The sequence below is a fragment of the Corynebacterium uberis genome, assembly GCF_020616335.1.
In the GTDB taxonomy this organism is placed as follows: domain Bacteria; phylum Actinomycetota; class Actinomycetes; order Mycobacteriales; family Mycobacteriaceae; genus Corynebacterium; species Corynebacterium uberis.
On sequence record NZ_CP085051.1, the window covers coordinates 2,185,277 to 2,241,991 of the forward strand.

55 protein-coding genes and 1 pseudogene (2 of these 56 only partly in view) are annotated in these 56,715 nt (G+C 64.2%); 22 read left to right on the forward strand and 34 right to left on the reverse strand.

Features of this window, described 5'->3' with window-relative positions:
* From argF to LH390_RS09980, 3 genes are all read left to right on the forward strand, one after another.
* On the forward strand, positions 1 to 530 hold the 3' portion of the coding sequence (argF, locus tag LH390_RS09970) for an ornithine carbamoyltransferase (RefSeq protein ID WP_227281472.1). The gene continues 466 nt to the left of window position 1, outside the view; the window shows 530 of its 996 coding nt (coding positions 467–996); its start codon lies off the left edge, out of view; its stop codon occupies positions 528 to 530.
* A gap of 199 nt (positions 531 to 729) precedes the next feature.
* Entirely contained in the window at positions 730 to 1,671 is a 942-nt protein-coding gene (gene arcC, locus LH390_RS09975) for a carbamate kinase (RefSeq protein ID WP_227281471.1), read from the forward strand.
* Between the two features lie 115 nt (positions 1,672 to 1,786).
* Positions 1,787 to 3,430: a YfcC family protein gene (locus tag LH390_RS09980; protein WP_227281470.1), complete on the forward strand. Its 1,644-nt coding sequence runs from the start codon at positions 1,787 to 1,789 to the stop codon at positions 3,428 to 3,430.
* A 74-nt stretch (positions 3,431 to 3,504) separates the two neighbouring features.
* Here LH390_RS09980 and LH390_RS09985 read toward each other — a convergent pair whose 3' ends face one another.
* The 3 genes from LH390_RS09985 to lysS form a co-directional block, all read right to left on the reverse strand.
* Positions 3,505 to 4,020, reverse strand: coding sequence for an arginine repressor (locus LH390_RS09985; protein WP_399524836.1), 516 nt, complete (start codon positions 4,018 to 4,020; stop codon positions 3,505 to 3,507).
* A gap of 213 nt (positions 4,021 to 4,233) precedes the next feature.
* Complete coding sequence (gene argS, locus LH390_RS09990; protein WP_227281468.1) at positions 4,234 to 5,886, reverse strand: arginine--tRNA ligase; 1,653 nt, start codon at positions 5,884 to 5,886, stop codon at positions 4,234 to 4,236.
* Positions 5,887 to 5,935: 49 nt separating this feature from the next.
* The gene (gene lysS / locus LH390_RS09995; protein ID WP_227281467.1) at positions 5,936 to 7,519 is read right to left on the reverse strand and encodes a lysine--tRNA ligase; all 1,584 of its coding nucleotides are present in this window, start codon (positions 7,517 to 7,519) and stop codon (positions 5,936 to 5,938) included.
* Positions 7,520 to 7,720: 201 nt separating this feature from the next.
* Between lysS and LH390_RS10000 the strand changes: the two genes are divergently transcribed.
* Both LH390_RS10000 and LH390_RS10005 read left to right on the forward strand, forming a co-directional pair.
* The gene (locus LH390_RS10000; protein WP_227281466.1) at positions 7,721 to 8,662 is read left to right on the forward strand and encodes an SPFH domain-containing protein; all 942 of its coding nucleotides are present in this window, start codon (positions 7,721 to 7,723) and stop codon (positions 8,660 to 8,662) included.
* Entirely contained in the window at positions 8,663 to 8,890 is a 228-nt protein-coding gene (locus LH390_RS10005; protein ID WP_227281465.1) for a type II toxin-antitoxin system antitoxin, read from the forward strand.
* On the opposite strand, the gene LH390_RS10010 is transcribed toward LH390_RS10005, so the two are convergent.
* From LH390_RS10010 to hpt, 10 genes are all read right to left on the reverse strand, one after another.
* On the reverse strand, positions 8,887 to 9,696 hold the full coding sequence (locus LH390_RS10010) for a pantoate--beta-alanine ligase (RefSeq protein ID WP_227281464.1): 810 nt from the start codon (positions 9,694 to 9,696) through the stop codon (positions 8,887 to 8,889). The genes LH390_RS10005 and LH390_RS10010 overlap by 4 nt on opposite strands.
* Positions 9,693 to 10,436 carry a 6PGD fold domain-containing protein gene (locus LH390_RS10015; RefSeq protein WP_227281463.1) on the reverse strand — a complete coding sequence of 248 codons (744 nt, stop codon included), beginning with the start codon at positions 10,434 to 10,436 and terminating at the stop codon, positions 9,693 to 9,695. The genes LH390_RS10010 and LH390_RS10015 overlap by 4 nt, the downstream gene beginning before the upstream one ends.
* A complete protein-coding gene (locus LH390_RS10020; RefSeq protein ID WP_227281462.1) occupies positions 10,433 to 11,746 on the reverse strand; it encodes a DUF6779 domain-containing protein in 1,314 nt (437 codons plus the stop codon). Before LH390_RS10020 ends, LH390_RS10015 begins: the two co-directional genes overlap by 4 nt.
* 10 nt (positions 11,747 to 11,756) lie before the next feature.
* A complete protein-coding gene (locus LH390_RS10025; RefSeq protein ID WP_227281461.1) occupies positions 11,757 to 12,224 on the reverse strand; it encodes a DUF3180 domain-containing protein in 468 nt (155 codons plus the stop codon).
* Between the two features lie 7 nt (positions 12,225 to 12,231).
* Positions 12,232 to 12,729 (reverse strand): 2-amino-4-hydroxy-6-hydroxymethyldihydropteridine diphosphokinase, encoded by a 498-nt coding sequence (gene folK / locus LH390_RS10030; protein ID WP_227281460.1) that lies wholly within the window; start codon positions 12,727 to 12,729, stop codon positions 12,232 to 12,234.
* Positions 12,729 to 13,118, reverse strand: a complete 390-nt coding sequence (gene folB / locus LH390_RS10035) for a dihydroneopterin aldolase (RefSeq protein ID WP_227281459.1) — start codon at positions 13,116 to 13,118, stop codon at positions 12,729 to 12,731. The genes folK and folB overlap by 1 nt, the downstream gene beginning before the upstream one ends.
* Complete coding sequence (gene folP, locus LH390_RS10040) at positions 13,111 to 13,989, reverse strand: dihydropteroate synthase (protein ID WP_227337409.1); 879 nt, start codon at positions 13,987 to 13,989, stop codon at positions 13,111 to 13,113. The genes folB and folP overlap by 8 nt, the downstream gene beginning before the upstream one ends.
* A 48-nt stretch (positions 13,990 to 14,037) precedes the next feature.
* Positions 14,038 to 14,616, reverse strand: coding sequence for a GTP cyclohydrolase I FolE (folE, locus tag LH390_RS10045; protein WP_227281458.1), 579 nt, complete (start codon positions 14,614 to 14,616; stop codon positions 14,038 to 14,040).
* Positions 14,613 to 17,117 carry an ATP-dependent zinc metalloprotease FtsH gene (gene ftsH, locus LH390_RS10050; protein WP_227281457.1) on the reverse strand — a complete coding sequence of 835 codons (2,505 nt, stop codon included), beginning with the start codon at positions 17,115 to 17,117 and terminating at the stop codon, positions 14,613 to 14,615. Before ftsH ends, folE begins: the two co-directional genes overlap by 4 nt.
* Positions 17,118 to 17,253: 136 nt before the next feature.
* Positions 17,254 to 17,838, reverse strand: coding sequence for a hypoxanthine phosphoribosyltransferase (hpt, locus tag LH390_RS10055; protein WP_227281456.1), 585 nt, complete (start codon positions 17,836 to 17,838; stop codon positions 17,254 to 17,256).
* 325 nt (positions 17,839 to 18,163) lie between these two features.
* Here hpt and LH390_RS10060 point away from each other — a divergent pair, with 325 nt between their 5' ends.
* Entirely contained in the window at positions 18,164 to 19,054 is an 891-nt protein-coding gene (locus LH390_RS10060) for a hypothetical protein (RefSeq protein ID WP_227281455.1), read from the forward strand.
* Between the two features lie 256 nt (positions 19,055 to 19,310).
* On the opposite strand, the gene LH390_RS10065 is transcribed toward LH390_RS10060, so the two are convergent.
* Positions 19,311 to 19,484 (reverse strand): hypothetical protein, encoded by a 174-nt coding sequence (locus LH390_RS10065; RefSeq protein WP_227281454.1) that lies wholly within the window; start codon positions 19,482 to 19,484, stop codon positions 19,311 to 19,313.
* 29 nt (positions 19,485 to 19,513) lie between these two features.
* Complete coding sequence (locus LH390_RS10070; RefSeq protein WP_227281453.1) at positions 19,514 to 19,780, reverse strand: YdeI/OmpD-associated family protein; 267 nt, start codon at positions 19,778 to 19,780, stop codon at positions 19,514 to 19,516.
* A gap of 59 nt (positions 19,781 to 19,839) precedes the next feature.
* On the opposite strand from LH390_RS10070, the gene LH390_RS10075 reads away from it, so the two are divergent.
* Positions 19,840 to 22,692 carry a class I SAM-dependent DNA methyltransferase gene (locus LH390_RS10075; RefSeq protein WP_227281452.1) on the forward strand — a complete coding sequence of 951 codons (2,853 nt, stop codon included), beginning with the start codon at positions 19,840 to 19,842 and terminating at the stop codon, positions 22,690 to 22,692.
* 383 nt (positions 22,693 to 23,075) lie between these two features.
* Here LH390_RS10075 and LH390_RS10080 read toward each other — a convergent pair whose 3' ends face one another.
* The 3 genes from LH390_RS10080 to dacB form a co-directional block, all read right to left on the reverse strand.
* Positions 23,076 to 23,321 (reverse strand): hypothetical protein, encoded by a 246-nt coding sequence (locus LH390_RS10080; RefSeq protein ID WP_227281451.1) that lies wholly within the window; start codon positions 23,319 to 23,321, stop codon positions 23,076 to 23,078.
* Positions 23,322 to 24,241: 920 nt separating this feature from the next.
* Positions 24,242 to 25,168: a tRNA lysidine(34) synthetase TilS gene (tilS, locus tag LH390_RS10085; RefSeq protein ID WP_227281450.1), complete on the reverse strand. Its 927-nt coding sequence runs from the start codon at positions 25,166 to 25,168 to the stop codon at positions 24,242 to 24,244.
* Positions 25,158 to 26,447 (reverse strand): D-alanyl-D-alanine carboxypeptidase/D-alanyl-D-alanine endopeptidase, encoded by a 1,290-nt coding sequence (dacB, locus tag LH390_RS10090; RefSeq protein WP_227281449.1) that lies wholly within the window; start codon positions 26,445 to 26,447, stop codon positions 25,158 to 25,160. The genes tilS and dacB overlap by 11 nt, the downstream gene beginning before the upstream one ends.
* A gap of 151 nt (positions 26,448 to 26,598) precedes the next feature.
* Here dacB and LH390_RS10095 point away from each other — a divergent pair, with 151 nt between their 5' ends.
* On the forward strand, positions 26,599 to 27,075 hold the full coding sequence (locus LH390_RS10095; RefSeq protein WP_227281448.1) for an inorganic diphosphatase: 477 nt from the start codon (positions 26,599 to 26,601) through the stop codon (positions 27,073 to 27,075).
* Between the two features lie 60 nt (positions 27,076 to 27,135).
* On the opposite strand, the gene LH390_RS10100 is transcribed toward LH390_RS10095, so the two are convergent.
* The 8 genes from LH390_RS10100 to LH390_RS10135 form a co-directional block, all read right to left on the reverse strand.
* Positions 27,136 to 28,662, reverse strand: coding sequence for a polyamine aminopropyltransferase (locus LH390_RS10100; RefSeq protein WP_227281447.1), 1,527 nt, complete (start codon positions 28,660 to 28,662; stop codon positions 27,136 to 27,138).
* Positions 28,659 to 29,096 carry a DUF350 domain-containing protein gene (locus LH390_RS10105; RefSeq protein ID WP_227281446.1) on the reverse strand — a complete coding sequence of 146 codons (438 nt, stop codon included), beginning with the start codon at positions 29,094 to 29,096 and terminating at the stop codon, positions 28,659 to 28,661. Before LH390_RS10105 ends, LH390_RS10100 begins: the two co-directional genes overlap by 4 nt.
* 52 nt (positions 29,097 to 29,148) lie before the next feature.
* Positions 29,149 to 29,562, reverse strand: a complete 414-nt coding sequence (locus tag LH390_RS10110; RefSeq protein WP_227281445.1) for a DUF4247 domain-containing protein — start codon at positions 29,560 to 29,562, stop codon at positions 29,149 to 29,151.
* Complete coding sequence (locus LH390_RS10115) at positions 29,559 to 30,062, reverse strand: DUF2617 family protein (RefSeq protein WP_249214529.1); 504 nt, start codon at positions 30,060 to 30,062, stop codon at positions 29,559 to 29,561. Before LH390_RS10115 ends, LH390_RS10110 begins: the two co-directional genes overlap by 4 nt.
* A gap of 20 nt (positions 30,063 to 30,082) precedes the next feature.
* The gene (locus LH390_RS10120) at positions 30,083 to 30,688 is read right to left on the reverse strand and encodes a DUF4178 domain-containing protein (RefSeq protein ID WP_227281443.1); all 606 of its coding nucleotides are present in this window, start codon (positions 30,686 to 30,688) and stop codon (positions 30,083 to 30,085) included.
* A gap of 294 nt (positions 30,689 to 30,982) precedes the next feature.
* Positions 30,983 to 31,927 carry a nucleotidyl transferase AbiEii/AbiGii toxin family protein gene (locus LH390_RS10125; RefSeq protein ID WP_227326861.1) on the reverse strand — a complete coding sequence of 315 codons (945 nt, stop codon included), beginning with the start codon at positions 31,925 to 31,927 and terminating at the stop codon, positions 30,983 to 30,985.
* Entirely contained in the window at positions 31,899 to 32,948 is a 1,050-nt protein-coding gene (locus LH390_RS10130) for a type IV toxin-antitoxin system AbiEi family antitoxin domain-containing protein (protein ID WP_227281442.1), read from the reverse strand. Before LH390_RS10130 ends, LH390_RS10125 begins: the two co-directional genes overlap by 29 nt.
* 110 nt (positions 32,949 to 33,058) lie before the next feature.
* Positions 33,059 to 33,223: a hypothetical protein gene (locus LH390_RS10135; protein ID WP_227281441.1), complete on the reverse strand. Its 165-nt coding sequence runs from the start codon at positions 33,221 to 33,223 to the stop codon at positions 33,059 to 33,061.
* 128 nt (positions 33,224 to 33,351) lie between these two features.
* Between LH390_RS10135 and LH390_RS10140 the strand changes: the two genes are divergently transcribed.
* The 5 genes from LH390_RS10140 to LH390_RS10160 are packed head-to-tail and all read left to right on the forward strand — an operon-like array spanning position 33,352 to position 38,028.
* Positions 33,352 to 33,645, forward strand: a complete 294-nt coding sequence (locus LH390_RS10140; RefSeq protein ID WP_227281440.1) for a rhodanese-like domain-containing protein — start codon at positions 33,352 to 33,354, stop codon at positions 33,643 to 33,645.
* A gap of 9 nt (positions 33,646 to 33,654) precedes the next feature.
* Entirely contained in the window at positions 33,655 to 34,962 is a 1,308-nt protein-coding gene (locus LH390_RS10145; RefSeq protein ID WP_227281439.1) for a hypothetical protein, read from the forward strand.
* A gap of 53 nt (positions 34,963 to 35,015) precedes the next feature.
* Positions 35,016 to 35,480 carry a MarR family winged helix-turn-helix transcriptional regulator gene (locus LH390_RS10150; protein WP_227281438.1) on the forward strand — a complete coding sequence of 155 codons (465 nt, stop codon included), beginning with the start codon at positions 35,016 to 35,018 and terminating at the stop codon, positions 35,478 to 35,480.
* A gap of 27 nt (positions 35,481 to 35,507) precedes the next feature.
* A complete protein-coding gene (locus LH390_RS10155; protein WP_227281437.1) occupies positions 35,508 to 36,842 on the forward strand; it encodes a glycosyltransferase family 87 protein in 1,335 nt (444 codons plus the stop codon).
* Entirely contained in the window at positions 36,814 to 38,028 is a 1,215-nt protein-coding gene (locus LH390_RS10160) for a hypothetical protein (RefSeq protein WP_227281436.1), read from the forward strand. The genes LH390_RS10155 and LH390_RS10160 overlap by 29 nt, the downstream gene beginning before the upstream one ends.
* A 58-nt stretch (positions 38,029 to 38,086) precedes the next feature.
* Here LH390_RS10160 and ppk2 read toward each other — a convergent pair whose 3' ends face one another.
* Both ppk2 and groL read right to left on the reverse strand, forming a co-directional pair.
* A complete protein-coding gene (gene ppk2 / locus LH390_RS10165; RefSeq protein ID WP_227281435.1) occupies positions 38,087 to 38,986 on the reverse strand; it encodes a polyphosphate kinase 2 in 900 nt (299 codons plus the stop codon).
* A 178-nt stretch (positions 38,987 to 39,164) separates the two neighbouring features.
* Positions 39,165 to 40,814, reverse strand: a complete 1,650-nt coding sequence (groL, locus tag LH390_RS10170) for a chaperonin GroEL (protein WP_227281434.1) — start codon at positions 40,812 to 40,814, stop codon at positions 39,165 to 39,167.
* Positions 40,815 to 41,033: 219 nt separating this feature from the next.
* On the opposite strand from groL, the gene LH390_RS10175 reads away from it, so the two are divergent.
* From LH390_RS10175 to LH390_RS10185, 3 genes are all read left to right on the forward strand, one after another.
* Positions 41,034 to 42,386 carry a dipeptidase gene (locus LH390_RS10175; RefSeq protein ID WP_227281433.1) on the forward strand — a complete coding sequence of 451 codons (1,353 nt, stop codon included), beginning with the start codon at positions 41,034 to 41,036 and terminating at the stop codon, positions 42,384 to 42,386.
* Between the two features lie 185 nt (positions 42,387 to 42,571).
* Entirely contained in the window at positions 42,572 to 43,261 is a 690-nt protein-coding gene (locus LH390_RS10180; protein ID WP_227281432.1) for an ABC transporter ATP-binding protein, read from the forward strand.
* 101 nt (positions 43,262 to 43,362) lie between these two features.
* Complete coding sequence (locus tag LH390_RS10185) at positions 43,363 to 45,369, forward strand: ABC transporter permease family protein (protein ID WP_227281431.1); 2,007 nt, start codon at positions 43,363 to 43,365, stop codon at positions 45,367 to 45,369.
* A gap of 30 nt (positions 45,370 to 45,399) precedes the next feature.
* On the opposite strand, the gene LH390_RS10190 is transcribed toward LH390_RS10185, so the two are convergent.
* A complete protein-coding gene (locus LH390_RS10190; RefSeq protein ID WP_227281430.1) occupies positions 45,400 to 45,606 on the reverse strand; it encodes a hypothetical protein in 207 nt (68 codons plus the stop codon).
* Positions 45,607 to 45,876: 270 nt separating this feature from the next.
* Between LH390_RS10190 and LH390_RS10195 the strand changes: the two genes are divergently transcribed.
* Genes LH390_RS10195 through LH390_RS10220 form a run of 6 tightly spaced genes read left to right on the forward strand, consistent with a single transcriptional unit; the run spans position 45,877 to position 52,261 of the window.
* Positions 45,877 to 48,825: a Na+/H+ antiporter subunit A gene (locus LH390_RS10195; RefSeq protein WP_227281429.1), complete on the forward strand. Its 2,949-nt coding sequence runs from the start codon at positions 45,877 to 45,879 to the stop codon at positions 48,823 to 48,825.
* Between the two features lies 1 nt (position 48,826).
* The gene (locus LH390_RS10200; protein WP_227281428.1) at positions 48,827 to 49,318 is read left to right on the forward strand and encodes a Na(+)/H(+) antiporter subunit C; all 492 of its coding nucleotides are present in this window, start codon (positions 48,827 to 48,829) and stop codon (positions 49,316 to 49,318) included.
* On the forward strand, positions 49,311 to 51,023 hold the full coding sequence (locus tag LH390_RS10205) for a Na+/H+ antiporter subunit D (protein WP_227281427.1): 1,713 nt from the start codon (positions 49,311 to 49,313) through the stop codon (positions 51,021 to 51,023). Before LH390_RS10200 ends, LH390_RS10205 begins: the two co-directional genes overlap by 8 nt.
* Positions 51,020 to 51,529, forward strand: a complete 510-nt coding sequence (locus tag LH390_RS10210) for a Na+/H+ antiporter subunit E (RefSeq protein WP_227281426.1) — start codon at positions 51,020 to 51,022, stop codon at positions 51,527 to 51,529. The genes LH390_RS10205 and LH390_RS10210 overlap by 4 nt, the downstream gene beginning before the upstream one ends.
* A gap of 7 nt (positions 51,530 to 51,536) precedes the next feature.
* Positions 51,537 to 51,812, forward strand: coding sequence for a monovalent cation/H+ antiporter complex subunit F (locus tag LH390_RS10215; protein WP_227281425.1), 276 nt, complete (start codon positions 51,537 to 51,539; stop codon positions 51,810 to 51,812).
* Between the two features lie 11 nt (positions 51,813 to 51,823).
* Positions 51,824 to 52,261, forward strand: a complete 438-nt coding sequence (locus LH390_RS10220) for a monovalent cation/H(+) antiporter subunit G (RefSeq protein ID WP_227281424.1) — start codon at positions 51,824 to 51,826, stop codon at positions 52,259 to 52,261.
* A gap of 12 nt (positions 52,262 to 52,273) precedes the next feature.
* On the opposite strand, the gene LH390_RS10225 is transcribed toward LH390_RS10220, so the two are convergent.
* The 5 genes and pseudogenes from LH390_RS10225 to LH390_RS10245 form a co-directional block, all read right to left on the reverse strand.
* Positions 52,274 to 52,618, reverse strand: coding sequence for a hypothetical protein (locus tag LH390_RS10225; RefSeq protein WP_227281423.1), 345 nt, complete (start codon positions 52,616 to 52,618; stop codon positions 52,274 to 52,276).
* A gap of 56 nt (positions 52,619 to 52,674) precedes the next feature.
* Positions 52,675 to 53,262: pseudogene (locus LH390_RS10230) on the reverse strand (glutamate-cysteine ligase family protein); the annotation flags it as partial.
* 733 nt (positions 53,263 to 53,995) lie between these two features.
* Positions 53,996 to 54,367 carry a hypothetical protein gene (locus LH390_RS10235; protein WP_227281422.1) on the reverse strand — a complete coding sequence of 124 codons (372 nt, stop codon included), beginning with the start codon at positions 54,365 to 54,367 and terminating at the stop codon, positions 53,996 to 53,998.
* Between the two features lie 552 nt (positions 54,368 to 54,919).
* The gene (locus tag LH390_RS10240; protein ID WP_227281421.1) at positions 54,920 to 56,077 is read right to left on the reverse strand and encodes a glutamate--cysteine ligase; all 1,158 of its coding nucleotides are present in this window, start codon (positions 56,075 to 56,077) and stop codon (positions 54,920 to 54,922) included.
* 24 nt (positions 56,078 to 56,101) lie between these two features.
* Positions 56,102 to 56,715 carry the 3' portion of a LytR C-terminal domain-containing protein gene (locus tag LH390_RS10245; protein ID WP_227288219.1) on the reverse strand. 268 nt of this gene lie beyond the right edge of the window, so the window shows 614 of its 882 coding nt (coding positions 269–882); its start codon lies beyond the right edge, outside the window — the gene reads right to left on this strand; its stop codon occupies positions 56,102 to 56,104.

A 56,715-nucleotide genomic window follows, 5' to 3' on the forward strand; every position in this document is an offset into this window, starting at 1 on the left:
GCCTGAAGTTCGTGTTCATGGGGGACGCCCAGAACAACGTGGCCAACTCCCTGATGGTTGTGTGCGCGAAGCTGGGCCTGCACTTTGTGGCCTGCGGCCCGACCGAGCAGATGCCGGAGGCGGACCTGGTCAAGCAGTGCGAGGAGATCGCCAGCCAGACCGGCGGGTCCGTCACCCTGACCGAGGACGTGGAGGCTGCCGCCAAGGATGCCCACGTCATCTACACCGACATTTGGGTTTCCATGGGCGAGCCGGATGAGCTGTGGGAGAAGCGCATCAAGCTGCTGGAGCCCTACCGCGTCACCGCCGACGTCATGGCCAAGGCCGACAAGGATGCCATCTTCATGCACTGCCTGCCGTCCTTCCACGACACCAAGACCACCATCGGTGCGGACATCGCCGAGAAGTTCGGCGTCTCCGAGATGGAGGTTGCTGACGACGTCTTCGAGTCCACGCAGTCCCGCGTCTTCGACGAGGCCGAAAACCGCATGCACACCATCAAGGCTGTCATGTACGCCACGCTGTCCTAGCGGCACGCAGCGACACCGCGCGGCACCGAGCGGCAAGCACCGCTGAGCCGCACCCCCGTCACCGGCCCCCCACACCCCCTCGTGGGGGCTGCCCGGGGCTTGACTCATCCCTTTTTCCGGATCACCCACCTCGTTGTGTCGTGGGGGCCGGACACACGAACCGAGACATGATCTAGAAAGCCGGAGGTTCCTACCCTTCATGACTGACTCCAAGAGAATCGTCGTTGCCCTCGGCGGCAACGCTTTGGGCAAGACTCCCGCCGAACAACTCGAGCTGATCAAGCACACTGCCACATCGCTGGTGGAGATGATTGCGGCTGGCCATGAGGTGCTTATCTCTCATGGCAATGGCCCGCAGGTGGGCATGATCAAGGTGGCTACTGATGAGTCCGCGCGCACGGGCTCCACGCCGGAGATTCCGTTCGCCGAGTGCGGCGCAATGTCGCAGGGCTACATCGGCTATCACCTGGTTCAGGCGTTGCGCAATGAGATGGCTGCGCGTCAGCTGAATCGTGCGACCACCGCGATTGTCACGCAGACGGTGGTGGACGCGGATGATCCTGCGTTCCAGAAGCCGACCAAGCCGGTGGGCGCGATGTTGTCTAAGGAGGAGGCGGAGTCTCTGGCCGCCGCGACGGGCAACACCTATGTTGAGGATGCTGGGCGCGGCTGGCGTTGGGCGGTTGCGTCCCCGCAGCCGGTGCGCGTGGTTGAGGCTGATGTGATTCGTTCGCTTCTCGACGCCGGCGTGGTCACCGTCGCCGCCGGCGGCGGCGGCATCCCCGTCACCGATTCCGGTTCTGAGCTGCGCGGGGTGCCGGCGGTGATTGATAAGGACCGCACCGCGGCGCTGCTGGCCCGCGACGCGGATGCTGATGAGCTGGTGATTCTGACCGCGGTGGACAACGTCTACCTGGATTACAACCAGCCCACGCAGCGTAAACTGGAGACCGTCACGGCGTCGGAGGCGCGTAAGTACGCCCAGCAGGGCTACTTCGCGGAGGGGTCGATGCTGCCGAAGATTGAGGCCTGTTTGGACTTTGTGGAGTCCGGCCCCGGACGCAGCGCGCTGATCACGTCTTTGGAAAAAGCCAGCCAGGGCCTCGAGGGGACCTGCGGCACTCATATCGTCGCCGATTAACCCCGGCACCCTAACGGTAAAGGACCTTCCGGCATGCACCCTTTCGCAGTGGTGAGAATTGCCTGGGGGTCCTTTTTCTTAGCTCCTTGTTGCTTTGCACAGAAAGGTCGCAACAATGACTGCGTCTCAGCCAGATTCGCTTGACGCCCACGCCCAGGACAACACCCTTATCGATGCCCCGCCGGGAGGCGAGCTACCGGGGTCAGCCACGGATGAGGCACAGAAGAAGCCCAAGAAGAGAAAGTTCAGTTTCCCTTCCGCGTTTACTATCCTTTTTGCTCTTACCATTGTTGCCGTCGCGGCCACGTGGTTTGTTCCCGCCGGGTCCTATTCCAAGCTGCATTTTGATGACAGCTCCTCCCAGCTGGTGGTCACCGCCCCGGATGGCAGTACGGAGAATCTTCCTGCTGAGCAGTCCAGCCTGGACAAGCTCAACATGGACATCGGCATTGATAAGTTCACGTCGGGGGCCATTAAGAACGAGATCTCTGTTCCGGGCACCTATGAGCGCGTGGAGCAGGTGCGTGCCGGGGCGTGGGATATCCCGACCTCCATGGTGGAGGGCACCATTGAGGCGGTGGACATCATCGTGTTCATCCTGGTGCTGGGCGGTTTGATCGGGGTGGTCCGCGCGACGGGGGCCTTTGAGTCGGGGCTGATGGCCCTGACTAAGAAGACTAAGGGCCGCGAGTTCATGCTCGTTGCGGTGGTCTCTGTGCTCATGGTGCTGGGTGGTACGGCCTGCGGCATGGAGGAGGAGGCGGTGGCCTTCTACCCCATCCTGGCGCCGATCTTTATCTCTTTGGGTTATGACTCGATAGTCACGGTGGGTGCCATCTTCCTTGCCGGATCGGTGGGGTCCGCGTTCTCCACCATTAACCCATTTTCTGTGGTCATTGCGTCGAATGCGGCGGGCGTGCAATTCACGGAGGGCATCACGTGGCGTATTGCGGGCTGCGCGGTGGGCGCGGTGGCCATCATCGCTTACCTGGCCTGGTATTGCCGGCGCATTAAGAAGGACCCCAGCGCATCCATTTCTTATGAGGACCGGGACAAGTTTAAAAAGCACTGGGGTATGAGCGAGGACGCCGCCGCTATTGGGGCGTTCACGGTGGAAAAGAAGATCATTCTTACCCTGTTTGCCATCGCTTTCCCGCTGATGGTGTGGGGTGTGATGAGTCAGGGCTGGTGGTTCCCCACGATGGCGGCCTCGTTCCTGACGATCACCCTGATCATCATGTTCATCGCCCACTATGGGGGCAGTAAGCTCAGCGAGTCGCAGGTGGTGGATGCGTTTTCGGAGGGGGCGTCATCGCTCGTGGCGGTCTCGCTGATCATCGGCCTGGCCCGCGGCATCAACATCGTGCTCAACGAGGGCAAGATCTCCGACACGATGCTGGATTCGGCCTCCCACATGGTCACCGGCATGCACGGCCCGGTGTTCATCCTCATGCTCATGGTGGTGTTCTTCTTCCTGGGCTTTGTGGTGCCGTCCTCCTCCGGCTTAGCGGTGTTGTCCATGCCGATCATGGCTCCGCTTGCCGACGCCGTGGGCATCGAGCGGTTCATCGTCGTTTCGGCTTATCAGTGGGGCCAGTATGCGATGCTGTTCATCGCCCCCACCGGCCTGATCATGGCGACCTTGCAGATGCTGGACATGAAGTTCTCCCACTGGCTGAAGTTCGTCTGGCCGATGGTGGCGTTCATGTTCGTCTTCGGCGGCGGCATGCTCGTCGCCCAGGTGCTGGTGTATAGCTAGCCTTGCCCGATCAGCACCGAAAAACCCCTGCCACACCCGGCAGGGGTTGTTGTGTTCTTCCGGGGCGCTCGGGCCTACTCGCTGCCTTCCGCGTTGGCCTTGCCGATGCCGTTGACGCCATCGGCGAACAGCTTCTCCAGCTCCTTTCCGGTCCAGGGTTCGCGGGCCAGCACAAAGACGGTGTCATCGCCGGCGGTACAGCCCACGATCTCCGGGACGCGGGCGCGGTCGATGAAGCTGGCTAGGTATTGGGCCGCTCCCGGCGGCGTGCGTAGCACCACGATCGCCGAGGAAGAGTCAATGCTCACGGCCAGCTCGTTGATCATCTTCTTGAGCTTTTCCAGCGGGGTGGAGTACATCTCCGTGGTTTCGGGGGATTCGCCGACCACGTAGTAGGCGCGCCCCTTGGCGGGTCTGATCTTTTGGGCGCCGAGTTCGTCGAGGTCGCGCGAGAGCGTGGTCTGGGTGACCTCGATGCCCGCCTTGAGCAGCAGCTCGGACAGTTGGCCCTGGCTGGTGACCTTGGTGCTGGACAGGATTTCCAGAATCTGGCCTTGCCGGGCGGTCCGAGACGTCGAGTTATACATCAATATCCTTGCTAATGAGGGGGGAAGGGGAAGTCAAAGGTCTGTGTACGTCGAGGATTACCGTACTCAACTATGAGGTGACTCGGCCACAGCACGCACCGCTGATTCAGGCGACCTACAGGCAATCCCTATTCTGTTGATTGACAGGTTGTGTACATGAGTGCACCCCGCCGGTCCGAGGACTCGACGGGGTGCACCGGTGTATCCGTTCGCGTACTACATCCGCTCCGGGGCACTCACGCCCACCAGTTGCAGCGCGTTGGCCAGCGTCTGCTTGGTGGCCTGCGCCAGGCCCAGACGCGCGGCATTAACCGGCTGGGGCTCTTCTTCCCCGCGCGGCAGGATCTGGCAGTTGTCATAGAACTTGTTGAAGGCGCTGGCCAGCTCCTCGGCGTAGCGCACCACGCGGTGCGGCTCGCGCAGCTCGGCCGCAGAGCGCACCACCGTGGGGAAGTCACCCAGCGTGCGGATCAGGTCGCCCTCCTTCTCGTGGGTGAGCAGCGAGAAGTCCGCACCCTCTGAGGACACGCCGGCATCCGCGGCGCGCCGCATGATGGAGGCCAGGCGCGCGTGCGCGTACTGCACGTAGTAGACCGGGCTCTCAGACGACTGGGAGGCCCACAGCTCGAGGTCAATATCCAGGGAGCTGTCCACGGAGGAACGCACCATGGAGTAGCGGGCGGCGTCGATACCCACGGCCTCGACGAGGTCATCGAGGGTGATCACTGTACCGGCGCGCTTGGACATGCGCACCGCCTTGCCGTCGCGCACCAGGTTGACCATCTGGCCGATGAGCACCTCGACCTGATCGGCCCGGTAGCCCATGCCCGCGGCCGCAGCCTTGAGGCGATCGATGTAGCCGTGGTGGTCCGCGCCGAGCATGTAGATGCACAGCTCGTGACCGCGCTCGATCTTGTCCGCCACGTAGGCGATGTCGCCGGCGATGTAGGCGGCGTTGCCGTCGGACTTGATCACCACGCGGTCCTTCTCATCGCCGTAGGCGGTGGTGCGCAGCCACCAGGCCCCGTCGTGGAAGTACAGCGAGTCATTGTCCTTGAGCCGCTGGATGGCCTTTTCCACCGCGCCGGACTCGAACAGGGAGTTCTCGTGGAAGTAGACGTCAAAGTCCGTGCCAAAGTCATGCAGCGAGGTCTGGATGTGCTCGAACATCATGTCCACGCCCAGGGAGCGGAAGGTCTCCTGGACCTCTTCCGGCGTGCCGGAGAGGGCATCGGGCTGCTTGTCCAGCACGGCCTGGGCGATCTCATTGATGTAGTCTCCGCCGTAGCCGTCCTCCGGCACGGGCTCGCCCTTCGCGGCGGCCACCAGGGAGCGGGCGAAGCGGTCGATCTGCGCGCCGTGGTCGTTGAAGTAGTACTCGCGGGTGACCTTGGCACCGGAGGCCTCCAGGACGCGGCCCAGGGAGTCGCCGACTGCGGCCCAGCGGGTACCGCCCAGGTGGATGGGGCCGGTGGGGTTGGCGGAGACGAACTCCAGGTTGACGGTCAGGCCGTCATACATGTCATTGTGGCCAAAGTTGGCGCCCTGCTCCAGGATGGTGCCCACCAGGTCGCCCTGGGCGGCGGCGGCGACCCGGATGTTCAAGAATCCGGGGCCGGCGACGTCAGCGGACTCGACCGCCGCGTCTTCGACCAAGGCCTCGGCCAGCCAGGTCGCCAGGTCGCGGGGTGCCACGCCGGCCTTCTTGGCCACCTGCAACGCCAGGTTGGTGGCGTAGTCACCGTGCTCGGGATTACGCGGTCTCTCCACGACCACCGTCTGCGGTAGTACGGAGGTGTCCAGGTCATGGGCGCCAAGGACCGCAACCGCGCGCTCGCGGATGAGTGTGGCGAGATCAGTTGGTGTCATAACCCCACATTCTAACGCCAGGCATACCCCCGCACGCCTGGCAGGGCCGCTAAGCCTCCGGCTTGACCATCGGGAAGAGCACGGTCTCCCGAATGCCCAGGCCAGTCAGTGCCATGAGCAGGCGATCAATGCCCATTCCGTTGCCGGAGGTCGGGGGCATGCCCTGTTCCATGGCGCGCAGGAAGTCCTCGTCTAGGACCATGGCTTCCTCGTCGCCGCCGGCGGCCAGGCGGGCCTGGTCCTCAAAGCGTTCGCGCTGGATGACGGGGTCCACCAGTTCGGAGTAGCCGGTGGCCAGCTCGAAGCCGCGGACGTAGAGGTCCCACTTTTCGGTGACGCCGGGCTTGCTGCGGTGCTGGCGGGTCAGCGGGGAGGTCTCCACGGGGAAGTTCTTGACAAAGACCGGCCCGTAGAGCTGATCGGAGCACAGGTGCTCCCAGATCTCTTCGACGAACTTACCGTGACCCCACCCGCCTGCCTTGGGCCAGTCGAGCCCGATGGCGTCGGCAAGCGAACGCAACTCATCGACGGTGCTGTCGATGGTCACCTCGGGTTGGCCGGGGTGCTTGGCGGCGAGCGCCTCGTTGAGGGAGGGATACATTTCCATCTCGCGCCACTGCCCGCCGAAGTCATATTCGGTGCCGTCCGCCAGGGTGACGGTGGTGGAGCCGAAGACCTCCACGGCGACGGATTGGATCAGCCCCTTGATCAGCGCGGCGCCGTCCTCATAGGTGCCAAAGGCCTGGTAGGTCTCCAGCATGGCAAATTCGGGGCTGTGGGAGGAGTCCACGCCCTCGTTGCGGAAGTTGCGGTTGACCTCAAAGACGCGCTCCAGCCCGCCGACGACGCAGCGCTTGAGAAACAGCTCCGGGGCGATGCGCAGATACAGGTCAATGTCGAGCGCGTTGGAGTGGGTGACAAACGGGCGCGCGGCCGCCCCGCCATGCAGGGTTTGCAGCATGGGGGTTTCTACCTCCAGGAAGCCCTGGTCTTCCAGGTAGTGGCGCACGGCGCGCAGCACCTTAATCCGGGTCAGCGCGTTGTCGCGGGCCTGGGAGCGCATGATCAGGTCCGTGTAGCGCTGGCGCACGCGGGTGTCCTCATTCATCTGCGCGAAGGCCACGGGCAGCGGGCGCAGGGCCTTGGCGGCCATGGACCAGCGAGTGGCCATGATGGACAGCTCGCCGCGGCGGGAGGCGGCCACGATGCCGCGAACGGAAATAAAGTCGCCCAGGTCAACGTCGGCCTTCCAGGCGTCGAGGGCGTCCTTGCCCACCTTGGCCAGGGAGAGCATGGCTTGGATCTGGGTGCCGTCGCCGGCCTGGAGGGTGGCAAAGCACAGCTTGCCGGTGTTGCGCATAAACATCAGGCGGCCGACCACGGCGACTTCGTCGTCGGTCTCCTGACCCGGCTCGAGGACGGTCACGCCGGCGTCAGGATCAGCCGGCGAATCAGCAGCGCCGTCCTGCGCGACGGTGTAGCGGGCGCGGATATCGGCGATGTCTGCGGTGCGGTCGACGGTGACGGGGTAGGCCTCAATTCCGGCGTCGAGTAGTCGGGCGCGCTTCTCGCGGCGGATGCGCAGCTGTTCGGGCAGGTCGGCGGCGTGCTGGGGGTTTTGGGGGTTGTTCACAGCATCCCAGCGTATCGCATGGGTTGGCGGTTCCAGCCACCGGCAGATTAATGTGATATCGCTTTTTCGCCGTGTGCGCGCTAAACTGATATCAGATTATCGCTTCTCGACGCCCCGCGTGCCCCACCCGCCGCGCCGCGCCAGCGATGGTCCCCCACTTATTCCCGCTCCCCCACCCGCACCATCAAGAAGGAGAAACCCATGAGCACAGACACCAACCCCGAGGTCCCAGAGGCCGAGGTCGCCGACCGCCCCGTGGGCTTGGGCGCGACCAAGGTAGACATCAAGGAGCAGCGCACATTTAGCGCCGGCGGCGGGGCCACCCTGGGCGCGGTGGTGGTGGCCATCGTGTGCTTCGGCGTCGGCGCCTGGGCGGTGGCCACCGAGTCCTCGCTGGCCATCATCGCCCCCGTCGCCTTTATCATCGGCGCGCTGCTGCTGAGCATGATCCGGATTATCAACCCGGGCCACACCTTGGTTATCCAGCTCTTCGGCCGCTACCTGGGCACCTGCCGGCGCACGGGCCTGGTGCTCGTCCCGCCGCTGACCACCACCAAGAAGGTCTCGGTGCGGGTGCGCAACTTTGAAACGGAGCAGATCAAGGTCAATGACTTTGGCGGCAACCCGGTCAACATCGCCTCCATCATCGTCTGGCAGATTGCCGATACCGCCAAGGCCACGTTCTGCGTAGAAACCGTCGACGAGTTCATCGCCTCCCAGGCCGAGTCCGCGCTGCGCCACGTGGCCACCTCGCACCCCTACGACGGCGGCACCAACCACCACCCCTCACTGTCCGGGTCCACGGACCTGGTCTCCCGGGAGCTTGCCGATGAAGTCGCCGCGCGCGTATCCATGGCCGGCATCGAGATCATCGAGGCGCGCATCTCCTCGCTGTCCTACGCCCCGGAGATCGCCCAGGCGATGCTCCAGCGCCAGCAGGCCGCCGCGATCGTGGACGCCCGCGAGACCATCGTCGACGGCGCGGTGTCCATGGTCGATTCCGCGCTCAAGGAGCTGGAGGCCAAGCAGATCGTGGACTTGGATCCGGAGCGCCGCGCCGCGATGGTGTCCAACCTGCTGGTGGTGCTGTGCTCGGACAATAATGTCCAGCCGATGGTTAATACGGGTAGTCTGTATTCCTAAATGGCCCGCAAAAACGTCCCGCTGCGCATCGACCCGGGGGTCTATGACGCCATCGCCCGCTGGGCGGCCGACGAGGCGCGCAGCGTCAACGCCCAGATGGAAGTGATGCTTCGCGACGCCCTCCGCCGCGCCGGTCGGCTGCCCCGCAACGTCGGCGACCTGCCGCGCCGCGGCCGGCCCAAGGGCACCAGCTCTGCTGCCCCCACCTCTCCCGAGGACGCCAGCTAGCTGGCGTCGCCCAGGTTTTTAAAGCCCACCCCCAGCGGCACGCCCACGTTATCTACCAGGCGCACCGGCCCGAACGTGGCGGCCACCAGCAGGCGAGCGTCCGCCTGCTGGCACTGCGGGTCAAGCCGGCGCAGGCTGCGGTCCCGCAGCTCAAGGTAGTCCGGGGCCACCCCCGCCGCGGCGAGCACCCCGGCCGCCGTGTCCAGCACCGCCTGATAGCCGCGCTCGGCCACATGCGCGCCGGCTGTCAGCGCCGCCGACAGTGCCACCGCCGCCTCCCGCTGGTTCTTAGGCACGGCCACGTTGCGGTGGGAGACCGCCAGCCCACCAGGCATGCGCACCGTGGGCACCGAGCGCACCGTGACATTCTGGTGCAGGTCCGTCATGGCCTGCTGGGCGGCCAGCGCGAACTCATAGTCCTTTTCGCCGACCACCACGTCGCTGGCGCGCACCGCCGCGGCCAGCGCCACCAGCTGGGTCAGCGCCTCGCCCAGCTGCGCGGGGTCTTCCAGGCCGTGGTCGGCGGGCACCAGGCGGGTGCGCGGCCCGGCCGGATACAAGTCCCGCGGATCCACCCGGACCACCGCGTCAACCTGCGGGAGGGGCCCATCCTGGGTGCCGGTCAGCGCCAGGATGGTGATGCCGCGGGGCAGGCGGGCGGCGGCGTCGATAAGCGCGAGGTGACCGGCGTGGATGGAATCCGCGCACACCAGCGCCACCGGGCGGCCCTGGGAGCGCAGCGCATGGCCCAGGCGTCCGGCCTGCTCCAGGGTCAGTTCGCGGGCCTGGCCGAAAGCAAAGCTCATGAGTTGCGCTCCTGTCGGGCCCACAGTTCCGCGTCCTGGTTGCCGGCCTCCTCGGCGGCAAAGCAGGTCAGGTCCAAAAATGCGCGGGCGACGCCGGGGTCCGTGATCGCCTGGTATTGCAGCTCCAGCTGGGTGACGCTGGGCAGCCCGTGGAGGGCGGCGGCGACATCGATGTCCAGCGTGTCAAGCTCCCCGGGCAGCGCCGCGCCGAGCAGGTCAGCAGCCTTTTCCAGCGCCGCGCGCGAGAACGCAATCCACGTCAGCGCGTGGTGGAGGTCGCACACCTGGTCCTCCTCGGCGAACACGCACAGCCCGTTGAGATCCGTGACCATCATCCGCGCCACCGCCGCGCCGATCTCATCCGGGGCGTTGACTATCCAGCGGCTGCCGTCGAGCGGGCGAATCGCCGCGCACACCACGCCGGTGGGCGCCAGCGGGTCGAAGATCTCGGTGCCGTACTCAAAGCAGGTGTGGATGAGGATCTGCCGGGGGCGCAGCCGCGGCGCAAGATCCTCAATAAGCTGCGGCAGCTCGTCCGGATTGCAGGTCAGCACGAGCGCGTCCGCCGACGCGGCCAGCGCCTCGCGGATGTCCGTGTAGCGGGTCACGCTGTGCCCGGCGTTGCGCATCCCCTCGGCGAAGACGGTGGTCACATAGGGTTCCTCGCCGAGGATGCCCTGCGTGGATTCGTCGTAATAAAACGCCACCCGCATCCGCGGCGGGCGTTCCCCTCCACTCACCGGCGCCGTCTTTCCGATCCCGCCACCAGGTCAGCCACGGACACGCTGCGCGCGTTTTCATCGGCGCGGCGCCGCCCGCGTCGGCCCTCCCCCGACCGCGGGGAGGCCGCCTCGCCGCGGGCGATATCGCGCACGCCCATCTCGGCGGTGTCGTCCGCGCGCCAGGACGGGATCTCCGCGGCCGGCTCCTCGGGGCTGGCATGGTGCCCGTAGCCTGCGGCCTCATCACGGTCCTGATCCGCTTGCCGACGCCGCCGTCCCCCATGCCGGCCGGAATCCTGCTCCCGGTCCTGGTCCCGGTCCTGGTCCCGGTTCTGCTCCCGCCTGCGCGCCCGCGCGCCCGAGTGCCGCCCCTGCGGCTCCTCCTCGGGCTCAGGATCGGGCTCCGGCTCCGGGTCATCGTGCGCGGCATACAGCCAGCTGGCCAGCTCGCTCGAATCGCCGCCCCGGTGGCTGCCGGTATACGCGTCGCTGCCGGAGGCCTCCGTGGTCACCGCCCAACCCTCATCCGAGGGCGTCAACGGTGCCGCCGCGGCGGAATCTTCATCCTCCAGCAGGCGCGCCAACTCCGGGGAGATAGAGCGCGGGTACTGCCCGTGCACATCCGAGGCGCCCAGGCGGCCCTCCACCGCGTCAACAGAGGGCGCCCCACTGGCGTGGCCGGCCTTTTCAAAGTGCTCGCCGCCCACCGCGTGGGCCTCCGCCTCCAACTCGCGCAGCCGCCACGCCTCCGCGCGCAGCGCCGCCGGCTCATACTCGAAGGAATGCCCAGATAGCTCCTCCAGCTGTGCCTTTAGCTCATCAAGCCCGGCGCGAATATCGGCCAGGATGGCCATATCCGCATCCCGCAGCTGGTACTCCGTGCGCGCCTTGGCCTGCTCCGCCTGCGCGTTCGCCTGCGCCTGGCGCAGCTGCGAGCGGTGCAGGCGTTGCTCATAGGCCAATTCCTCCCGGGAACGTTCCACCTGGCGGCGATAACGGCCTACCAAAATAAAACCAATTATCGCCGACCATAACGCCGCCAACAGCGCCAACTTCAAGGCGATATCATTTTGGGTCAACAGCATGACCACGCTGGCAATAAACGCCACCGCGATGACCACAACAAGCAGAATCTGGCCGCCGTCCCAGCCCCCACTATCCGCCCCCTGGCGAGCACGCCGCGGGCCTGTTTGCCCTGCATACCCGGCACGCCCCGCGTGGCTCGTGTGCTCCCCGTGGGCACCACCACGCCGGGAAACGGGCCTGTCTGTGCCGGCTGCGCGGCGCGCAGTGGGCTCGGAATGGCGGTCCCTATAAGGCGAGTTCATGTTCCCCAACTTACCCAACCGCCTCGCCTTCAGTCGGCGGCGACACTTCACAGGAATTCTCTAAAAACAAACCCGCGGCGCACAATGCCACGCCCCCCAGCGCACTGGCCGCCACGCCCGGGGCATCCGTCCCGGCCGCCACCAGCTGCCCGGCGTGCGGAAGAACATAGACGGCCATGCCCACATAAACGCCGCCGACGATCGCCCCCGTCCACGCCGAGGCCTTGCCCACCACCAGCAGCTGAGCCGCCAGCACCGGGTTGAGCTGGCTGCGGTCCAGCCCAATGCGCCCGTCCTCCTTGCGCGACCGAACCTTTAGCGCAAAATAGACGCACAGCCCGGCCATGACCCACAGGGTGACAGACACCGTCACCGGGATGGGCGGCAGGGAGCCATAGAACCGCCACGTTCCTATCAGCGCCAGCGCGGCGCAGAACCCGCCAGCGGCCACCAGGGCGGTCACCGAGGTTTTCTTCATGGTTGATTCACACCTCCAAGGGCCCGTCGGCGCGCACGGCCGCAACCTCGTCGGGGTCAAGGCCCGCCACAATCTGCGCGACCGGCTTTCCCCCCAGCGTGGCATGCGGATCGATTTCTAGCCAGGGCACGAGCACAAACGCCCGGTTGTGGGCCTGCGGGTGCGGCAGCGTCAGCGTGGGGTCTGCGGAGGTGATCTCCGCGCCGCGCTCGTCCCACGCGGCCACGATGTCCACGTCCAGGGTGCGCGGCCCCCACCGGCGCAACCGGGTGCGCTGCGCCGCCTGCTCTAATGCCCACCCGCGGTGCAACAGCTCCAGGGGGGTATCTGGGGTCTCCACGATGAGCGTGACGTTAAGAAAGTCCGGCTGGTCCGTGACCCCCCACGGCGGGGTGGCATAGACCTGGGATTGGGCGCGGACCTGGGGCCCAAAGTGGCGCGGCACGCTGGCCAGCAGCGCGCGGCGATCCTCCATGTTGGACCCGATGGACAGCACGGCGCGCACTATTTCGCCCCCGTCAGGCCTTGGGTCTTGCGGGAGCGGCGCGCCACCACGGCGACGTCAGCGAACGTGTGCGGGATGGGCGCCTGCGGCTTGTGCACGGTGACTTCCACGGCGTGCAGCTGCGGGAACTGGGCCATCGCGGCATCGGCAATGCGCCCCGCAACGGCCTCAATGAGGTCGCACGGCGGGCCGGTGAGCACCTGGTAGGCCAGCTCCGCGAGCTGCGCATAGTTGACGGTCTGGGTCAGGTCATCGCTTGCCGACGCCCCCCGCAGATCCGCCCAGCACACAACATCGGCAAGGAAGGTCTGCCCGACGCGCTTTTCTTCCGCAAACACCCCGTGGTAGCCAAAGGCCTCCAGGCCCTTCAGCTCAATGCGATCAGCCATGGTGGGCCTCCGACTCTGCGGTGGCCTGTGCCGCGCCTTGTGCCCACGCCTGCGCCACGTCCACCGCGTCGCGGGAGACCGCCACATCGTGGACGCGCACCCCCCAGGCACCGGCTTGTGCGGACAGTGCGGTGACCGCGGCGGTGGCGGGGTCGGCGTCGATAGGCGTGGAAGCCAGGCCCCGATCGGCGCGAATGGCGGTGAGGAAACGCTTGCGCGAGGCCCCCACCAGCACCGGAAAGTCCTTCTCAATGAAACTGGGCAGGGCGTGCAGCAGCGCCCAATTGTCCTGGGCGGACTTGGCAAAACCCAGGCCCGGATCCACCACAATATTGTCCGGGGCCACCCCGGCGCGCACCGCCGCATCCGCCAACCGGCGCAGCGTGGAGTGCACGTCCGCGACCACCCCGCCGGTATGCTCGGCGCGCCCGGAGGCGTCCCCAAAGCGCACGGTCTTCCAGTGCATGAGGCACACCGGCAGGTTCGTGCGCGCCATGGCGGCGTACATGTCCGGGTCCGCCAGGCCGCCGGAGACGTCATTGATCATGGCCACGCCGGCCTGCGCGGCGGCCACCGCGGTGGAGGCGCGCATGGTGTCCACGGAGGTGGCAATCCCGCGCTGCGCCAGCTCCCGGATGACCGGGGCGACGCGCTGGGCCTCCACGTCCGCCGGGACGCGGGTGGCCCCCGGGCGGGTGGACTCCGCGCCCACATCGATCATGTCCGCGCCTTGTTCCACCAGCTCGATGCCGTGGGCGATGGCGGCGTCTACGTCCAGGTAGCGCCCGCCATCAGAGAAGGAATCCACCGTGACGTTGACTATGCCCATGACCAGGCAGCGCCCCGGAACCGTCAAATCAGCTACGCGCACGGTCATGCCCGCCGCCTTTCTCCTTGAAACCTGTGTGTGGTGAAGAAGCTAACCTTTGATCAGGCTCAGCGCCTCCGCGCGGGAGGCCGCGTTGGCCTTAAAGCCCCCGCGCACCGCGGAGGTCACCGTGCGCGCCCCGGGCTTGCGGATACCGCGCATGGCCATGCACAGGTGCTCGCACTCGATGACCACGATCACGGACTGGGCGCGCAGCTTATCCACCAGGGCGTCTGCCACCTGGGAGGTCAGCCGCTCCTGAACTTGGGGGCGCTTGGCAAAGCCGTCGACCAGGCGCGCCAGCTTGGACAGCCCGGTGACTTTGCCTTCCTTGTTGGGGATGTAGCCCACGTGGGCGACCCCCATGAAGGGCAGCAGGTGGTGTTCGCAGGTGGAGTACACCGGGATGTCGCGCACGAGCACCAGCTCTTGGTGGCCTTCGTCGAAGGTCTTGGCCAGCACCTCGGTGGGGTCGGTGTGCAGGCCGGCGAAGGTCTCCTTATACGCCCGGGCAACCCGCGCCGGGGTTTCGCGCAGGCCTTCGCGGTCCGGGTCCTCGCCGACGGCGATGAGCAGTTCGCGCACGGCCGCTTCGGCGCGGGCCGCATCAAATGTGCCCGCGGCGGTCATGGGCGAGCCTCCGGGTCGTCCGGTAGCTGCGGCTCGGCGTGCTCGCCGGGCTCCTGCACGCCCGGGGTAGGCGTGCGGGGTACCTCGCCTACGCGCGGGCCGTCGATGACGCCGGGGGTTTCCTCCGGGGCCGCCTCAGCACCGTGTTCGGATGCCGGGGTTGCGCTGGTGTCCGGGTGGTCGGGGCGTTCGCGCTCTGGCAGGCGGAAGCCGATCATCTCTTCTTCCTTCGGCGGCGTGGCGGGCGCTTCTGCGTTCCCTGGCTGGGCGTCCTGGTTCGGGTGTGCCGCATAGGGGTTGGCCGGCGCCCCGCCCTGCTGGCTGGCGCCCTGCGGGGTGCTGCCCTGCGGGGTACCACCCTGCTGGTTGGTTCCCTGCGGCGGCCAGCCGGGCACGGTCCAGCCCTCTGGCGGCGGGGTGCCCTCGTAACGCGGAGTTACCGCGGTGGCGGTTCCCGTCGCGGTGGCGCCGGAAGGCTGGCCCTGCGTGTTCTGCTTGGCCAGCTGCGCCTGGCGCTTGGCGCGCGCGGCGCGGGATGCCTCCAGGAGGCTAAACGGCTTGGGCGGTTCTTCGCCGCGCTCCAGGGCCAGCTCGGTGGGGGTCTTCACCGGTTCGCGGCCTTCCTGGCGGGGGAAGCGCACGGGCTCGTCGGGGAAGACCTCGCCGGCGCTGACCGGCTCGATGCCGGTGAACAGGGCCTCCAGGTCCGGGCGGCGCAGGGTTTCTTTTTCCAGCAGCTTTTCTGCCAGGCGATCCAGGTAGTCGCGGTGGCGCGAGAGGATCTCATAGGACTTTTCGTGCGCCCGGTCGATGAGGTACTGCACCTGGGAGTCAATGTCCGCGGCGATGGCCGGGGAGTAATCCAGGGTGCCGCCGGCTCCGCGGCCGGAGAACGGGTCGCCCTGTTCCTGGCCGTACTTGACGGTGCCCAGCAGCGGGGACATGCCGTATTCGGTGACCATGGCGCGGGCGATTTTGGTGGCCTGCTCGATGTCTGCGGACGCCCCGGTGGTGGGTTCGCCGAAGACGAGCTCTTCGGCGGAGCGCCCGCCCATGGCGAAGACCAGCCGGGCGAAGAGTTCGTCGCGGTTGTACATGCCCTTGTCATCCTCGGCGGCGGTCATGGCGTGCCCGCCGGTGCGCCCGCGCGCGAGGATGGTCACCTTGTATACGCGCTCGATGTCCTTGAGCGCCCAGGCGGACAGCGTGTGGCCGCCTTCGTGGTAGGCGGTGACCTTCTTTTCTTTTTCGGAAATGACCTTGGAGGAGCGCCGCGGCCCGCCGATGACGCGGTCGGTGGCCTCTTCGAGGGCGTCGGCAGTGATCACGTTGCCGCCGATGCGGGCGGTGAGCAGCGCGGCCTCATTGAGCACGTTGGCCAGGTCCGCACCGGACATGCCGGCGGTGCGCTTGGCCAGGGCCTTCAGGTCAGCGTCGGGGGCAAACGGCTTGCCCTTGGCGTGGACCTGGAGGATCTTTTCCCGGCCGGTCAGGTCCGGGTTGGTCACCGGGATTTGGCGGTCGAAGCGGCCCGGGCGCAGCAGGGCGGGGTCCAGCACGTCCGGCCGGTTGGTGGCGGCCATGAGGATGACGCCTTCGCGGGCGCCAAAGCCGTCCATTTCCACGAGCAGCTGGTTGAGGGTTTGTTCGCGCTCGTCGTGCCCGCCGCCCATGCCGGAGCCGCGGTGGCGGCCCACGGCGTCGATCTCATCAATGAAGATGATGCAGGGGGAGTTTTCGCGGGCCTGCTTGAACAGGTCGCGCACGCGGGAGGCGCCCACGCCGACGAACATTTCTACGAAGTCCGAGCCGGAGATGGAGTAGAACGGCACCCCGGCCTCGCCGGCGACGGCGCGGGCCAGCAGGGTTTTACCGGTGCCGGGCGGGCCGTAGAGCAGCACGCCGCGGGGGATTTTGGCGCCGAGTTCGTAGTAGCGGGTGGGGTCCTCCAGGAAGTCTTTGATCTCCTGGAGCTCATCAACAGCATCGTCGGCACCGGCAACGTCCGCGAAGGTGTTGGTGGGCATGTCCTTGGTCAGCTGCTTGGCCTTGGAGGATCCGATGCCAAACATCCCGCCGGACTGCATCCTGGTCATCAGGAACATGAGCACACCGAAGAGCAGCACCATGGGCAGCAGGAACGTGGCCATGGACATGAGGAAGGATTCCTTGGTCACGGAGGTGTCATACTTCTCCGCGCCGGAATCTGTCACTGCCCTAAACACGTCCGGTGCGGTGCGCGCCGGGTATTGGCTCATGACCTCCTTGACGCCCTCGCGTTCCTCTACCTTGATGGGCTCCTTGAGGGTCAGGCGGACGCGCTGCTCGCGGTCGTCGATACGCACCTGATCCACGTTGTGGTCCTTCAGCTGCGTCATCACCACGGAGGTGTCTACCTTTTGGAACCCCCGAGTATCGTCGGTAAGCAGGGAAAATACGTAGAAAAGTACCAGCACCACCGCGGCGGTGGTGCCGAACTGAATAATGCGCTTATTTTTCATCTACATCTAGATCAGACCCGCAGGGCCGTTGGCGTGGCCCGGGCTCGCGTCTTTTCCTTATCTTGTCTCAGCTATCAGCAGGATGCGTGTTGTGCTGTTGAAACGTTGCAGCGAACGGAGACGTTCCCGCCCGGGCCTACTTGGTGTACACCTCAGGCTTGAGCGTACATAGGAACGGCAGGTCACGGTACTTTTCTGCGTAGTCCAGGCCGTAGCCGACCACGAACTCGTTGGGGATGTCAAAGCCCACGTCCAGCATGTCCACCTTGGCGGTCTGCGCCTCCGGCTTGCGGAACAAGGAGATGACTTCCAGGGACTTCGGGTTGCGGTGGCGCAGGTTGCGCATCAGCCACGACAGGGTCAGCCCGGAATCGATGATGTCTTCCACGATGAGCACATCACGCCCGGCGATATCAATGTCCAGGTCCTTGAGAATGCGCACCACCCCGGACGAGGTGGTGGAGTTGCCGTAGGAGGACACGGCCATGAACTCCATCTGGGAGGGGATGGACAGTGCGCGGGCGAAGTCAGTCATGAAGAACACCGCACCCTTAAGCACGCCGACGAGCAGCAGGTTGTCCCCGGAGTCGGCGTAGCGGCGCGACATCTCATCGGCCATCTCCTGCACGCGCTCCCGCAGCTGCTCCTCGGAGACCAGCAGGGCCTCCAAGTCCTGGCCATACTTGTTGTCCGGTACGTCGTAGTTCTTCTGGTCGTGCATGGCTCCGCCTTCTTTTCTTCGTCTCTGCGCCGCCCCCTGGGACTCAGGCCACAACGGGATGCCGGCGCTGGCTGTTGATAAAGACACTGTAGGTCACAGTAAGACTCATTAAGACACTGCCAGTCTGCCATTAAGGCACCGGTGCCAGCCAACCTAGCAGGCCCTATGCTCGCTTGCCGACGCCCCGCGTCCCCCTCCTCCTCCCCCACCGTCACGCGCGCGCCGCCGCCCCGAGCGCCGCCGCCCCGGGCACTGCCGTGGCGCGGGCTGTCCTGGTGGTCCTGGACCACCCGCCGGGCCCGTCGGTTGCAGGTAGCATCGACACATGGCTGACAATGACGCCACCGATGAGCACCTGCCCGCTCCGCAGCACCGGGCGAGTTCGGGGATCACTGGGGGTGCTGGGATCGTGGCCACCGGCACGCTGGCAGTCATCGGCGTGTTCGGGATTGTGGCGGCAGCGCTCGGCGTGCCTGGCCTGGCACTAGCGCTGGTGTTTACCCTCGCCGCCCTGGCCGCGTGCGCAACGTTGGTGTGGTCCGCACTGCGGAACACCGCCCCTCCAGAACAGCCCACGCCGGCCATGCCGCCCGCCGACGCGCAGCCCGAACAACCAGAAGACCAGGCCCAGCCCGAACCACTAGACCTCGACGCAGCCAAAAAGGCGCTCCAAGAACACTCCTTTACCCCGTGGCAGGAACCTCCCGCACGCCCCACGCCAGTTGAGCGCGACATCCTGCCCCGCACGGCCACCCGCGCAGCGGAGCTGGGCTACTCCGTGGACAAGCTCTTTGCCGCCCTGGACGCCAAGCCGCCACGCCGCCGCACCGGCTACCGCGGGCGCTGGCTCGTTGAACTTCCCGGCATGGACGTCATTGTTGCCGATGACTCCGCAACCGTCCTGGTCGTCTACCCGGAAGGCGAAGGCCTCGCAGCCTCCCAAGCCCCCACCCCGCGGGCGATGCCCCGGGTTGCCGGCACCAAGAAGGACGACCGCGCCCCCATGCCCCACAGCGTGGCCGAGCTGCTACAGCTATGCCGCAAGCACGGCTTCGAGGTGGATGGTTCCTCACGGCACTTCAAACTCACCCACCCCGACCACCCCGGCGTGTACTGCTCCGTCTCACGGACCCCATCCGACTACCGATGGGCCTACAACTGCATCACAGAGATTCGCCACAAGTTCGACATTGACCTGCGCGAGCCGCTGGAGTGAGGGGCTGAAGCCGAACACTCCAGGCAACAACCACAGCGCAGCGGGCACGATGCCGTAATATAAGCCGTGATAGATCCCCGGTCAGGCCTCTTCCCCACGTGGGTAACGCACAAATGACCGGGGCCGTTCTTTTCTGTGAGGGGGCTAACTGGGGTCCACAACTGGCTGAGTTCCACGTAGTGGAGTGAGCGCAGGGGTGACCACCAAAGTGCGGGTACGCCCAAAGACAGCCGACTTTACGCTTATCGACGCCCCACTACTTCTTCCTATTGGTACGCACCCGATGGACGAATACGGCAGTGACCACACCCACCAGGAGCATCCCGAGCCCCCAAACGGATCCATAATTTGCAGCCAGCATCACAGCAAAGACTGCGGCCAACAGGGTCACGATGTACGCATTAGCTTCAATACTGGTGAAGTTCTTCATCGCTGTGTTGTCCTCTCCATGAGTGAGACTTAGGCGTGCCCGGTGCGCTCCCGGTGCTTGCACCCCGGCCAGCAGCACGGCCGCCGCTTGCCCTCATGCAATTCCTCGCGGGTGCGCCGGATACGCCTAGTGCGTGTTTCTGGCTTCTTGGCGTCTTCCACCCAGCACACAAACTCGTTGCGCGCCAAGGGCGTGATGTCCTCCCACAGCTCCAGGGCCTCGCGATCTCCCAGCAGGGCATCGCGCAGGTCATCGGGTAGCTCATGGACCACGCCACCGGATACGGAATCGGTCATGGCCACTAGGTTACTGATTGCACCCCGCCCGGCGCTAGGGCTGACCTAGGATGTTTCGCATGACTCATGCTCCTGCCGCACCCCACCCCACGAACCCCACTGAGGCGGTGAACGTTGAGGCCCAGCGCCGCGCGGCCGCCCGCAAGTTCGCAGCCAAGTGGGCAGGACGCGGCTATGAAAAGGGCGATACTTCAAGTTTCTGGCTAGAGCTGTTGGGCTCTGTGGTGGGCATGGAGGATGTGACCACGAATGTACGCTTTGAACAGCGCACCATTTCGCGCGGCTACATTGACGTGGTTATCGCGGACGCGAAGACGTTTATTGAGCAAAAGTCCCTGGGCGTGGACCTGGACAAGCCCGATGTGCGCCAGGGGGAGATGGTCACCCCGTTCCAGCAGGCGCGAAACTATGCGGATACGCTGCCCAATTCGCAGCGGCCTGACTTTATTATCGTGTGCAATTTTGGCACGTTCCGCATCCATGACCTCAATAGTGTGACCGCGCACGAGCCTGCCGTCGAATTTGAGCTCGCCGAGCTCCCCGACAATATTCACCTGCTCGATTTCCTCATCGACCCCCAGCGGGCCCGCCTCAAGCGCGAGGAAAAGGTGTCCATGGACGCCGGCGAGCTGGTGGGCAAGCTCTACACCGGCCTGCGCGCCCAGTATTTGGACCCGGACACGGAGGCCAACCAGCACGCGCTCAACGTGCTGTGCGTGCGCCTGGTGTTTTGCCTTTTCGCCGAGGACGCCGGGCTCTTCCAAAAGGACGCGCTGTTCCACTACCTCGACGGCGCGCCACCGCACCTGGTGCGCGGGATGCTCAAGGAACTTTTCACCGTGCTTAACACCCCGGTGGAGAAGCGCGACCCGTATCTCTCGGATGATTTGAAGGTCTTCCCCTACGTCAATGGTGGGCTGTTCGCGGCTGAGGAGGAGATCCCCCATTTCACCCCGGAGCTGCTTAGCCTGCTCTTGCAGGAGATCTCCCAGAACACCAACTGGGCCCAGATCAGCCCGACGATCTTCGGCGGGGTCTTTGAATCCACACTCAACCCGGAGACTCGCGCTAAGGGAGGCATGCACTACACCTCCCCGGAGAACATCCACAAGGTCATTGATCCGCTGTTCTTGGACGGCCTTAAAGACGAGCTGGCCGCGATCCTCGACGATGCCTCCCTCGGCCCCATCAAGCGCAACAACCAGCTGAAACGCTTCCACGACAAAATCGCCGGGCTAACCTTCTTCGACCCGGCCTGCGGCTCCGGCAACTTCCTCACCGAGACCTACATCTCGCTGCGGCGCATCGAAAACAAGATCCTCTCGGTGCTTGTGGGCGACCAAAACGTCCTCGGCTTCGATGACATCGGCGCCACCCCCTTAAAGATCTCCCTGGACCAGTTCTACGGCCTGGAAATCAATGACTTCGCCGTCGCCGTCGCATCAACCGCACTGTGGATCGCCCAACTCCAGGCCAACATCGAGGCCCAGACCATCATCACCACCAACATCGCGGACCTTCCGCTTCGCGACGCCGCCCACATCCACCACGGCAACGCCCTGCGGGTGGACTGGACCGAGGTCCTGCCCCCAGAGAATTGCCATTACATCATTGGCAACCCGCCGTTTTTGGGCGCCCGCAATCAATCGAAGGAGCAGAAGGCCGAGCTCAAGGACGTCTTTCCCAAGGGCACCAAGAATGTAGGCAACATCGACTACGTTGCTGGCTGGTACATCAAAGCCGCTGAGTATATGGGCGACTTTCCTGTCCGCACAGCATTCGTATCAACCAATTCGATCTGCCAGGGTGAGCAGGTTGCCAACGTGTGGTATCCCATCACTTGCCAAGGCTTCCGGATCAATTTCGCCCACGACACATTCCGGTGGGGCAACGAGGCCGCCCAACAGGCACACGTATTTTGCGTCATCGTTGGATTCTCTAAACAAAATGACCCCGTGCGCCTGTATCACCACCCCGGCCCCGATGCAGAGGCACACCTGCAACTACCAGGCAGATTGAACCCTTACCTTGCCGACGCACCTGATGCGTTCGTGTGGAATCGTAGCAAGGCCCTGTGTGCCATCCCTGCGATTGGCATCGGGAATCAGCCCATCGATGGCGGCCACTACCTCTTCACCCCAGAAGAGAAGAACGACTTCATTAAAGCGGAGCCCTACTCCGAATCATTTTTCCATCCTTGGATCGGGGCCAGAGAATTTCTGCAGGGTTCCGAACGCTGGGTCTTGTGGCTTGGCAACGCAACTCCAGCGGACTTCAAACGCATGCCACTGGCACGAGAAAGAGTGCTGGCAGTTCGGGACTTTCGCTTGTCAAGTAAACGCATATCCACGCTCAAACTCGCTGAATCACCCACCCGTTTTCAAGTGGAGAAAATGCCAAAGGGAAACTCCATTGTTGTTCCTAAAGTATCTTCTGAGCGGCGCAGCTATATCCCACTTGGTTTGATCGAACCCGAGATTTTCGCTAGCGATCTAGTTTTCCTCATCCCCAATGCCACCCTGTACCACTTCGGGGTCCTGCACTCGCAGTTCCACAATGCGTGGATGCGCACTGTCGGCGGAAGACTCAAGAGCGATTATCGCTACTCCGGCGGGGTCGTCTACAACAACTTCATCTGGCCTCAGCCTGACGCCACGATGAAAAATTCAATCGAACGCTGCGCCCAATCCGTCCTCGATGCCCGCGCTCAATACCCGGATTCAACTCTCGCGGACATGTATGACCCCGATAATGCGTTCCTCTATCCCGCACTGACCAAGGCACATGCTGGGCTCGACACCGCGGTGGAGCGCGCCTACGGCGTGGACTTCTCTGATCGTGATGATGATACCCGGGAGCAGGCCATCGTTTCCCACCTGTTCAAGCTTTATGGGGAGGTCATAGGTGAATAAATTACGCCCGGCCATTATCCCAAACATCGTCACCCCTCAACGTTCATCTGCCATCAATCGACTTGCAGTAATTCAAACACGTACCAGGCGTGCCAATCATTACCTAATGCCCAAATCTTAATCCCCCGTCTAGTTTCCTGCAGGTCCCACAGTAGAAAAGGAGCAGATACCTGTTAGCCATCAGCCAACTTGACCAATAACCATGAGATAATACCGCAATAATCCAAATAATTACCAATGAACCATATCGACAACTAAACACGAGGCACACAATTTTGGACCTATATTCACGTCCAAAATACCGCTCCCCCTGCCTCATCTATGCCCTACAACGCGCCTCGAAGTAAAATTTACACTTCGAGACGCACCGTAGCTTGCAACATTTACGCCCGGAAGTGGATATTGACCCCTTCGCTAACCATCTGGGCATATTGTGCCAGTTCTTTATTAGAAACTGACCCTCCATGCTTCTTGAAGATAGCCGCAATACGAGGCTTTATCACCGCAACCGGCTTGCCCTTGTAAGAGCGGGCGAGTGCAGCGAAATCTCGCTCGTATCGTTTCGCAGTTTCCTTCGCGATCGATTGGGTAAGTTTACCCAGAGTTTTCTCATCGATGTAGGAATTCACAGCTAGACCCCCTGCCTGATCGTGGTGTTTGGGTGTCGGTTAGCTGCCGCTTCTGAGACGAATCGGCCTGTGATTGCAGATCGGTAGACCGACCTATTGCCCCCGTTCCCCACCACCTCGGTAGTCGTGGTACGGGGACTCCGCACTGCCGTAGCAGCTCTCACGAACCGTCCCGTAGAAGCGCTTCGATGGACTTTGCGTGTCATGCGACACCTACTTTCCGGCTTTCGCCAAATGGTGAGCGCTGCGCACGAAAAGCTGTAGACTAGGGAGCCTAGCCACCAAACTAGCCTCTAGCCCCGAGCTGTCCGCAACCCCGACGCTCGGGGCTTTTGGCGCTCATGGGCATATATTACATCACGGAATTACATCACTGTAGTTTTTGCGCTGCTCCTGTGGATAACTTTTGCCAAGCTGTGGATAACCCCCCTCCCGTATGTAGCTAACCCACCATACGTATAATGGATCACACTTCTGTTTCGGTTCTGCCAGTCACGCCGAGCCTGGTCTGACATAGACACTCGACAGGATGTCAGCGAGATTGAAGGTGGTGACGTCCTTCTATGGGGGAGGCGTCACTGAACCCTTTTGGCTTTCACACGGTTCGGCTACGCGTACGCGAAGTGACGACCTGATGGAAATTGTGCTCAATAGACTTCTTGATTGAGGGCGAGAGCTCCCGTTCGGGTGGACATGCTTCTAGGGGAAGTTGTGGATCAGGCAATGACTTGTAGTTGATCTTCGTACTACCGGTGGCTTCCCAGCCTCCAAGGTTTGCGGGTGTTCAAAACGGAAGCCCCTCAATGCTTGCCTCGAATCGGCCGAGCAGGACTCTTCACTAAGCCCTAATACCGGCTGAACACCACATGAGCCACCTTCCTTGAGCCTCCCCTGCCACGAACTGAATACTTGCTGCTACTTCACTGCTCCGTACTCGCCCTTTCCACCACCAACCCCCCATCCCTGCGCACGCGCACGCCACCGCTCACGTCCACCGGGCCTTGCCCATGCCAGGTCATCACCAGGGCGTCGACGGCAGCCACATGATTCTGGGTCACCCGCCCCCCGGCGTCGCGGATCAGGCGTGCTAGTGCCCGGGAGCGCACCGCCGGGGGCAGCGCGGCCAGCGCCGCAACGTCAGTGGGGTCCACGCTCGCGGCCCACTGTTCTACTGCGGCGGCGTCGGCGGCGGCGCGGGTGGCAGCACCGGCGAGTGGAGGTGCGGGGTCGGCGTGCAGGGCGTCGGCAAGCGTGGGCAGTAGGTGGCGCACGGCGACGCGCCGGTAGGCAACATCACAGTTTTGCGGGTCGTGCCAGGGCTGTATTCCCAGCTCGGCGCATGCCCCGTGGGTGTCGGCGCGGCGCACGGCCAGCAGAGGGCGGTGGAAGCAGTCGCGCACGGGGAGCATGCCGCCGGGGGTGGCGCGCAGGGCGGCAAGCAGGAAGGTTTCGGCTTGGTCGTCTAGCGTGTGGCCCAGCAGTACCGGCGCACCGCAGGCCGCGGCCTGCAACGCCTCCAGGCGTGCCCGGCGCGCAGCCGCCTCCATCCCGCCTTCCCCAGCGACGGTCACGGGCAGCACCCGGGTGTTAGCTCCCCACGCCCGCGCCTGCTCGGCGGCACGCGCCGCCACCGCACCAGAGCCCTCCTGAAGTTGGTGGTCGACGATCAGCGCCGTGGCGGCCAGGCCTTCGGCAAGCACCCCGGCGAGCAGCGCCAGCGAGTCCGGACCGCCAGAAAGCCCCACGCACACCTCGGCGACCCCGGCCAAGTGCGCGCGGACGTGGCGGCGCACCCCCAGGCGGACCTGGAGGAAATGCGGCGGATCGTGGGGCAGGTTAAGCATCATGCAGCGCGGAGGCCAGGGCGTCGAGCGCCCCGCGGGCGGCGGTGATCTGCGAGCCGTTAGAGATCATGCCAAAGCTATACAGCCGCCCAGAGCGGCTGACCACCGTGCCAGCCAGCGCAGACGTGTTGTCCAGCGTGCCCGTCTTGGCACGCACCCACCCGCGCCCATCCAGCTGCCCGTAGCGCTGCTCCAGCGTCCCGGAACCGCCCGCCACCGGCAGGGTGGGCAGCAGGGCGCGCAGCTGCGTATCCGTCGCCGCGGAGCGCACCAGCGCCTCCAGCAGCGCCGGCGGGATCCGGTTATCCACCGACAGCCCCGAATTGTCCTGGAGGGTCACGCCTTCAAGGTCAAAGCCCGCCTGCGCCAGCACCTCCAGCGTGGACTGCGTGGCCCCAGCAGCGTCCGCGGTCACGCCCCGGTGCACCGCCACCTCCCGCCCAATGGCCTCCGCCATGACGTTATCCGAATGCACCATCATCGCCGCGATGCGCTCACTCAAGCTTGGCGACGCCACCTTGGCCACCACCGCAGCCCCCTGCGGCGCAGTCGCCTGCCCCACCGTGGTCACCCCCAGCTGCTCCGCCAGCGCCGCCGCCACATCGTGGGCGGGAGTATGCGAGCGCGGCACGTCACCGTCTACCTCCCCGCCCAGGCGCGCGCCGTTAATCATCGCCGGCTCCAGCGGGGCCACAAACCCGGCATCCACATCCGCCGGATTCCAGCCCTGCAAAATCGTCTCCCCCGACCACACTGACGTATCAATGAACACGCCCGTGACCTCCGGGTGAGCGGACTTGATCTGCTCGGCCAGCTCCCCGATGGCCTCCTTGGTCATCCACACATCGCCCGCGGCCTTAATCACCACCGTGCCCGGCAGCTCTCCCTCCACCACCTGGGTGACAATGCGATCTTGGGCGCCCAACTCCACCAGCGCCGCAGAAGCGGTGAGCACCTTGGTGGAGGAGGCGGGGCGCAACGGGGTGGTGGAGGCGGCGTCGAGAAGCACCTGCCCAGAACCCACCTCCGTGACCTTCGCCCCAAACGTGGCCAACGCAGGATCCGCGGCCAACTGCTCCAGGCGCGCACGCAACGCCGCCACATCCACCTCACCGGTCGGCTGCGCCGGCTCCAACAACGGCTGCGGAGCCACCACCTGCACCGCCGGGCCGTGCTCCAACGCGGCATAACGCTGCTGACACGCCACACCCACGCCTGCCACACCGGCAACCACCACCGCGGTCGCACTCGCCGCCGCTATCCACCACGCCTTCTTAGTCATCGCCTCACCACAGTAGCCGCCCAACCCCGCCCGCGGCAGACACGCCACAACCAAACCCGCACACGCCCCGGGCTAGGATGGAAGCCGGTTCCGTACGGCGTAGGCACCCGCGCCCACGCCACCAACAATCAACATGAAGGAGCGCCCACCGATGAGCGTTGAAGTGACCGTGGAGATCCCCAAGGGCTCACGCAACAAGTATGAGATCGACCATGAGACCGGCAAGGTCCACCTGGACCGCTACCTGTTTACCCCCATGGCCTACCCCGCGGACTACGGCTACATCGACGGCACCCTCGGCGAAGACGGCGACCCGCTCGACGCCCTGGTCATCCTGCCCGAGCCCGTCTTCCCCGGCGTCATCGTGGAAGCCCGCCCCGTCGGCGTGTTCAAGATGACCGACGAGGCCGGCGGCGACGACAAGCTGCTGTGCGTCCTCGACGACGTGCGCTACGAGCAGTTCCAGGACATCGAGGACATCTCCAGCTTTGTCAAGGACGAAATCGAGCACTTCTTTGTCCACTACAAGGACCTGGAGCCCGGCAAGGAAGTCCACGGCTCCGGCTGGGGCAACAAGGCCGAGGCAGAAAAGATCCTCGCCGAGGCCATCGAGCGCGCCGGCAAGTAGGCCGCGGGCTTCAGCTGGGGGCTCGGGGGCTCAAAGATAAGCGGCGCGGGGGCTCGGGGGCTATTCGCCTGCCTGGCGGTAGCCGCGGCGCAGGTCATCGACAATGCGCGGATGATCCAGCGTCGACGGCGCCAGCTCGCGCGGCTGATTATCTGCCCCAAAAACCTGCGCGGCGGCCAGCACCTCCGGGGTGAGATAGCGCAGCTGCGGTGCGCCGTCGGGCAGGGCCAGCCGCGTGCCGGCCGGCCCGCACAGCTGGAAACCCCAGTCCCCAAACGTGGGCACATGCACGTGGTAGGGAATCGTCGCCGCGCAGCCCGCATCCCGCAGCGTGGCGCCAATGCGCCAAAACACATCCGGGGTGGTGTAGGCCGACGTCGCCTGGACCACCATGCGCCCCTGCGGGCGCAACACCTGGCGGGCCAGGGCATAAAACTCCGTGGAATACAGCCGCGCCATTGTTTCATTGTCCGGGTCAGACAGGTCCACGATCACGGCATCGAAACGCCCCGGGCCGCGCTGGGCGCGCAGCCACGTAAACGCATCATCGGTGATCACGTCGACTCCCGGATCCTCCAACGACCCGCCGTTGTCCTCCCGCAACACCGTATTAGCCACCCGCACCATCTCCGGGTCCAGCTCCACCTGGGTCACGCGCGCACCCATGCGCAGCAGCTCGCGGGCGGCCAGGCCGTCCCCGCCGCCGATGACCAACACGTCCTGCCCGCGGCCCCGCAACGCCGGGTAGACCAAAGACTCCGTATAGCGCGCCTCATCCCGGGTGGAATACTGCAAACCCCCGTTGAGGAACAGGCGCCTGTCCTTACCCCGCTGCGTGACCACAATGTCCTGGTAGGCCGACTGGTGGGCATAGACCACCGGGTCCGCATACAGCTGCTGGCGCGCCGTGGTCACAATGCCCTCGCTGCGCACCAGCAGCGTGACCAGCACCGCCAGCGACACCCCCAGGGCCACCATCGCGGCGCAGAAGTGGCGAAACGGCATCCACGTGCGCAGCAACACCACCGCCACAAACGCCGCCGCCACCACGTTGACCACCCCGGCGGCCATCGTCCCGCGCATGAGCCCCAGCCACGGCAGCAAAACAAACGGCCAGGCCAACCCGCCCAGCAAAGCACCGCAGTAGTCCGCAAAGTTCAGCGTGGACACCAGCCGGCCCACCGTGGGGGCATCCGCCTGCCGACCACGCTGCACCAGCACCATGAGCAGCGGCAACTCCGCGCCCACCAACACGCCGATCAGCCCCGTGGCCACCACCAGCACCGCGGTGGACTGGCCCACCAACGCGAAGAACACGTATAACACCACGGCGCTGACCCCGCCGATCAGCCCCAGGGCCGTTTCCACCGCCAGGAAAGCCTGGGCGGGCCAGTGCACCAGCGGGGCCGCGGCCAGCGCGCCGGCGCCCAGGGCCGCCACATAGCCGGCCACAATCAGCGAGGTCTGCACCACCCCGCCCCCGTTGAGCGAGGTAGACAAGCTGAGCAAGGCCAGCTCATACACCAGCCCGGAGGCGGCACAAATGGCCACCGAGACCAACAGCAGCCAGCGCCGGGATGCGATCATGACATGCACGCGGCGTTAACGCAGGCCACCACCACCAGGCACACCCCAGCTACCACGACGCCCGCGCGCAACTGCGGGTCACGCACCACGTCACGCACCCGGCCCGGAATAAGCACCTCAATGACCACCAGCGCTACCGCTTGGATAACCAGCCCCACCACGGCATACACCGCCGTGTACACCAGGCCAGCAGCCACAGCCTCCGGGGAATGAACAATCGCGCTGACCACGATGATGCCCAAACTGATCTGCCCCGCCGCGGCAAGCACCGCCGCGTTGGGCAGGTGGTGGATAAACACCAACTGGTGCAGGTTGCCCGGGGTGAGCGCATCAAGCACGCAAAACCCCACGACGAGCACCACCGCGGCCACCGCGAAGTAGGCCACCGTGCCGCCCACGCCGCTGACTAAGTCCTGCACAAACTGCGTATCCATGTTTTTCCTCCGCTACCTGTGCGGTGCGCCGCGCACCGCGGGAATCTGCCGCCTACTTCACCCCACCCCGGGAGCCGGACGATCCGCCAGACGACCCGCTGGGCGAGGACGGACTAAACCCGGGCCCCAAGAAGATCAGGCCTCCGTTGTGGACGCGCCCCAGGTCCTCCTTGGTCACCTGGCAGGTCCCGCCCGCGGCGTGGACGCGGATGATAAAGCGGGAGTAGCGCAGGTAGATGTCCCCGGTGGCGTCGTCAGTCGCCCGCGCCTGCGGGGTGCCCAGGCGCTGCTCAACGTCGTCCGCGCTAGCCTCCGCCGACTCCGGGTGGGTGCACTGCCCCGTCACCTGGTCAGCGGAGCGTTCCTGCTGCCGATCCCCAGAACCGGAGCCGCAGCCGATCATCAAAAACAGCACCGCGAGCAGCGCCAACAGCAGTGCCAGGACGTAGTTTCCACGAGAGCTCATAGTGACACCTTGCTTTCCGTGCGCACGATGGTGGCCTCCCCCGGGTAGAGGTGCACGCTGCGCCAACTCCAACCATCCGCAGTCGCCGCCCCGCACAGCGCGGTCAGGTGAAACGGGCCCGCCCCAGGGAAGCGGCCAACCAGCCAGCCGCCGCGCTCGAGGTCTGCCACCAGCGCGCCGGCCTGGGCCACAAAATCACCGGCCACGTCCACGCGGCTGCGCAAGCAGTAGCCCGCGCACTCGTAGCGGGGCGGCAGGGCAACGTCGCAGGTGGGCGCGGGGGTGGGGACGGGGGCGTCGCTAAGCGAGCGGCACGAGATCTCCTCCCGCCACACCAACTTATGCGCACCGTCGCGCACCGAAACCACATGGGACGCGCCAATGATCCCCAACTCCAGTGACCCGGCACCCGCGCGCACCACATCGCGCGCCAACAGCGGCGCCTCCGGGCCATTGAGCCGCAGCAACAAATCCCCGGCGCGCGTGTCCGCGGGTGCCACGGACAACTCCAGCACCCGGCTCACTGCTCTGGGGCCGGGTAGACAATGACCTCCCCGGAGCGCAGCTCGCGGCCCACCGAAACCTCCCAGGGACCAGACCCAAAGCGCTCCAAGCCCAGCAGCTTGCCGTCCGGACCCTGGTAATCCCAGTACTCCAGCGAGCCGGACTCCGGCAGACCCGTGGTGCCCTCCGTGGTGAAATCCGCCACGCCCGACTCCTTCTTCCGGTAGGTCACCCCATCGACGGTCACCTGCGGCGCGGGCGTGAGCTGAAGATCCGTGCGCGTCGTCCACCAGGACAAGTCCAACTGGCCTTCACTCACATCCACCGACAACCACTCCGAGCCACTGCCCCCATCAAGCATGTGCTCATGCCACACGTAATAGCCCTGCCGGACCTCCACGCTGCCGCGCACCACATAGTCCGTGGCACCATACGTCACGATTGCCCCCGGCCCCAGCATGTCCGGACCAAACTTCCGATCCGGCGTCGCCTGCGCCAGCGGATCCTGCCGCACACCGCGGCGCTGCTGCTGCTCCTTGCGCGACGCCTGCGCGCCCCGCATAAGGAAGTACACCGCCGCCGCCCCCGCCACGAGTGCCAGAATGATCCACCAGTAATTCATTGCACCTCACCTTGTCCGGTCGCACCGGCCGTTGGACTGTTCCCCACATTCTGGCACACCCCAACCACCGACGCAGCGCCGCACGATCCTGCTTATCTTGCGTCCCCTCGCCGCCGCTTGTGCCGCAGCTCAGCGATTGCGGCCCATAAAGCTAGCAGAACATTCATGTGTAGTACAGAGCCGTCAATCGAGCATTTTGTTGCCTATGACTGAAAGTGATATTCAAAGCTGGCCAGACTCCTGATCACTCCCTTAAGAATTACATTTTCCTGTTCTGGATAAAATGGTGACACACTATCCCTCATCGATCCACATTAAATTGCGATGATCCCATGTACGGTTCCGCCGAGCAGTTTCGACACACAGGAGGGGGTTGAGCAAAAGACCTGCGACACGAAGCGCTTCTTCTATATTATCCAAACCCGACTCAACATTACCGAATCCTCTAACAATTTCCGGATACTTCAATAACCATTCATCATCCGGGACCACAAGCGTGCTTGGCAAAGAGAATCGTCGAACAACCTGTTGCTCATCCAATGCTCTCTTAAGATCAGCATACTTCACAGAAAGTGACCTAGCCATGAGAGCGAGGTCATAGAGATCACGGTAACGTGTGGAAGGCTTACCGGGGGGATTTGATCCATATCGTTCATACATTGCGCAGACTTTATCCGCCATCTGGTTTGCAACCGGATACACATAAACAAAAAACTCTTGAGGCAAAAACTCCGTGACCACCTCAAAGGTAGCACTGACCGTTAAAGGCTCTACTACATCAGCAGCTTTTATATCACCGCTGACGTCGACCGTAAAATGGACTAGTTCGTTGTGCTCCACTCCATATCTCACCGAAACACTTATTCGCTCACTTTCAACTGCCCCACCCGATCTCGTAGACTTTGGATGTGACAATCGAAATTCGTACGGCCCAGTCCTCTTTCCATTCATTGTGTCTACAAGGATCTCGGCAGATTCCCAAGATGAAGTTGTGTTTTCTTGACGGTACAAATCTAAATCCTTAGTTTGCCGCGCTCCAGGAATCCTACAATAAATTCCCGAACCACCCTTCAACACCCAACCAGATTGGCTCTCCATTACGAGATTGAGAAAGGTTTCTCTAAAAAATTGGTTGTAAGCGTCCGTAACGCTCTTTCCTTTGCTCTTGGCTTCTTCCTTCAACGCAGAAGAAATTTTCCCGTGGGTTCTTCTAGCCTTTGGCTTTTGTGCCATCACCATCACGCTCCCTATCCTCATCATAATTTGGGACCATTTGTTCCTGTAGGCCTTGAACGAATGGTTCAAAGATGGCTGGATTAGGCGTAGGTATTTTCAACTCTCTAAAACGCTTAGCTAGATCAGGAAGTGGAGGTGTAATATTTTGCATCTCACGTACGGGCGTTCTCAAGTATTCTATGTCAAATTTGGGGCCGAGTAATCTCTGCATGCTGGAAAACATTGCCACATTTGAATATGTAGCAGCCCCTATTTGTTCCATCCATTTTTGTGCTATTTGTTGCTGTTTTAAAAAATCCTCCATTCGTTTCTGAATTGGACCTATGGCGTCTTCAATCATGGAGCTGAGCTTGTGCTCGGTTTCATCGACGGGGAACCGTGAAGAAACCAGGAGCTTTAATCCACGAACATCTTTGGCTTTTAGTCCAAATTCGACTTCGAGTCCAGTGACCGCTTCTAGCAAAGTTTCCTGGTCTATCAGTTCATTGGCCGCAGCGTCTGCAACAAGGTTGAGCAGATGGTCCGCCTCGTGCCCATCGCGAGCAAGGTCAGCGATCGTTCGTCCGACCGTCGTCACCGGTAGACGTGCGCGTGGGTGAATCACCCAGTCTTCCTCAGCAAAATCAGCCGTATGGAACGTGACCTCTGCTTGCCGGCTTCGACGTCGGGTCTTCGTGGTGAAGTGAATGCCGTCAGACCACAGGTCCCCAATACCCCACAACTCTGCCGCGGTGGTATGGGAAACCACCGCTTCGCCAGCGTGTTGTGGGTCGGTCAACCTATCTGCTGCCATGAGATCTGGTTTCAACGCGAGCCACTGGGCCTTGAGCTCCAATTCGGCGGATTGTGTTGCTCCAGGTGTGACGTACACACCGTGCCGGACCCGTTCCAACACCCCACTTCGGGTCAGTCGCGACAGAGTTGGCACATCTACCCCCTGATCCTTCGCCTGCGCAGACGTCACCAGCCCCCATTGCTGTGACGCTAGGTCACCCACAATCTCCAAAGCTTCTGCGCTGTCCATGGCTCAAAAATTAGCACAGTCGGAATTTTCGTGCCACCTGCCCTAGCTTTCGTGGCACAAAAATTACCGCGGCGCGGGATCGAGTCCTTGCGATCGCCGCGCCCCACGCATCACTCCTTGTGCCGCCGATCCAGCCGGACGACCAGGATCCACGTGAAAAAGGCGGTAAACAGGGTAAAGATGACGGTGTCCCACACAGAATCTCCCCGAGCCAGACACCACAGGGATAGAACCACTCCCACGGCAGGAAACAGGATGTTTTCCGCAGATTTCACCTCACACCTCCTGGTTGTCGCCTGTTCCGTCCGCGCGCCGCACGGTTGTGGCAAGGGTAGCGCAGCCACCCGCTAGACTGCTTTGTCAGTCATTATGGCCCCCGCAATCGTTTGGAGTAGGTCCCGCCATGCACACCGTCACCGTCGCCGACGTCCCCCAGGGCGTTCAGCTTATCGACGTCCGCGAGCCGGACGAGTACGCCACCGCCCACGCCGCGGGGGCTATCAACATTCCGATGAGCCAGTTTGTCACCCAGCTCGCCCAGGTAGACACGTCTCGGCCGGTGTACCTCATCTGCCAGGCTGGTGGGCGTTCGGCGCATTGCGCCGAGTACTTAGAACAGGCCGTGCCGCAGGCGAGCGTGTACAACGTTTCGGGCGGCACCCAGGCCTGGTTGGCTGCGGGTCTTCCCACCGAGTAGACCGGCCAGATGTCCATGCCTGCTTTTGCCTTGCCTGCGCTGAGCGCTACTCAACGCCACCGCCTTGCCTCTGCCACCGCGGTGGTGGCCTGGTATTGCACCCGCGTGCTGCTCGTCCTTTTTGCCCTTCGCCACCCCACTACCCGCACGGATGTGTTCTATTTTTACGGCGGGGTGCGCAGGGAGCAGGCTGGGCAGGCCGATGCGATGCGCGAGTACCCAGATCTGACCGTGTGGATTCCCCGGCTGCTCCACCACCTGGTGGGCGATAACAAGGATCAGTTCGTCGTCGCTTTTGCCGTGGCCATCCTGACCCTGGATGCGATCTTGTGTTGGATGTTGGCCCGCCGCAGGGCGTGGGTGGCGTTGGGCTTTTGGCTAGCGTTTAGCCTGGTGCTTGGCCCGTTGTTTATCCGCCGCCTGGATTTGCTTCCGGGGTTGCTGGTGGCGGTGGCCGCGCTGTGGGTGGGTTCGGCAAGCCCGGCGGCAAGCGCCCTGGTGGGCTTGGCGGCGTGTGCCAAGTTGTGGCCGGTCGCCCTGGTGGCTGGTCTGGTGGGCCACTGGCGTGCGGGGGGCACGTGGCTGCGCTTGGCGTGGGCGGGGCTGGCCATCGTGGCGGTCAGCACCATTACGGCCATGACTCGCGGGTGGGCGCGGGTGGTCTCCCCGCTGGTGTATCAGCAGGAGCGCGGCTTGCATGTGGAAGCCGTTCCCGCAACGCCGCTGTTGTGGTTCCATGCGAAGGATCCGCAGCGGTGGCCGATCGATTTTGCGGAGTCGAAGTGCTTTGAGATTTTTGGCCCCCACGTCTCCACCCTGCTGGCGGTGTCCACGTGGGCGTCCGTGGCGGTGGCTGCCGGCGTGCTGGTAGTGGTGGGCGTGCGTTTTGTGCGCACTGGCGGCCGGGACCCCTTGGTCACTCGGGTGCTGTGGCTGACCACGGTGTTGGGCATCATGGTGACCGCCAAGGTGCTCTCCCCGCAGTACATGCTGTGGCTGGGCCCGCTGGTGGCTGCGGTGGTCGCGTGTGACCTCAAGACCCGCACCGCCGCGGGCCAGGTGGTGTGGCGCTGGCAGCCGGCGGTCATTGCGGTGTGCGTGTTGGGGGCGGCTTATGCCACCACGCAGATCTTCCCGCTGCACTACGCGGGCATGGTGTCTAATTCGCATCGCGATGACATCGCCTACGTCATCGCCGCGTGCCGCAACGGATTGTTGCTTGTTGCCTTTGGGGTGTCAGTGGCGTGGCTGGTCAGCGCGTTTCGCGCGGAGACCCGCCGGGCGCTGGCGGCGTCCCACGGCGGGCCCAAGGAGTAGTGGTGGTCACCCATAGTTCGCAGCTTCCATGCTGGGCTAGGTAGCATTGAGCCATGTCGTCGAAGAAGGCTCCGGTTTCGGCTCCCGCTATTCCGCCCGCGTTGTTGCAGTCGCCGTCGTTCCAGTTGGAGCGGCTGCGTCGGCGCACCCGCGATGAGGTGGAGTCGCGGCTGGCGGAGCATTCGACGTCCCTGCGCGAGTATTGGGTGCTTACCTGCCTGGATGACGGGGATGCCACCAGCCAGACTGCCTTGTCGGCGACCCTGATGATCGATACCTCCGATATGGTCCGCCTGGTGGATTCGCTGGAGAAGCACGGCTGGGCGGCCCGGGAGCGGGATCCGAAGGATCGACGCCGCCAGATTGTGGCGATTACTAAGAAGGGCCACAAGGCGCGTGCGGACTTAGAAAAGCTGGTTACCCGCGGCGAGGATGAGGCCCTGGACGAGTCCACGTCTAAACAACTCAAGCACCTGCGCAAGCTGGCTAAGGCGATCATTGCCACGGAAGATGACTAGGCAGGCTGTCCTGATACGATGTGCGGCGTGCTAGCCCCACGCCTGAAGTCTTCCGCCGTGCGCGCGCGCCTACCTTTTCCAGAGTCTTGCGCCCTGGCGTGGGTAGCCACCCGCGTCCTCATCGCGTTGTTTGCCGCGCGCATCGGTCCTGGTGATATCCCCTATTACTTCCGCTCGGTGCACTCCCCCGATCCGGGCCGCGTGCCCCTGGAGGAGTACCCGTACCTTTTGGCCGCCCCACTGGGTGTGCTGGAGCATCTTGTCGGCGGGGATCAGACGCGCTTCATCGTCGCGTTCGGGCTGCTGCTGTTGTCGTGCGATGCCGCGCTGACCTGGTACCTGGTGCGCGCCCGCGCGCGCTGGGCGCTGGCCTTTTGGCTGGCGTGCGGGGTGGTGCTTTCCCCCATCGTGCTCACCCGGCTGGACCTGGTGCCGGGCATGATGGTGGCCGCCGCTGCGGCGGCATTGGGAACCTCGGACCGCGTGGCCGGGGCGCTGACTGGCCTGGCCACCGCCATCAAGCTGGGCCCGGTGGTGCTGGTTGCAGGGCTGGTGGGCCACTGGCGTGATGCGCGCACGTGGGTGCGCGTGGGCTGGGCTGCAGGCACCATGGCGCTAGCCGGGCTGCTCACCCTGGTGGCCGCGGGCCCGACGCGCCTGCTCTCACCTGTGGGCTATCAGTTCCACCGCGGCCTCGAGGTAGAAGCACTGGCTGCGATCCCGTTGTATTGGCTGCGCTTGGGTGACCCGCAGCGCTGGCCGGTGCGCTTCGCGGCGTCGAAAAGCTATGAGATCTTCGGTCCTGGGGTGGCGGGCCTGCTCACGGTGACCACGGTGGCTATCGCGTGCGCGGGCATAGCGATCCTGGGCTTGGTGGCTTGGCGGGCGCTGGATCACCGCGCGCCGACGAGCCCGCCCGCCTCGCGTGCGGCGTGGCTGACCATGCTCATCGCAGTGCTGGTGACGTCCAAGGTGCTCTCCCCGCAGTATCTGCTGTGGGTCTGCCCGCTGGTGGCGGTCATGCTCGCGCTGGATGTGCGCCCGGTGGGCACGCCGCGGCGGTGGGTACTGCCCGCCATCGGGGTGGGGCTGCTCATCGCGGCCGCGGCGACCACCGTGGTCTACCCTGTGCGCATCTCCGGGTTTGTCTCCAACACCGCGCCGGACGCGCTGGCCTACCTGTGCGCCACCGTCCGCGGCGTGGTGCTGCTGGGCATCGGCGTGCTCGCGGCGGTGGAGATGTGCACCCCGCGCCCGGTGCCTCACAATGAGCCCAAGCCCAAGCCCGAGCCCAAGCCCGAGCCGATTTTCCCCGTCTACCGGGAGGTGAGCTATGTCCCAGTTGCGTCGCGGACTCGATAGCCCGCTGGGCAGCGCCGTCGGCTGGTGGGTCACGCGCATGGCCCTGCTGCTCTTCGCCGCCCACCAGCGCGGCCCCGCCCCAGAGGTGAAGTACTACTACAAGGGCGTCACCGGGCAGGGCTCCGCGCTGCGCGAATACCCCGACCTTGGGGTGGTGCCGCTGCGGGTACTCCACCTGCTCACCGGCGACGATCGCGTCCACTTCACCGTCGCCTTCGCCGCACTGATTCTGCTTTGCGACGCCGCTCTCACCTGGTACCTCGCCCGCCGCCACGCATGGTGGGCAGTATGGTTCTGGCTGCTGTCCGGCCTGGCACTCGCGCCCATCTATACCCGCCGCCTCGACCTCATGGCAGGCCTGCTGGTGGCGTGGGCCGCCGCACTGCTGTCCCGCCGCGGCCCCGCCAGCGCAATCCTGACCGCGTGCGCCACCGCCGTGAAACTCTGGCCCGCCGCCCTGCTCGCCGGCCTGGTAGGCCACTGGCGCGCCAGCGGCACATGGATGCGCCTAGGCTGGGCGGGACTGACCCTGGTGGCCACCGTTGCGCTGACCACGGTGACCCAGGGGTGGGACCGGGTGACCTCACCCCTGGACTACCAGGTGGACCGCGGCCTCCAAACGGAATCGGTGGCGGCCACGCCGTTCTTGTGGGCGCACTGGGCGGCGCCGCAGCGCTGGAAGATTGATTACGCGGCGTCGAAAAGCTTTGAAGTCTTCGGCCCGCATGTCTCCGTCGGGCTGGCAGCCACCACGGTGCTCAGCATTGCCGTGGCCGCGGTGATTCTGGGAGTGGCGCTGCGCGCCTTCCTGCGCACCGGGGCGCTGACCCCCACCGCCACCCGCGCCCTGTGGCTGGTCTCCATCGCCGGGATCCTGGTCTCCTCCAAAGTGTTTTCCCCCCAATACCTCATGTGGGTCACCCCGCTGCTGGCGGTAATGCTGGCTCTCGACGGCCGGCCACGCAGCCTCATCGGCGGCGCCTGCGCAGTGACGCTGGCCGCCTGCGTGCTCACCACCGCCGTCTACCCGCTGACGTTTAACGGGTTTATCTCCTCGACCAACCCGTCCGCTGTGTCCTACCTGTATGCCACGGGCCGCAACCTGCTCATCGTGGCGCTGCTGGTCATCGCCGGGATGTGGCTGTGGCGCACGCTGCGCCGCCCGCAGGACGCCGCGGAAAGCTAGCGGGGGCTGGCGGTTTCTGGCGAGGAGGCTAGCGGTCTCTGGCGAGGCCTAGCGGGGGCTAGTCGCCGATCTGATCGCGCCCGCGCATGACAATCCGCGGATCCGGCTCGGCGACCAGCTCATGATCCTTGTCCGTGTACTCAAACTTGGACAGCACATACCGCATGGCGTTGATGCGGGCGCGCTTCTTGTCATTGGACTTGATGGTGATCCAGGGGGACTCATCCGTATCCGTGTAGCGGAACTGCTCCTCCTTGGCGCGGGTGTAGTCATCCCACTTATCCAGGCTGGCCAGGTCCATGGGCGACAGCTTCCACTGGCGCACCGGATCCACCTGGCGGATGGCAAAGCGGGTGCGCTGCTCCTTGCGCGTGACGGAGAACCAGAACTTGGTCAGCGAGATCCCGGAGCCCAGGATCATGTTTTCTAGCATGGGGACCTCGCGCAGGAACTCCGCATGCTGGGATTCCGTGCAAAAGCCCATGACGCGCTCTACGCCGGAGCGGTTGTACCAGGAGCGGTCAAAAAAGACGATCTCCCCGGCGCACGGGAAGTGCTGAATATAGCGCTGGAAATACCAGGACGTGGATTCGCGGGGACTGGGTTTTTCTAGCGCCACGGTGCGCGCCCCGCGGGGGTTGAGGTGCTCATTGAAGCGCTTGATGGTGCCGCCCTTACCGGCGGCGTCGCGGCCCTCGAAGAGAATGATGTGGCGCTGGCCGGTTTCCTTGGTCCAGTTTTGCCACTTGAGCAGCTCGATCTGGAGGGCGCGCTTGATGTGGTCATATTCCTCGCGGGTCAGGCGAGCTTCATAGGGGTAGTTTTCGCGCCACGTTTCTACGGGCGTGCCGTCGGGTCGGATGAGTGCGGGATCGTCCTCATCGGAGTCATCGACGACGTAGCCTTCAGTCTTGGCCAGGTCGATGGTGGGCAGATCGTCGTCGTGATTGGCAGCCATGAGCTTATTTTACCCACACTGGCGCCATTGTCCGCGCAAGAAAAAACACCGCCCCCACACCTGGTGTGCGGGGGCGGTGCTCACAGGGCGCCCGCAAGGGCGCTTCATGGGTGCGCGCGGAGCCGAACTGCGCCGGGGCAACGGGCGCAGCGCGGGCGCCGCGGGGCGCGGCGGAGGCTTAGAACCCGCCCATGCCACCCATGGCGTCAGCGGCGGCGGCGTCTGCGCCAGCACCGGCGGGCTGCGGCTTGTCAGCCACCACGGCCTCGGTGGTCAGGAACAGCGCGGCGATGGACGCGGCGTTCTGCAGCGCGGAGCGAGTCACCTTGACCGGGTCATTGATGCCGGCTTCCATGAGGTTGATGTACTCGCCCGTGGCAGCGTTGAGGCCTTCGCCCTCGGCCAGGCCGGCGACCTTGTCGGCCACCACGCCCGGCTCCAGGCCGGCGTTGGCAGCGATCTGCTTGAGCGGGGCGGACAGGGCCTCCCGCACGATCTTGACACCGGTGGCCTCGTCGCCGTCCAGGTCCAGGTCCCCGTCGAGGACGTGGGCGGCCTGGAGCAGGGACACACCACCGCCGGCGACGATGCCCTCCTCGACCGCGGCCTTGGCGTTGCGCACGGCGTCTTCGATGCGGTGCTTGCGCTCCTTGAGCTCCACCTCGGTGGCGGCGCCAACCTTGAGCACGGCCACACCGCCGGCGAGCTTGGCCAGGCGCTCCTGGAGCTTCTCGCGGTCGTAGTCGGAGTCGGAGTTCTCAATCTCGGCGCGGATCTGCTTGACGCGGCCGTCGATCTGCTCCTGAGTGCCGGCACCCTGGACGATGGTGGTGTCGTCCTTGGTCACCACGACCTTGCGGGCGGTGCCCAGAAGCGGCAGGTCGGCGTTCTCCAGGGACAGGCCCACCTCTTCGGAGATGACCTGGCCGCCGGTGAGGATGGCCATGTCCTGCAGCTGGGCCTTGCGGCGATCGCCGAAGCCGGGGGCCTTGACGGCCACGGACTTGAAGGTGCCGCGGATCTTGTTGACCACCAGGGTAGACAGGGCCTCGCCCTCCACGTCCTCGGCGATGATGAGCAGCGGCTTGCCGGACTGCATGACCTTCTCCAGCAGCGGCAGCAGGTCCTTGATGGTGGAGATCTTGGAGGACACCAGCAGGATGTAGGGGTCCTCGAGCACGGCCTCCTGGCGCTCCATGTCGGTGGCGAAGTAGCCGGAGATGTAGCCCTTATCAAAGCGCATGCCCTCGGTGACCTCAAGGTCCACGCCGAAGGTGTTGGACTCCTCGACGGTGATCACGGAGTCCTTGTTCACCGAGCCGTTGCCCACGGCGTACATGGCCTTAGCAATCTGCTTGCCAATCTCCGGGTCGGCGGCGGAAATGCCGGCGGTGGCGGCGATCTCTTCCTCGGTCTCTACCTCCTTGGCAGAGCCGAGCAGCTTCTCGGTGACGGCGTCCACGGCCTTTTCAATGCCGCGCTTAATGCCCATGGGGTTAGAGCCGGCGGCTACGTTGCGCAGGCCTTCCTTGACCAGGGCCTGGGCGAGCACGGTGGCGGTGGTGGTGCCGTCGCCGGCGACGTCGTCAGTCTTCTTGGCTACTTCCTTGACCAGCTCGGCGCCGATCTTCTCATAGGGGTCCTCCAGCTCGATCTCGCGAGCGATGGACACGCCATCATTGGTGATGGTCGGCGCGCCCCAGGACTTCTCCAGGACAACGTTGCGGCCCTTGGGCCCCAAGGTGACCTTGACGGCGTCGGCCAGGGTGTTCAGGCCCTTTTCCAGGCCGCGGCGAGCTTCCTCATCAAAGGCAATGATCTTTGCCATGTGGTTTCGTACTCCTTAAAAACAGCTTTTGTTGGGACGACACTCACGTCGCTTGATCGGCCAGCAGGCGCCCGCGACGGTTACGGCCGGTTGAGTGCGATCCGGCCCACCCGCTTTGTTGGCACTCATCGGTGTGAAGTGCTAGCCACCGTTCTAGCAGTCGCAGCCTCCGAGTGCAAGGTCTGCGCCCGCCCGCGCGACGGCGCTACGGTAGTACCCATGAGTTACGCCACCGTCGAAGACCACGTCCGCGCCGAGCGCGACACCATCTTCCAGCAGCTAAAGCAGATCGTCTCCTACAACTCCGTCCACGGCGAACCCGAGCTTGCTAGCGACGCCGCCGGCGCCTGCTCCTGGGTCGCCGAGCACTTCGAAGAGCTGGGCTTTAGCGTGGAGCGCATCGCTACTGCCGACGGCTCCACCGCGGTCGTCGGCAAGCGTGAGCCCGCACCGGGACGCCCCACGGTGCTGCTGTACTCGCATTACGACGTCGTCCCCGCCGGCAACCCCGCAACCTGGACCACTGACCCCTTCACGCTCACCGAACGCGACGGCCGCTGGTACGGCCGCGGCGCCGCCGACTGCAAGGGCAACCTGGTCATGCACCTGGCCGCCCTGCGCGCCGTCGAAGCCGCAGGCGGCAGCGACATCGGCATCACCGTAGTCGTGGAAGGCTCCGAGGAGCGCGGCGGCGAAGGCCTAGACGCGCTCATTGAATCGCGCCCCGAACTATTCAAAGCCGACGCCATCATGATCGCCGACACCGGCAACGCCGCGGTAGGAACCCCCACATTAACGACGTCCCTGCGCGGCGGCGCCCAGCTCACCGTCACCGTCTCCACCCTGGAAACCGCCATCCACTCCGGCAACTTCGGCGGCGCCGCCCCCGACGCCGCCTTCGCCCTCGTGCGCACGCTGGACTCCCTGCGCGACCAGCAAGGCCGCACCGTCATCGAAGGGGTAGACACCTCCGCACGCTGGGACGGCGAACCCTACACCCCCGAAGCCTTCCGCGCCGACGCCGGCGTCCTCGACGGCGTCAACCTCATGGGCACCGAAGCCGACTCCCCCGCCGACTTCGTCTGGGCCCGCCCCGCCGTGACCATCACCGGCTGGACCTCCACCCCCGTTGCCGAAGCCGTCAACGCCGTGCCCCCGCGCGCCCAAGCCAAAATCAACCTGCGCGTCCCCGCCGGCATGGACGCCCAAGACACCGCCGACAAACTGGCCAACCACCTGCGCAACCACGCCCCCTGGGGCGCACACATCGACGTGGAGATCGACGACGTCAACCAAGGCTTTGCCACCGACGTAACCAAGCCCGCACTCACCCTGCTGCGCAGCTGCCTGGCCCAGGCCTACGGCACCGAAGAATCCGCCACCATCGGCTCCGGCGGATCCATCCCCCTGACCACCGCGCTGCAAAACGCCTTCCCCGACGCCGAAATCGCCCTCTACGGCGTGGAAGAACCCACCACCACCATCCACTCGGCAGACGAATCGGTGGACCCCACCGAGATCGAGCGCATCGCCATCGCCGAAGCACTGTTCCTGCTGCAGTACGGGAAGTAGGGGGCTCGTTCGGGGGGTCGGGGGTCGGGGGGCTCGGGGCGTGTCACCCCACACACGCATTGGGTACTTTTGGCCATTGTCGCGCACCTGCCGCTAAGCCTATCCTCGGGTGGACACTACAACGTCTCCTGTACACCAATAGCTGTGCAGCACCGGCGCCTCCGGCTCACAGAAAGGACGCGACCATGAGCCCCACGCCCGTGAAGTCGGCGATACACGCACACAACCTCGCCGTCCGGCTGAGCACCAACACCGCGCCGCTCTTTTCCGACCTCACCCTCGACGTCGCCGCAGGCGAAAGCATATCCATCGTTGGCACCAGTGGAGAGGGGAAAACCACCCTCCTCCACACCCTTGCCGGGCTCATCCGCCCAGAAAGCGGCTCCGTACACATCACCGGGCGCGATATATACGCCCTGAGCCCCAAAGAACAAAGCCTTTTCCGGCTGACCTCCGTTGGTTACGTATTCCAGTTTGCCGAACTCATCCCCGAATTGACATTGCTGGAAAACGTCATGGTGCCCAATTACCTCGCTGGGGCCACGCGCCGGGACGCCAAAGCCGCTGCGCTAAAACACCTAGCGGCCGTAGGCATTGACGCCGAAACAGCATCGCGCACACCCGACCACGTCTCTGGCGGACAAGCACAACGCGCTGGCATCGCGCGGGCACTAATTAACCAGCCGCCCGTAGTTCTCGCCGACGAACCAACCGGGTCCCTTGATGCCGCAACATCGCAGGACGTCCTGGCTGTTCTATTGAAGGCCGTAGCAGACACGCAGGCCACCTTGGTGCTCGTCACTCACGACGCCGCGGTCGCCCACGCAACGGATCGCAGTGTTCGCCTAGAGGGAGGGCGGCTCCACGAATGCTAAAGTCACCGCACACCCGGGCGCTCGGACTCGGCGCCCTCATCAGCTTCCGGTCCCACTCGCTCCCCCGCCTCGGAGCAATTGTTGCCACCGCGATAGCGGTTATGTTTCTTGCCTTTGCGTGCGTGTTACCCCAGGCCATCACGCAGCGTACCGATCACGCCAATGCCCGCATTCCCCATCAACAGTACGTCAATGACATGCTCCAGGAACCGTGGATCTTGTCCACAATGGACCTCAAACTCATTGGCGACAAAAAACTCACAGTCTTTTACACTGCGGACGGGCAAATTTCCACCGAGGACGTAGCGCCTCCCCCTGGAATCCCGAGCTTGCCGCCAAATAATAGCTACTACGCCTCACCCAAGCTCCAAGCATTAATTGATGCCGGATCGGTGACCATTCCTGGAAGCAGCTTGGGGACGATTCACGATAGCGGGCTGCAATACCCCGATGAGCTAGTTGCCTGGGTGGGGTCCACGCGCGAGGCGCTGGAACGTGAAAATATCGCCTACTCTGGGTCTTTCGGAGGGCCCTTGCGGAAGGTTCAGAGTTTTGGCGTGCCGGACGCGGAGAAGCATGAGTCCATTGGGATGAATAGCTTTGCACTATCCCCACCAGTTCAGATACTCCTCTTTGTGTGTGCCATTGTATCTGCAATACCCTGCATTCTCGCCGCTCAAACCGCGTGCACATTGATTGCCCGCCAGCGCGTAGAAATGCTGAGCAAGTTCACGCTCATCGGACTTTCCCAAAAAACCATCAGACTGCTCTCCACTGGGGAAACGCTCTACATCCAGGTGCTCGGCTGGGTCCTGGGGCTCACCGCAGCTTGGGGCCTTGAACCGCTCGCCCGGACACTCACTCCCAGCGAGGCACAGTGGTTTACAAGCGAGACGCACATTCTCAATCCGCTCATTATGGTTTGTGCGTTAGTTATCATTTCCGCCGGCTGCCTGGCAGCACTGAAACCGCCGCGTAAGGCTCGACGCCGCGGCCGCTTCTTGCCAGTCCTGTGCTTTGCCACGGGCATTGTCACCATGCTGCTGTGCGTCCACTTCAAAGTGGAGATGATTAATGCTGTTGAGGGAAGCCTGTTGTTCATCGGACTAGCAGGGTTGACACTCGTTGCATTGAGCCTTCGCGGCTGCATTATGTGGGTCACCGGGGCAGTCGCCTCAGCGATAAAGTCTTTTAGCCCTTCGATCCTTTTGGGAACAGCGCGCCTGCGCAAAGAACCAACAGCGGCGTCCCGCGGCCCCGCTGCAATTGGCCTTGCGGTTCTCGCGGTCAGTTTGAGCACCATGATTACCGGGCAGCTATTTTCCTATATCATCGCCCCAGTAAACCAAGCAGATAATGATCTGACAGTCGTCGAATCCACTCATGCAGAAGACGTCGCACGGAATGTTCCTGGAGGAGTGCTGGTTTCCCACAGGGAAGATGGCATCCAAATTAATTGTGAGCAAGTACGATCGCTCCTCCACAGGGATTGCGCCAACGGGGCCCGGGGAATATCCCGACACATCGCGTACAACAACGCGGGTCATCCGCTCAACTTGGCCGATACTCCTGAACCCATCCAACATCCCAACGTCGTTGCCTACCGCAACACCGACCTTGCCTCCCTCGACCCGATTTATCGCGCAGACCCCTTCGCCGTAGTGACCAACCGCGATGTCTCCATCGCCGCCTACCTCTACGCCAAGGGCTCCATCTTCACCCTCTACCGCACCGCCGGGTGGTGGACCGTGGCCACCTGTACATTGTTTGCCATCGTGGCGGCGGGGGCGTCGGCAAGCGGGCGCAAGCGCCTAACCGCGGCCCTGGGAGTAGTTGGGGTCAACGCACGCACTCAGCGCCTGGCGTGGCTGATCTATGCCGCAGTGCCATTGCTCGTTGCCGTGGCGCTGGGCGCAGGGACGGCCTTCATCGCGGACTGGTGCTTTGTCACCCTGGTGGAAATCCCCGGCGCGCTGGGATGGGCGAGCGTGATAGAGCCCTTGATTGTCGGCGCCATCGTGGCGCTCGTGGCCGGAGGTGCCTATGCGGCGATCTCTATGACGGCCGCGCGGGAGAAGGTCACCGTGTCAGACCTGCGGCGGGTGTGATGCGTTTCGCGCGGTCACACGTCCCGCGGCTTAGTCTTCAAGGATCCGGAATTGGTATGCCCCCGTCAGCTTGTTTGTGATGGTGAGCTCGTAGGACTTCCCGCGGGCGGCGGCGCCGTCGATAAGCTGAATGATCTCCTGGTGGTTGAAGTAGTTCTGCGCTGCCACCAGGAAGGCGACAACGAGGAGCGGTACTACTACTGCTGCGCTGGCATTGAGCTTGGTTGCCCTTTCCATGAGATTTGTTTCTGCTCATGGAAACGGTGATTATCCGCGGACCCGAAACGCACAGCACCCTTGCTGGACGCGACGGTACCGACCCCGGCCCACCACCATCACTGATCCGTGCAGAGTGTGATACATGCGACACGCGGGGAAACGCCGCTTGATAGACTGGGCGCCATTGGTTGCCTCCAAGGCGCGCCTCTTCTACCGGGGGGATGGCGTCACGTGTGAGGAATCTCCATATACGACTGACCGCTCGAGTATAGGAAGAGCGAACACCACTTGTTGATACTGCTTGGCGCACTCGCCGTCGCGGCCATCCTTGCGCCGCCCGCGATACGCCTCCTGGGTAGGCCTGCCTTTGGTCTGCTCGCCCTGGTGCCCGCCGCGGGCTTCGCCTGGGTGCTCAGCCTGTTTATCTCCGGACCGCTGGGCCGCGGGGAGGCGATAGTTTCCCACCACGGCTGGCTGCCCATGCTGTCCCTGAACTTTGACCTGCGCCTCGATCCCCTGGCCGGGCTGTTTAGCCTGATCATCCTGGGTGTCGGCGCGCTGGTGCTGTTTTATTGTTGGGGCTATTTTGACTCCAACCCGCGGCGCTTGTCCGTCTTTGGCGCCCAGATGGTGTGCTTCGCGCTGGCCATGTTTGGCCTGGTGTGCTCGGACGCCATGCTCTTGATGTACATCTTCTGGGAGCTGACCTCCATCCTGTCCTTCCTGCTGGTGGGCTACTACGGGGAGCGGGCCTCTTCCCGGCGCGCCGCCGGGCAGGCGCTCATGGTGACCACGCTTGGTGGGCTGGCCATGCTGGTGGGCATCATCGTGTTGGGGCGCACCGCTGGGGTGTGGCACTTCTCCGAGCTGACGGCGCTGGCGCACAGCCACGACATTGCAGGCACGCCGTATATCACGGCGGCGATCGTGCTCATCCTGGCTGGCGCGCTGACCAAGTCCGCCATCGCGCCGGCGCACTTCTGGCTGCCAGGCGCCATGGCTGCCCCCACGCCGGTCTCGGCGTACCTGCACTCCGCGGCGATGGTCAAGGCCGGAATCTACCTGGTGGCCCGGCTGGCCCCGGACCTGCACCTGGCGGTGGCGTGGCACCTGGTGATCATCCCCATCGGTGTGTTCACCATGCTCATGTCGGGGTGGATTGCGCTGCGCCAGAAGGACCTGAAGCTGATTTTGGCCTATGGCACGGTCTCCCAGCTGGGCTTTATTATCTCCGTGGTGTCCGTGGGCTCGCGGGAGGCCATGCTGGCGGGCCTGGCGTTGACGTTCGCGCACTCGCTGTTTAAGGCGACGCTGTTTATGATCGTCGGCGCGATCGACCACACCACCGGTACCCGCAACGTGGCGGAGCTGTCCGGCCTGGGCAGGCGCCAGCCGGCCCTGTGCGCGCTGGCGTGCCTGGCCGCGGCCTCTATGGCCGGAGTGCCGCTGCTGTTGGGCTTTGTGGCCAAGGAGGCCGCCCTGGATGCCATCGTCCATGAGGAGCTGCTGGTGGGCATGCCGGGCAACATGTTCATCGTGGGCCTGGTGCTGGGATCCATCCTCACCATGGCGTATAGCTGCGTGTTCCTGCACGGGGCGTTTGCCACCAAGAACGGGGAGGTCTCCCCGGCGGTAAACACCATGGCCCACATCAACGCGGCCCTGTGGGTGCCCCCGGCTATTCTTACCGCCCTGACCATCGCGTTGGGGGTGGCACCTGGGCCGCTGAGCCGGGCTATTACCGCGCACCTGGATGCCACGTTTGGGCCGTCGACTGCGCACGCGCATGATTACCTGGCGGCCTGGCATGGCTTCGGGGTGCCGCTGGCGCTCTCTACGGTGATCCTCGTCGGCGGGGCGATTCTGTTCTGGCAGCGCAAGGTGCTGCGCATGGTCAGCCTGGAGCTTCCGGCGTTGGGTAGCGCGGATGCTGCCTATGATGCGGTGCTGGTGTTCCTGCGCAACCTGTCGCTGCGCTTGACGGCCTCCACCCAGCGCGGCTCCCTGATTATCAACCTGGGTGTCATCTTTGTGGTGCTCACGGTGCTGCCCATGGTGGTGCTCATCGCCGGGCAGCGCAATGACGTGCGCATGGAGCTGTGGACCACCCCGTGGCAGGCGCTGATCTGCGTGATCATTGTCATCATGGCCGTTGGGGCGACCCGCACGAATAATCGCCTGTCCGGGGTGATCATGGTGGGGGTCACCGGCTACGGGCTGGGCATGATCTTCGCCCTGCATGGCGCCCCGGACCTCATGCTCACCCAGGTGCTGGTGGAGACCATCGTCATGGTGATCTTCATGCTGGTGTTGCGCAAGCTGCCCACGCAGACCGAGTGGACGGGCACGCCTCGGGGCAACCGGGCGCGCGCCTGGCTGGCCATCGCCGTGGGCGTGTCTGTGACTGTGGTGACGCTGTTTGCCATCAACGCGCGTACCCGCCCCACCATCGCGGAGCACATCCCGGACCTGGCCTATGACATTGGGCACGGGCGCAATGCCGTCAACGTTTTGTTGGTGGACCTGCGCGCGTGGGATACCTTGGGCGAGATCTCGGTGCTGGTCATCGCCGCCACGGGCGTGGCGTCGCTGATTTATGGCACCCGGTCCTTCGCCCGCGAGTCCCACCGGCCCACGCTCACCGCGCTGGGGCGGCGCTGGCTGTCCGCGGGGGCGGATACGGAAAAGGCACAGAACCGTTCCCTGATGGTCGACGTGGTCACCCGCATGACCTTCCCCACCATGATGGCCGTGAGCGCCTACTTCTTCTTTGCGGGCCACAACGCCCCGGGCGGCGGTTTTGCCGGCGGCCTGGTCGCCGCGCTGGCCATGGCGCTGCGCTACTTGGCGGGTGGGCGCCGGGAGCTGGAGGAGGCCTTCCCCATCGACGCCGGCCGCATCCTGGGCGTGGGCCTGCTCGCCTCCGCGTTAGGGGCGGTGTGGCCCATGTTCTTCGGACGGCCGCCGTTGACTTCGCAGGTGTGGGAGCTGGCGGTTCCGCTCATCGGAGAGGTGCACGTGCCCTCGGCATTGCTTTTCGACGCCGGCGTCTACCTCATCGTCATCGGGCTCACCCTCCACATCCTGGGCTCCCTGGGCGCGCAGATCGATTCCGACGAGGCGCTGCGACGCCAGCGGGCCCGGGATCGGGCCCGCTCCATGGCGCGGGCGGCGGGACGGCGGCGTCGAGAAGCGAAACTATCCCAGTCCCACACACAGCCCGGAAAGGAGGCCTAACGTGGTAGCCAATCTCTTCCTCCTCATCGCTTCCGGGGCGCTCATCGCCGCCGGCGTGTACCTGGTGCTCGACCGCGCGATGACCAAAATGATGCTCGGGCTGATGCTGCTGGGCAATGGCACCAACCTGCTCATCTTGCAGGCCGGCGGCCAGGCCGGATCCCCGCCCATCCTGGGGCGCGAGTCCTCCCTGTTCGGGGAGCGCATCGCCGACCCGCTGGCACAAGGCATGATCCTGACGGCCATTGTCATCTCCATGGCCATGACCGCGTTCATTCTCACCCTGGCCTACCGGCAGTACCGCTACCGCACCGCCGACGTCATCGAGGATGACACCGAGGATGCCGCGATCGCCGCCCGGCCCACCACCGCGGCCGCCGCGCCCGACCACGACGCCTCCGACGACCCCGAAACCGGCAGGATGACCTCCATCGGCGACACCTTCGGCCCCCAATCCTTCGAATCCCCCGTCAAGGGGGACGACGATGACTAACCTCGCCGATTCCCTCATCCCCGCGCTGCCCTACCTCATCCCGGTGCCCATCCTGGCGCCCGCCGTCGCAGCGGCCGCCTCGCGCATCAGCGCACGCAGCGTCAACCTGCAACGCCTCATCGCGTTCTTCACCCTGCTGGGCACCATCTGCACCTCCGCGCTCATGGTGGTCATCGTGGACACCCACGGGGCGCAGACCCTCCAGATCGGCGGCTGGGACGCGCCGATTGGCATCACCCTGGTGGCAGACCGGCTGTCCACCCTCATGCTGACGGTGTCCGGCCTCGTGCTCTTTGCCGTCATGTGGTACGCCATCGCCCAGGGTGTGCGCGACGGCGGTGATGAAGACCCCGTAGCCGTCTTCGTGCCCACCTACCTGCTGCTGTCCATGGGCGTGAACCTGTCCTTCCTGGCCGGCGACCTGTTCAACCTTTACGTCGGCTTCGAAGTCTTCCTGGTGGCGTCCTATATTCTGCTCACCCTCGGCGGGTCCGCCGCCCGGGTGCGCGCCGGAGTGGGCTACGTCATGGTCTCCATGATCTCCTCGGTGGTCTTCCTCATCGGCCTGGCGCTCGTCTACGCCGCCGTGGGCACCCTGAACATGGCGCACGTGGGCATCCGCATGCAAGAAATCCCCTCCGGCACCCGGGCCGCCATCTTCGCCGTGCTGCTCATCGCCTTTGGTATCAAAGCCGCCGTCTTCCCGCTTGATGCCTGGCTGCCGGACTCCTACCCCACCGCCCCCTCCCTGGTCACCGCCGTCTTCGCCGGCCTGTTGACCAAGGTGGGCGTCTACTCCATCATCCGCGTGCGCTCGGTGATCTTCTTCGACGGCTCACTCGATACCATGCTCATGTGGGTGGGGCTAGCAACCATGCTCGTGGGCATCCTCGGCGCCATGGCCCAAAACGACATCAAGCGTCTGCTGTCCTTCACGCTGGTCAGCCACATCGGCTACATGATCTTCGGCGTCGCCCTGGGCACCGCGCACGGGCTGGCCGGGGCGATCTTCTACGCCATGCACCACATCCTGGTGCAAACCACGCTGTTCCTGGTCGTGGGGCTCATCGAACGGCAAGCAGGAACCTCCTCGCTGCGCCGCCTGGGCTCCCTGGCCTACTACAGCCCCATCATTGCCGCCCTGTACTTCATCCCCGCCATTAACCTCGGCGGCATCCCGCCGCTGTCCGGGTTCATTGGCAAGGTCATGCTCCTGCAAGCCGGCGCCGAGGTCGGCGGCTTCCAGGCCTGGCTGCTCATTGGCGGGGCGGTGGCGACCTCGCTGCTGACCCTGTACGTGATGGTCATCGTCTGGTCCAAGGGCTTCTGGCGCGACCGCAAGGACGCCCCGGAAGGCAACCTGGCCACCGCCCGGCCCGCCCCACTGGTGGACATCACCGATGAGGTGGAAATCACCGAGCGTGACGACGTCGGCCGCCTGCCCTTTGGCATGCTCGGCTCCACCACCCTGCTGGTGGCTGCCTCCCTGGGGCTGACCGTGTTCGCCGGCCCGCTTGTGGCCGTGGCCGGACGCGCCGCCGACTCCGCCCAAAACGTGCAGGTCTACCGCTCCGCCGTGCTCGGCGATGACTTCTCCGAGCCCGGACGCACCTTAGACCCCCACATCCGCCTCGACCACGGGCGCGACGCCTACCGCGCCGAGGAGACGGAAACCGCCGCAGCACAGGAGGCAGCCACATCATGATGAACGGATTCCGGCACCGCTTCCGCCCCTTTACCATCGGCTGGATCGCCGCCCTGTGGTGCGCCCTCAACGGGGAGATCACCTGGGCCAACGTCATCGGCGGGCTGCTGGTGGGCACCGTCATCGTCGTGGCGCTGCCCCTGCCGCGCATCCCCACCGTGGGTGACAACATCCGGTGGGGCGCGCTCGTGGCCTTCCTGGGCCGCTGGGTTATCGACCTGTTCTCCGCCAGCTTCTCCGTGGCCTGGCTGGCGTTGCGCCGGCCCGCCCCACCCAACTCCGCCATCGTGCGCGCCCCCATGCGCGTGAGCAGCGAACTGGTACTGGCGTTTGCCACCGGGCTGTATAACCTCCAGCCAGGCGGCTCCGTCACGGACATCGACATTGCCAACCGCATGTGGACGGTCCACCTGCTCAACGCCCGCGACTCCGCCGCCGTGGACGCAGAAATAGCCAAGATCCGCGCCCTGGAGGCGGACCTGATCTCCATCTTCGAAAGGGGCTGACACACTCGTGGACGCACACATCTACAACACGGTGCTGCTCATCGCCGCCGCCCTGTTCTGCCTGGCGTTCATCCTGACCACCTGGCGGATCCTCATCGGGCCCAACTCCCTGGACCGGGTGCTCGGCCTCGACGGGATGATCGCCATGATTCAGTGCGCCCTGGCGGTCTACATCTGCTGGTCGCTGGACACCACGGTGTCTAACGCCATGCTCGTCGTCGCGCTCCTGGGGTTCATCTCCTCGGTGTCCGTGGCGCGCTTCCGCAAGCGAGACGGGGCCTAAAGGAGTACTTGATGGGACAGATCATTCACTACGCCACCGACGTCATCTCCCTGGTTTTCATCATCGTCGGCGCCGGCCTTGTCTTCTCCGCGGCAGTGGGTCTGGTGCGCTTCGGCGACACCATGTCGCGCATCCACGCGATTACCAAGCCGCAAAGCTCCGGGCTCATCCTCACCATCCTGGGCGCGATCATCCGCGTCGCCGGTGCTCCCGACTTTGGCACCGCCGAGCGCGGCGACATGGGTGTGCTGGTGCTCCTGGTGCTCTTCGCCTTCATCACCGGGCCCGTGACCGCCCAACGCCTGGGACGCATCGCCCGCCGCGAGGGCCTGTATGCACCCAAGGAGTCCATGACGCGTAACGACGCCCCCGCAGGCCGCGCCCTGACCCGTCGCCGCGAGCCCGTGGACACCGCCACCACCGCCGCGCGCAAGAAGAAGGGCAGCTAGGCGCGCTGATTCTTAACGTTCCAGCGCGGCACGCGCCGGCGCCGGCATATCCTCAGGCTCGATATAGCTCACAACCTGCACGTAGATGCCACGGTGCGTCACCATGGCGTAGCTATGGCTCGGATCGGGCGCTATCAGGTCAACCGTGTAGTCGCGCCGCTCGCCGTGGCCATCCACCAGCACCACGTCCGTGGCGTAGTGCTGCCCCTGCGGCAGCACGGCGAAGTCATCGCGCGAGCGCACCGCTGGGTTGAGCGAATCCCACCCGGCGCTCATCCCCTCGGTGCAAAACAGCACCACGCAGGCCACCGCAATCACTGTGAGGGCGGCAGCCCACTGGCTCAGTTCCTTTCGCACGCCTACCCAACCTAGTGACGGTAGCCCAGCCCTTCAAGGCACAAGGCTAAGAAAAACTAGTCACGCGGCGGCAGCGCCTCAAGAACATCCATCTCCGCACAGGTGGCATCAACAGCAGCCGTCCACGAACCAGTTTCCTCAAAAAGCTCACGCTGACGCTGATAGCCCGCCCCCCGATTGAGAATCTCATAGACCAACTCCAGCTCACGCTCACAGCCAAGCTCTACGGCCAGGTCACCGAGCTGTTCGACCAAATCGGCCAACTCGTCGCGCACCCAGCGCTCCGTGGTCTCACGATCAGTAATCACCAAAGCATCCAGCCCATAGCGCGCCGCCCGCCACTTGTTTTCCGCCACATGCCACGGCTGCAACTCCGGCAACGCCTCGCCCCGATCAATCATCCGGTCATAGTGAACCACCAGGCAGTGCGTGAGCGCCACTACGGCAGACAACTCCCGCAGATTAGAGGTGGAATCACAAATACGCACCTCAACCGTGCCCCACTTAGCGGCCGGGCGAATATCCAGGTGCATGGACCCAGTGTGGCTGATCACCCCGGAACGATCCTGATCCCGCATGTAATCCACCCACTCCTGCCAACTATGCAACTGCGGCGGCAAACCAGCGGTGGGCAACTGCTGATACTCCAAGCAAACAACAACCTAACACGGGTTGATCGGGGTATTTTAAAACCGGTTGCGTGCAGTCAATCCCTTCGGTCCGAAATGTTAACGACTAACAAGGCAATAACATTTAGCAAAGAGCTTGAAATAGAAACGAAATCGATATACCCTTGGCGCACATCGATAAAATTAAACAGGAGGACGAGGATAGTCAGCAAAGTAGAAAAACCGACTAACCCGAAAATCCAGAATTTTACTTTGTTTGTACGACTTAATAGGAACCCCCACACCAACGCCTGAACAGCGACTATGGTTATTAGCTGAACGAACTCCATGCCATTTCCTAGCCCTTCGGTCGGTTAACATTGGGTCGCGTAGGGGAACACTATATTCGGAGAGTACTTACCTCCAATTGCCCGGATAGCGAAACAGCGCCCCGTGTTGGTCGCATGGCCGGCAACTAGAGCCGCTCCCGCGCAAGCACCTTTCGTAAGCCACCCCGCAAATCCAAGACCTCTCACTTTTCCAGCACAGTAGCTAGCACTCATTGCGACTGCGCTCGTTTCATCTTTTGAGAAGACTAGTTCTTGTCCAATTTTCTTACCATTGTGGTGAACGTCCCTTATGTACGGATCAGCTATTACCACAGCCCCATTTGGACTCTTCCCTATTTTTTGAATGAGGACATCCCCATCGGTTTCAAAAGAGGTCTCTACTGGGTTACCTTCTATATCTTCCGCCCACGCAGGATCAATTATTTTTTCCGGTTCCCCATATTTCTCCGAGCGGACCAAAACATAGCCGTTTTTAATTCGAGATTGGAATCTTTAAAAAGGTATTCAATCTCACTCTCTTCACTGCCTGCCGTCACAGAGACAAACTGTGTGCCATCTTCGCGACTTATTACCTGTAGCGCCCGTTCATTATCCCAATAGGGAACCGTTTCGTTGAGTCCCCGCAGTTGCCCGGGGGAAAATTCGTAGGCTTCAGTTACATCAACTATTCCATCGGGGCTGATCCACAATTCACCTCCAATTGACGTGGGAGTGTTCGTGTTTTCATTGACCACCTGACTGACATCCGCGACAGACAGGTGCGAAATGTCGTCAGCCCGCACGGCAGACATGAAAGAGAACGTCAGTATTAGGGAAAGAAAGATTGATACAAGTACCCTAAGAAGGGTAGGTGATCCTGCCCGCATAAGCACAAGGACTCCTTTCGAAAAAGGCTTCATACTCATCGTATTGACAGGTCCTGGACCTGTCAACAGTGAGGCTCGAAATATACGATTACAATTGCCTATAAGGTAAGCGCGCGATCACCTTGCCACCCCTCGATCCCCGTCCATGACGAACGGTAGCTCCCGGACCCACTATATACAGGTTTAACGGAGCGTTACCTATCCAATATTTAGGGCCTTGCGCACTCTTTGCCTTCCACCTAACAATCACCCACTTGTGCCGCTGGACTGCAGCTTAGGCACAACGCTCCGATAACACCGCTGACACACCCGACATATCTAGTCCTTCGGAGCAGTATTATTTTTTGACTCAAATCAGGGTTCGCAAATACTCCTTAATCACTGTGATGGCGGCAGCCCACTGGCTCAGTTCCTTTCGCACGCCTACCCAACCTAGTGACGGTAGCCCAGCCCTTCAAGGCACAAGGCTAAGAAAAACTAGTCACGCGGCGGCAGCGCCTCAAGAACATCCATCTCCGCACAGGTGGCATCAACAGCAGCCGTCCACGAACCAGTTTCCTCAAAAAGCTCACGCTGACGCTGATAGCCCGCCCCCCGATTGAGAATCTCATAGACCAACTCCAGCTCACGCTCACAGCCAAGCTCTACGGCCAGGTCACCGAGCTGTTCGACCAAATCGGCCAACTCGTCGCGCACCCAGCGCTCCGTGGTCTCACGATCAGTAATCACCAAAGCATCCAGCCCATAGCGCGCCGCCCGCCACTTGTTTTCCGCCACATGCCACGGCTGCAACTCCGGCAACGCCTCGCCCCGATCAATCATCCGGTCATAGTGAACCACCAGGCAGTGCGTGAGCGCCACTACGGCAGACAACTCCCGCAGATTAGAGGTGGAATCACAAATACGCACCTCAACCGTGCCCCACTTAGCGGCCGGGCGAATATCCAGGTGCATGGACCCAGTGTGGCTGATCACCCCGGAACGATCCTGATCCCGCATGTAATCCACCCACTCCTGCCAACTATGCAACTGCGGCGGCAAACCAGCGGTGGGCAACTGCTGGTAGAGCATGGTGCGGTTGGAGGCATACCCGGTGTCCAGGCCGTCCCAGCCCGGGGAGCTGGCCGTCAGGGCGAGCAGGTGCGGGTACTTCGTGGCTATCGCGTTGATGATGGGCCACACGCGCTCCTGGTCCCGGATGCCCACGTGGACGTGGATGCCCCAGATGAGCATCTGGTTGCCCCAGTATTGGGTGCGTTCGATGATCTCGGTATAGGAGCCCTTCTCACTGACCGGGTTTTCCCGGAAGTCAGAAAAGGGGTGGGAGCCAGCGCCCCACACGCGCAGGCCCAGCGTGTTGGCGGCCTCGCGCACCGCGGTCAGGTCGCGGCTTAACTCCGCCACGGCCTCCGGCACCGTGTGGCAGACCCCGGTGACCAGTTCAACGGTGTTGCGCAGGAACTCCCTTTCCAGGTGGATCTCCGGGTGGGCGTCATGCACCGCGGCGATGACCTCCGGGGCCACGTGCGCGAGGTCACGGGTCTCCGGGTCGATGAAAGCGAGCTCCCATTCCACCCCGAGTGTGGGTTCTGGCGAGGGATGAAACTCGGTCTGTACGGCGTGGTTGGAGGTCATCGAGGCGGGTTCCTGGTGTTGAGGTTACGGGGCAACGGGTCCGGCAAGGACCAAGGTGATGTCATTATCGCCTGCGGTTGCTGGCGGCAGGGCGGGATTGTAGGGCTGGGCTTCGCCTCCGACGCGGGCGGCGAGCTCTTCTGCACGGTGCTGCGCGTCGGCGTTACCGGGGTGGTAGAAGACGGTGGTGCGTTCCACCTTGAGCTGCTCTTCGGGCAGGTTTCCTACCTCGCCGACGTGGGCGCCCTGCTCGGTGAACTGCCGGGAGGTGTTGGCCGCCAGGTCCGGCACGGTGGAGTTATTCAGCACGTTGATGCGCGCGGGCCCGGCGGCAGGTGCCGGGGCGGGCTGCTGGGCCTGCGGGACCTCGGCGGGAGCCGGGGCGGGCGCGGGCTGCTGCTCGGCGGGGGCTGGGGCCGGCTGCTGGGCCGGTGCCGGCGCGGGCGCGGGGGCCCCGGGGGCGGGAGCGGGTGCCGGGGCGGTGGCTACGGGTGCGGTGGAGCTGGTGGCGGCACCGTCCGAGTCGTCGGAGTCGCGGTGCATGAAGGCCCATACGCCCCAGATGGCTAGGAGCACCGCCACGGCGATGAGCACCATGGCTAGGCCGCGCAGGGGTAGCGCGGGCCGTTCGTCGGCGT

Bases quoted from the DNA above. Each gene is read 5' to 3' on its own strand.
- arcC (WP_227281471.1), top strand. From the start codon at position 730: ATGACTGACTCCAAGAGAATCGTCGTTGCCCTCGGCGGCAACGCTTTG.
- LH390_RS09980 (WP_227281470.1), top strand. From the start codon at position 1,787: ATGACTGCGTCTCAGCCAGATTCGCTTGACGCCCACGCCCAGGACAAC.
- argS (WP_227281468.1), bottom strand. From the start codon at position 5,886: ATGACACCAACTGATCTCGCCACACTCATCCGCGAGCGCGCGGTTGCG.
- LH390_RS10000 (WP_227281466.1), top strand. From the start codon at position 7,721: ATGAGCACAGACACCAACCCCGAGGTCCCAGAGGCCGAGGTCGCCGAC.
- LH390_RS10005 (WP_227281465.1), top strand. From the start codon at position 8,663: ATGGCCCGCAAAAACGTCCCGCTGCGCATCGACCCGGGGGTCTATGAC.
- LH390_RS10010 (WP_227281464.1), bottom strand. From the start codon at position 9,696: ATGAGCTTTGCTTTCGGCCAGGCCCGCGAACTGACCCTGGAGCAGGCC.
- LH390_RS10020 (WP_227281462.1), bottom strand. From the start codon at position 11,746: ATGAACTCGCCTTATAGGGACCGCCATTCCGAGCCCACTGCGCGCCGC.
- LH390_RS10025 (WP_227281461.1), bottom strand. From the start codon at position 12,224: ATGAAGAAAACCTCGGTGACCGCCCTGGTGGCCGCTGGCGGGTTCTGC.
- folB (WP_227281459.1), bottom strand. From the start codon at position 13,118: ATGGCTGATCGCATTGAGCTGAAGGGCCTGGAGGCCTTTGGCTACCAC.
- folE (WP_227281458.1), bottom strand. From the start codon at position 14,616: ATGACCGCCGCGGGCACATTTGATGCGGCCCGCGCCGAAGCGGCCGTG.
- ftsH (WP_227281457.1), bottom strand. From the start codon at position 17,117: ATGAAAAATAAGCGCATTATTCAGTTCGGCACCACCGCCGCGGTGGTG.
- hpt (WP_227281456.1), bottom strand. From the start codon at position 17,838: ATGCACGACCAGAAGAACTACGACGTACCGGACAACAAGTATGGCCAG.
- LH390_RS10060 (WP_227281455.1), top strand. From the start codon at position 18,164: ATGGCTGACAATGACGCCACCGATGAGCACCTGCCCGCTCCGCAGCAC.
- LH390_RS10065 (WP_227281454.1), bottom strand. From the start codon at position 19,484: ATGAAGAACTTCACCAGTATTGAAGCTAATGCGTACATCGTGACCCTG.
- LH390_RS10070 (WP_227281453.1), bottom strand. From the start codon at position 19,780: ATGACCGATTCCGTATCCGGTGGCGTGGTCCATGAGCTACCCGATGAC.
- LH390_RS10075 (WP_227281452.1), top strand. From the start codon at position 19,840: ATGACTCATGCTCCTGCCGCACCCCACCCCACGAACCCCACTGAGGCG.
- tilS (WP_227281450.1), bottom strand. From the start codon at position 25,168: ATGATGCTTAACCTGCCCCACGATCCGCCGCATTTCCTCCAGGTCCGC.
- dacB (WP_227281449.1), bottom strand. From the start codon at position 26,447: ATGACTAAGAAGGCGTGGTGGATAGCGGCGGCGAGTGCGACCGCGGTG.
- LH390_RS10095 (WP_227281448.1), top strand. From the start codon at position 26,599: ATGAGCGTTGAAGTGACCGTGGAGATCCCCAAGGGCTCACGCAACAAG.
- LH390_RS10100 (WP_227281447.1), bottom strand. From the start codon at position 28,662: ATGATCGCATCCCGGCGCTGGCTGCTGTTGGTCTCGGTGGCCATTTGT.
- LH390_RS10105 (WP_227281446.1), bottom strand. From the start codon at position 29,096: ATGGATACGCAGTTTGTGCAGGACTTAGTCAGCGGCGTGGGCGGCACG.
- LH390_RS10110 (WP_227281445.1), bottom strand. From the start codon at position 29,562: ATGAGCTCTCGTGGAAACTACGTCCTGGCACTGCTGTTGGCGCTGCTC.
- LH390_RS10120 (WP_227281443.1), bottom strand. From the start codon at position 30,688: ATGAATTACTGGTGGATCATTCTGGCACTCGTGGCGGGGGCGGCGGCG.
- LH390_RS10125 (WP_227326861.1), bottom strand. From the start codon at position 31,927: ATGGTGATGGCACAAAAGCCAAAGGCTAGAAGAACCCACGGGAAAATT.
- LH390_RS10130 (WP_227281442.1), bottom strand. From the start codon at position 32,948: ATGGACAGCGCAGAAGCTTTGGAGATTGTGGGTGACCTAGCGTCACAG.
- LH390_RS10140 (WP_227281440.1), top strand. From the start codon at position 33,352: ATGCACACCGTCACCGTCGCCGACGTCCCCCAGGGCGTTCAGCTTATC.
- LH390_RS10145 (WP_227281439.1), top strand. From the start codon at position 33,655: ATGTCCATGCCTGCTTTTGCCTTGCCTGCGCTGAGCGCTACTCAACGC.
- LH390_RS10150 (WP_227281438.1), top strand. From the start codon at position 35,016: ATGTCGTCGAAGAAGGCTCCGGTTTCGGCTCCCGCTATTCCGCCCGCG.
- LH390_RS10160 (WP_227281436.1), top strand. From the start codon at position 36,814: ATGTCCCAGTTGCGTCGCGGACTCGATAGCCCGCTGGGCAGCGCCGTC.
- ppk2 (WP_227281435.1), bottom strand. From the start codon at position 38,986: ATGGCTGCCAATCACGACGACGATCTGCCCACCATCGACCTGGCCAAG.
- groL (WP_227281434.1), bottom strand. From the start codon at position 40,814: ATGGCAAAGATCATTGCCTTTGATGAGGAAGCTCGCCGCGGCCTGGAA.
- LH390_RS10175 (WP_227281433.1), top strand. From the start codon at position 41,034: ATGAGTTACGCCACCGTCGAAGACCACGTCCGCGCCGAGCGCGACACC.
- LH390_RS10180 (WP_227281432.1), top strand. From the start codon at position 42,572: ATGAGCCCCACGCCCGTGAAGTCGGCGATACACGCACACAACCTCGCC.
- LH390_RS10185 (WP_227281431.1), top strand. From the start codon at position 43,363: ATGTTTCTTGCCTTTGCGTGCGTGTTACCCCAGGCCATCACGCAGCGT.
- LH390_RS10190 (WP_227281430.1), bottom strand. From the start codon at position 45,606: ATGGAAAGGGCAACCAAGCTCAATGCCAGCGCAGCAGTAGTAGTACCG.
- LH390_RS10205 (WP_227281427.1), top strand. From the start codon at position 49,311: ATGACTAACCTCGCCGATTCCCTCATCCCCGCGCTGCCCTACCTCATC.
- LH390_RS10210 (WP_227281426.1), top strand. From the start codon at position 51,020: ATGATGAACGGATTCCGGCACCGCTTCCGCCCCTTTACCATCGGCTGG.
- LH390_RS10220 (WP_227281424.1), top strand. From the start codon at position 51,824: ATGGGACAGATCATTCACTACGCCACCGACGTCATCTCCCTGGTTTTC.
- LH390_RS10235 (WP_227281422.1), bottom strand. From the start codon at position 54,367: ATGTCTGCCGTGCGGGCTGACGACATTTCGCACCTGTCTGTCGCGGAT.
- LH390_RS10240 (WP_227281421.1), bottom strand. From the start codon at position 56,077: ATGACCTCCAACCACGCCGTACAGACCGAGTTTCATCCCTCGCCAGAA.